The organism is Isoptericola aurantiacus (genome assembly GCF_044769875.1).
Taxonomy (GTDB): Bacteria; Actinomycetota; Actinomycetes; order Actinomycetales; family Cellulomonadaceae; genus Isoptericola; species Isoptericola aurantiacus.
The window spans coordinates 227,955-283,854 of sequence record NZ_JBJBAE010000005.1; the positions used below are offsets into that span (position 1 = coordinate 227,955).

50 protein-coding genes (2 of these 50 only partly in view) are annotated in these 55,900 nt (G+C 73.3%); 21 read left to right on the forward strand and 29 right to left on the reverse strand.

The features are described from left to right. The 3 genes in view from ACIQLL_RS14800 to ACIQLL_RS14810 are tightly spaced (at most 3 nt apart) and all read left to right on the forward strand, a layout consistent with a single transcriptional unit that may run on beyond the window. Nucleotides 1–579, forward strand: partial view of a Sir2 family NAD-dependent protein deacetylase gene (locus tag ACIQLL_RS14800; RefSeq protein ID WP_402468828.1) — the 3' portion only. The gene continues 276 nt to the left of window position 1, outside the view; the window shows 579 of its 855 coding nt (coding positions 277–855); the start codon falls outside the window, past its left edge; the stop codon is at nt 577–579. A 3-nt stretch (nt 580–582) separates the two neighbouring features. Beyond that, the gene (locus ACIQLL_RS14805) at nt 583–2,679 is read left to right on the forward strand and encodes an acyltransferase family protein (protein ID WP_402468653.1); all 2,097 of its coding nucleotides are present in this window, start codon (nt 583–585) and stop codon (nt 2,677–2,679) included. 3 nt (nt 2,680–2,682) lie between these two features. Beyond that, nucleotides 2,683–4,224, forward strand: a complete 1,542-nt coding sequence (locus ACIQLL_RS14810; protein WP_402468656.1) for a phytoene desaturase family protein — start codon at nt 2,683–2,685, stop codon at nt 4,222–4,224. Between the two features lie 78 nt (nt 4,225–4,302). On the opposite strand, the gene ACIQLL_RS14815 is transcribed toward ACIQLL_RS14810, so the two are convergent. From ACIQLL_RS14815 to ACIQLL_RS14830, 4 genes are all read right to left on the reverse strand, one after another. After that, nucleotides 4,303–5,253, reverse strand: a complete 951-nt coding sequence (locus ACIQLL_RS14815; RefSeq protein ID WP_402468659.1) for a DUF4097 family beta strand repeat-containing protein — start codon at nt 5,251–5,253, stop codon at nt 4,303–4,305. Then, nucleotides 5,250–5,909 carry a response regulator gene (locus ACIQLL_RS14820; protein ID WP_402468661.1) on the reverse strand — a complete coding sequence of 220 codons (660 nt, stop codon included), beginning with the start codon at nt 5,907–5,909 and terminating at the stop codon, nt 5,250–5,252. Before ACIQLL_RS14820 ends, ACIQLL_RS14815 begins: the two co-directional genes overlap by 4 nt. Beyond that, nucleotides 5,897–7,327, reverse strand: a complete 1,431-nt coding sequence (locus ACIQLL_RS14825; protein ID WP_402468664.1) for a sensor histidine kinase — start codon at nt 7,325–7,327, stop codon at nt 5,897–5,899. The genes ACIQLL_RS14820 and ACIQLL_RS14825 overlap by 13 nt, the downstream gene beginning before the upstream one ends. Nucleotides 7,328–7,415: 88 nt before the next feature. Continuing rightward, entirely contained in the window at nt 7,416–7,847 is a 432-nt protein-coding gene (locus ACIQLL_RS14830; RefSeq protein WP_402468830.1) for a nucleoside deaminase, read from the reverse strand. A 301-nt stretch (nt 7,848–8,148) separates the two neighbouring features. On the opposite strand from ACIQLL_RS14830, the gene ACIQLL_RS14835 reads away from it, so the two are divergent. Both ACIQLL_RS14835 and upp read left to right on the forward strand, forming a co-directional pair. Continuing rightward, a complete protein-coding gene (locus ACIQLL_RS14835) occupies nt 8,149–9,873 on the forward strand; it encodes an LPXTG cell wall anchor domain-containing protein (protein WP_402468666.1) in 1,725 nt (574 codons plus the stop codon). Nucleotides 9,874–10,022: 149 nt separating this feature from the next. Continuing rightward, entirely contained in the window at nt 10,023–10,658 is a 636-nt protein-coding gene (gene upp, locus ACIQLL_RS14840; RefSeq protein ID WP_402468668.1) for a uracil phosphoribosyltransferase, read from the forward strand. Nucleotides 10,659–10,698: 40 nt separating this feature from the next. On the opposite strand, the gene ACIQLL_RS14845 is transcribed toward upp, so the two are convergent. Then, nucleotides 10,699–14,751, reverse strand: a complete 4,053-nt coding sequence (locus ACIQLL_RS14845; protein WP_402468671.1) for a sigma-70 family RNA polymerase sigma factor — start codon at nt 14,749–14,751, stop codon at nt 10,699–10,701. Nucleotides 14,752–14,940: 189 nt separating this feature from the next. Here ACIQLL_RS14845 and ACIQLL_RS14850 point away from each other — a divergent pair, with 189 nt between their 5' ends. Next, nucleotides 14,941–15,702 carry a nucleotidyl cyclase domain-containing protein gene (locus ACIQLL_RS14850; protein ID WP_402468674.1) on the forward strand — a complete coding sequence of 254 codons (762 nt, stop codon included), beginning with the start codon at nt 14,941–14,943 and terminating at the stop codon, nt 15,700–15,702. 108 nt (nt 15,703–15,810) lie between these two features. On the opposite strand, the gene ACIQLL_RS14855 is transcribed toward ACIQLL_RS14850, so the two are convergent. The 5 genes from ACIQLL_RS14855 to dnaK all read right to left on the reverse strand — a co-directional run bounded on the left by ACIQLL_RS14855 (nt 15,811) and on the right by dnaK (nt 20,416). Next, a complete protein-coding gene (locus ACIQLL_RS14855) occupies nt 15,811–16,119 on the reverse strand; it encodes a DUF1540 domain-containing protein (protein ID WP_402468677.1) in 309 nt (102 codons plus the stop codon). A 144-nt stretch (nt 16,120–16,263) separates the two neighbouring features. Next, complete coding sequence (locus ACIQLL_RS14860) at nt 16,264–16,722, reverse strand: heat shock protein transcriptional repressor HspR (RefSeq protein WP_402468679.1); 459 nt, start codon at nt 16,720–16,722, stop codon at nt 16,264–16,266. Nucleotides 16,723–16,746: 24 nt separating this feature from the next. Then, nucleotides 16,747–17,754, reverse strand: coding sequence for a DnaJ C-terminal domain-containing protein (locus tag ACIQLL_RS14865; RefSeq protein ID WP_402468682.1), 1,008 nt, complete (start codon nt 17,752–17,754; stop codon nt 16,747–16,749). A 119-nt stretch (nt 17,755–17,873) separates the two neighbouring features. Continuing rightward, nucleotides 17,874–18,530: a nucleotide exchange factor GrpE gene (gene grpE, locus ACIQLL_RS14870; protein ID WP_402468684.1), complete on the reverse strand. Its 657-nt coding sequence runs from the start codon at nt 18,528–18,530 to the stop codon at nt 17,874–17,876. Beyond that, nucleotides 18,527–20,416 (reverse strand): molecular chaperone DnaK, encoded by a 1,890-nt coding sequence (gene dnaK / locus ACIQLL_RS14875; protein WP_402468686.1) that lies wholly within the window; start codon nt 20,414–20,416, stop codon nt 18,527–18,529. The genes grpE and dnaK overlap by 4 nt, the downstream gene beginning before the upstream one ends. A 247-nt stretch (nt 20,417–20,663) precedes the next feature. On the opposite strand from dnaK, the gene ACIQLL_RS14880 reads away from it, so the two are divergent. Then, nucleotides 20,664–21,302, forward strand: a complete 639-nt coding sequence (locus ACIQLL_RS14880) for an AAA family ATPase (protein ID WP_402468688.1) — start codon at nt 20,664–20,666, stop codon at nt 21,300–21,302. Between the two features lie 68 nt (nt 21,303–21,370). Here the strand turns inward: ACIQLL_RS14880 and ACIQLL_RS14885 are convergent, their stop codons facing one another. Together ACIQLL_RS14885 and ACIQLL_RS14890 are read right to left on the reverse strand one after the other, a co-directional pair. After that, nucleotides 21,371–21,769: a (R)-mandelonitrile lyase gene (locus ACIQLL_RS14885; protein ID WP_402468690.1), complete on the reverse strand. Its 399-nt coding sequence runs from the start codon at nt 21,767–21,769 to the stop codon at nt 21,371–21,373. A 28-nt stretch (nt 21,770–21,797) separates the two neighbouring features. After that, a complete protein-coding gene (locus ACIQLL_RS14890; RefSeq protein ID WP_402468693.1) occupies nt 21,798–22,820 on the reverse strand; it encodes a zinc-dependent alcohol dehydrogenase family protein in 1,023 nt (340 codons plus the stop codon). A gap of 135 nt (nt 22,821–22,955) precedes the next feature. Between ACIQLL_RS14890 and ACIQLL_RS14895 the strand changes: the two genes are divergently transcribed. Beyond that, nucleotides 22,956–23,840: an MmyB family transcriptional regulator gene (locus ACIQLL_RS14895; protein WP_402468695.1), complete on the forward strand. Its 885-nt coding sequence runs from the start codon at nt 22,956–22,958 to the stop codon at nt 23,838–23,840. A gap of 58 nt (nt 23,841–23,898) precedes the next feature. After that, on the forward strand, nt 23,899–24,669 hold the full coding sequence (locus tag ACIQLL_RS14900; RefSeq protein ID WP_402468698.1) for a response regulator transcription factor: 771 nt from the start codon (nt 23,899–23,901) through the stop codon (nt 24,667–24,669). Here ACIQLL_RS14900 and ACIQLL_RS14905 read toward each other — a convergent pair. The 3 genes from ACIQLL_RS14905 to ACIQLL_RS14915 all read right to left on the reverse strand — a co-directional run bounded on the left by ACIQLL_RS14905 (nt 24,645) and on the right by ACIQLL_RS14915 (nt 25,974). After that, nucleotides 24,645–25,148 (reverse strand): hypothetical protein, encoded by a 504-nt coding sequence (locus tag ACIQLL_RS14905; protein WP_402468701.1) that lies wholly within the window; start codon nt 25,146–25,148, stop codon nt 24,645–24,647. The genes ACIQLL_RS14900 and ACIQLL_RS14905 overlap by 25 nt on opposite strands. A gap of 80 nt (nt 25,149–25,228) precedes the next feature. Then, nucleotides 25,229–25,588 carry an Hpt domain-containing protein gene (locus ACIQLL_RS14910; protein ID WP_402468703.1) on the reverse strand — a complete coding sequence of 120 codons (360 nt, stop codon included), beginning with the start codon at nt 25,586–25,588 and terminating at the stop codon, nt 25,229–25,231. Continuing rightward, nucleotides 25,585–25,974: a response regulator gene (locus ACIQLL_RS14915; RefSeq protein ID WP_402468705.1), complete on the reverse strand. Its 390-nt coding sequence runs from the start codon at nt 25,972–25,974 to the stop codon at nt 25,585–25,587. The genes ACIQLL_RS14910 and ACIQLL_RS14915 overlap by 4 nt, the downstream gene beginning before the upstream one ends. 145 nt (nt 25,975–26,119) lie before the next feature. On the opposite strand from ACIQLL_RS14915, the gene ACIQLL_RS14920 reads away from it, so the two are divergent. Genes ACIQLL_RS14920 through ACIQLL_RS14930 form a run of 3 tightly spaced genes read left to right on the forward strand, consistent with a single transcriptional unit; the run spans nt 26,120 to nt 29,741 of the window. Beyond that, nucleotides 26,120–28,675: an ATP-binding protein gene (locus tag ACIQLL_RS14920; protein ID WP_402468708.1), complete on the forward strand. Its 2,556-nt coding sequence runs from the start codon at nt 26,120–26,122 to the stop codon at nt 28,673–28,675. A 26-nt stretch (nt 28,676–28,701) separates the two neighbouring features. Then, nucleotides 28,702–29,202: a pyruvoyl-dependent arginine decarboxylase gene (locus ACIQLL_RS14925; protein WP_402468710.1), complete on the forward strand. Its 501-nt coding sequence runs from the start codon at nt 28,702–28,704 to the stop codon at nt 29,200–29,202. Continuing rightward, the gene (locus tag ACIQLL_RS14930; RefSeq protein WP_402468713.1) at nt 29,199–29,741 is read left to right on the forward strand and encodes a hypothetical protein; all 543 of its coding nucleotides are present in this window, start codon (nt 29,199–29,201) and stop codon (nt 29,739–29,741) included. The genes ACIQLL_RS14925 and ACIQLL_RS14930 overlap by 4 nt, the downstream gene beginning before the upstream one ends. 64 nt (nt 29,742–29,805) lie before the next feature. On the opposite strand, the gene ACIQLL_RS14935 is transcribed toward ACIQLL_RS14930, so the two are convergent. Continuing rightward, nucleotides 29,806–30,474, reverse strand: a complete 669-nt coding sequence (locus ACIQLL_RS14935; RefSeq protein WP_402468715.1) for an O-methyltransferase — start codon at nt 30,472–30,474, stop codon at nt 29,806–29,808. 181 nt (nt 30,475–30,655) lie between these two features. Between ACIQLL_RS14935 and ACIQLL_RS14940 the strand changes: the two genes are divergently transcribed. The 4 genes from ACIQLL_RS14940 to ACIQLL_RS14955 all read left to right on the forward strand — a co-directional run bounded on the left by ACIQLL_RS14940 (nt 30,656) and on the right by ACIQLL_RS14955 (nt 34,131). Continuing rightward, nucleotides 30,656–31,726: a fatty acid desaturase family protein gene (locus ACIQLL_RS14940; protein ID WP_402468717.1), complete on the forward strand. Its 1,071-nt coding sequence runs from the start codon at nt 30,656–30,658 to the stop codon at nt 31,724–31,726. Between the two features lie 86 nt (nt 31,727–31,812). Continuing rightward, entirely contained in the window at nt 31,813–32,925 is a 1,113-nt protein-coding gene (locus ACIQLL_RS14945; RefSeq protein ID WP_402468719.1) for an AI-2E family transporter, read from the forward strand. 31 nt (nt 32,926–32,956) lie between these two features. Next, nucleotides 32,957–33,562, forward strand: a complete 606-nt coding sequence (locus ACIQLL_RS14950; protein WP_402468722.1) for a 1-acyl-sn-glycerol-3-phosphate acyltransferase — start codon at nt 32,957–32,959, stop codon at nt 33,560–33,562. A gap of 8 nt (nt 33,563–33,570) precedes the next feature. Further along, entirely contained in the window at nt 33,571–34,131 is a 561-nt protein-coding gene (locus tag ACIQLL_RS14955; RefSeq protein ID WP_402468725.1) for a GNAT family N-acetyltransferase, read from the forward strand. A 77-nt stretch (nt 34,132–34,208) separates the two neighbouring features. Here the strand turns inward: ACIQLL_RS14955 and ACIQLL_RS14960 are convergent, their stop codons facing one another. Further along, nucleotides 34,209–35,132, reverse strand: a complete 924-nt coding sequence (locus tag ACIQLL_RS14960; protein WP_402468728.1) for a universal stress protein — start codon at nt 35,130–35,132, stop codon at nt 34,209–34,211. Nucleotides 35,133–35,301: 169 nt separating this feature from the next. Between ACIQLL_RS14960 and ACIQLL_RS14965 the strand changes: the two genes are divergently transcribed. Beyond that, a complete protein-coding gene (locus ACIQLL_RS14965; protein ID WP_402468731.1) occupies nt 35,302–36,915 on the forward strand; it encodes a sensor histidine kinase in 1,614 nt (537 codons plus the stop codon). 24 nt (nt 36,916–36,939) lie between these two features. On the opposite strand, the gene ACIQLL_RS14970 is transcribed toward ACIQLL_RS14965, so the two are convergent. From ACIQLL_RS14970 to ACIQLL_RS14980, 3 genes are all read right to left on the reverse strand, one after another. After that, nucleotides 36,940–37,587, reverse strand: coding sequence for a response regulator (locus ACIQLL_RS14970; RefSeq protein WP_402468734.1), 648 nt, complete (start codon nt 37,585–37,587; stop codon nt 36,940–36,942). Nucleotides 37,588–37,605: 18 nt separating this feature from the next. Continuing rightward, nucleotides 37,606–38,148, reverse strand: a complete 543-nt coding sequence (locus ACIQLL_RS14975) for a hypothetical protein (RefSeq protein WP_402468737.1) — start codon at nt 38,146–38,148, stop codon at nt 37,606–37,608. 155 nt (nt 38,149–38,303) lie between these two features. Beyond that, nucleotides 38,304–40,493 carry a gluzincin family metallopeptidase gene (locus tag ACIQLL_RS14980; protein ID WP_402468740.1) on the reverse strand — a complete coding sequence of 730 codons (2,190 nt, stop codon included), beginning with the start codon at nt 40,491–40,493 and terminating at the stop codon, nt 38,304–38,306. Between the two features lie 272 nt (nt 40,494–40,765). Between ACIQLL_RS14980 and ACIQLL_RS14985 the strand changes: the two genes are divergently transcribed. Next, a complete protein-coding gene (locus ACIQLL_RS14985; protein WP_402468743.1) occupies nt 40,766–41,026 on the forward strand; it encodes a hypothetical protein in 261 nt (86 codons plus the stop codon). A 28-nt stretch (nt 41,027–41,054) separates the two neighbouring features. Here the strand turns inward: ACIQLL_RS14985 and ACIQLL_RS14990 are convergent, their stop codons facing one another. After that, nucleotides 41,055–42,188: a dipeptidase gene (locus tag ACIQLL_RS14990; RefSeq protein WP_402468746.1), complete on the reverse strand. Its 1,134-nt coding sequence runs from the start codon at nt 42,186–42,188 to the stop codon at nt 41,055–41,057. Nucleotides 42,189–42,277: 89 nt separating this feature from the next. Further along, entirely contained in the window at nt 42,278–43,801 is a 1,524-nt protein-coding gene (locus ACIQLL_RS14995) for a SulP family inorganic anion transporter (RefSeq protein ID WP_402468832.1), read from the reverse strand. A gap of 273 nt (nt 43,802–44,074) precedes the next feature. On the opposite strand from ACIQLL_RS14995, the gene ACIQLL_RS15000 reads away from it, so the two are divergent. Then, nucleotides 44,075–44,470 (forward strand): MerR family transcriptional regulator, encoded by a 396-nt coding sequence (locus tag ACIQLL_RS15000; RefSeq protein WP_402468749.1) that lies wholly within the window; start codon nt 44,075–44,077, stop codon nt 44,468–44,470. A gap of 133 nt (nt 44,471–44,603) precedes the next feature. On the opposite strand, the gene ACIQLL_RS15005 is transcribed toward ACIQLL_RS15000, so the two are convergent. The 5 genes from ACIQLL_RS15005 to ACIQLL_RS15025 form a co-directional block, all read right to left on the reverse strand. Then, a complete protein-coding gene (locus tag ACIQLL_RS15005; protein WP_402468751.1) occupies nt 44,604–44,963 on the reverse strand; it encodes an RNA-binding S4 domain-containing protein in 360 nt (119 codons plus the stop codon). Between the two features lie 149 nt (nt 44,964–45,112). Continuing rightward, nucleotides 45,113–47,557, reverse strand: a complete 2,445-nt coding sequence (locus tag ACIQLL_RS15010; RefSeq protein ID WP_402468753.1) for a beta-xylosidase/alpha-l-arabinosidase — start codon at nt 47,555–47,557, stop codon at nt 45,113–45,115. Nucleotides 47,558–47,577: 20 nt separating this feature from the next. Then, on the reverse strand, nt 47,578–48,471 hold the full coding sequence (locus ACIQLL_RS15015; RefSeq protein WP_402468755.1) for a carbohydrate ABC transporter permease: 894 nt from the start codon (nt 48,469–48,471) through the stop codon (nt 47,578–47,580). Then, nucleotides 48,471–49,484 carry a carbohydrate ABC transporter permease gene (locus tag ACIQLL_RS15020; RefSeq protein ID WP_402468757.1) on the reverse strand — a complete coding sequence of 338 codons (1,014 nt, stop codon included), beginning with the start codon at nt 49,482–49,484 and terminating at the stop codon, nt 48,471–48,473. Before ACIQLL_RS15020 ends, ACIQLL_RS15015 begins: the two co-directional genes overlap by 1 nt. Before the next feature lie 5 nt (nt 49,485–49,489). After that, the gene (locus tag ACIQLL_RS15025; protein ID WP_402468759.1) at nt 49,490–50,821 is read right to left on the reverse strand and encodes an extracellular solute-binding protein; all 1,332 of its coding nucleotides are present in this window, start codon (nt 50,819–50,821) and stop codon (nt 49,490–49,492) included. Nucleotides 50,822–51,000: 179 nt separating this feature from the next. Between ACIQLL_RS15025 and ACIQLL_RS15030 the strand changes: the two genes are divergently transcribed. Then, nucleotides 51,001–52,062, forward strand: coding sequence for a LacI family DNA-binding transcriptional regulator (locus tag ACIQLL_RS15030; RefSeq protein ID WP_402468761.1), 1,062 nt, complete (start codon nt 51,001–51,003; stop codon nt 52,060–52,062). Nucleotides 52,063–52,190: 128 nt separating this feature from the next. On the opposite strand, the gene ACIQLL_RS15035 is transcribed toward ACIQLL_RS15030, so the two are convergent. Together ACIQLL_RS15035 and ACIQLL_RS15040 are read right to left on the reverse strand one after the other, a co-directional pair. Next, the gene (locus ACIQLL_RS15035; RefSeq protein WP_402468764.1) at nt 52,191–53,405 is read right to left on the reverse strand and encodes a phosphotransferase; all 1,215 of its coding nucleotides are present in this window, start codon (nt 53,403–53,405) and stop codon (nt 52,191–52,193) included. A gap of 140 nt (nt 53,406–53,545) precedes the next feature. Further along, on the reverse strand, nt 53,546–54,031 hold the full coding sequence (locus ACIQLL_RS15040) for a DUF1269 domain-containing protein (RefSeq protein ID WP_402468767.1): 486 nt from the start codon (nt 54,029–54,031) through the stop codon (nt 53,546–53,548). Nucleotides 54,032–54,257: 226 nt separating this feature from the next. Between ACIQLL_RS15040 and pgi the strand changes: the two genes are divergently transcribed. Beyond that, nucleotides 54,258–55,900, forward strand: partial view of a glucose-6-phosphate isomerase gene (gene pgi / locus ACIQLL_RS15045; protein ID WP_402468770.1) — the 5' portion only. It continues 67 nt past the right edge of the window; the window shows 1,643 of its 1,710 coding nt (coding positions 1–1,643); it begins with the start codon at nt 54,258–54,260; its stop codon lies beyond the right edge, outside the window.

Sequence of the window (55,900 nt, forward strand, 5' to 3'; positions counted from 1 at the left end):
CTCGAGCAGCGCGGGGTCGTGCGCGGCGTCATCACCCAGAATGTCGACCTGCTGCACGAGGACGCCGGCTCGCGCACCGTCATCGACCTGCACGGACGCTACGACTCCGTCGTCTGCCTGCAGTGCGGGCGCACCATCTCCCGCACCCACCTCGCCGAGCGCCTCGACGCCCTCAACCCGGGCTTCGTGGAGTCGGTGCTCGACGGCGGCACCACCGTCGCCGACATCGAGATCGCCCCGGACGCGGACGCCGTCATCGCTCGCACCTCCCACTTCAACCCCGCCGACTGCGAGTTCTGCGGCGGCGTGCTCAAGCCCGAGATCGTCTACTTCGGCGAGAACGTGCCCCGTGCCCGCGTCGCGCAGGCCTACGACCTGGTCGACTCCGCCGACGCCCTGCTCGTGGCCGGCACGTCGCTGACCGTGATGAGCGGGCTCCGGTTCGTGCGCCGGGCTGCCAAGGCCGGCCAGCCGATCGTCATCGTGAACCGCGGCGAGACCCGCGGCGACCCCCTGGCCGACGTCAAGGTCGACGCCGGGGTCAGCGAGACCCTCGTCGCTCTGGGTGGGATGCTCTGACGCGTGAACGCAGCCCCGACCCCACGGACCGACATCCAGGGACTGCGCGCCGTCGCCGTCGCCGCGGTGCTCGGCTTCCACCTGTGGCCCGCCGCGGTCACGGGCGGGTACGTCGGCGTCGACGTGTTCTTCGTGGTCTCCGGGTTCCTCATCACCAGCCACCTGCTGCGCCGTCCGATCAGCAGCGGACGTGACCTGCTCGCCTTCTGGGCGCGGCGCATCCGGCGGCTCATCCCCGCGGCGAGCCTCGTCCTCCTGGTCACCCTGGTCGCGTCCGCCGTCTGGTTGCCCGTCAGCACCCTGATCCAGGTGGCCCGGGAGGTGCTCGCCTCGGCGCTGTACGTGGAGAACTGGGTGCTGGCGGACTCCGAGACGGACTACCTGGCCGCCGACCAGCTCCACTCCCCCGTCCAGCACTACTGGTCGCTGTCCATCGAGGAGCAGTTCTACCTCCTGTGGCCGCTGCTGCTCGCGGCCGTCGCCTGGGCCGGCCTGCGGGCGCGGCGCCGGGCCGGGCGCGGGACCGGCACGGAGGGCACGACGGCGGCACTGGCGGTCGGGCTGACCGGTGCGGTCGCCCTCGGGTCGCTGGGGTGGTCGGTGTGGCTGACCCGGGCGGAGCCCGCCGCCGCCTACTTCGTGTCCACCACGCGGTTCTGGGAGCTCGCGGTCGGTGGTCTGCTGGCGGCCCTGCTCGCGCTGCGGACCGCGCGCCGCGCCGCACCGGTCCCGGCCCCCGTCCTGCGCGTCGGGGCGGCCTGGGCCGGGCTGGCGATGATCCTCGCCGCCGTGCTGCTGTTCGACGCGGCCACGCCGTTCCCGGGATACGCCGCCCTGCTGCCGACCACCGGCGCGCTGCTGGTGATCGCCGCCGACGCGGACCGGCTGCGCGCCGGCCCGGGCGGCATCCTGGGGTGGCGACCGGTCCGGTGGCTCGGCGACACGTCGTACTCGGTGTACCTGTGGCACTGGCCGCTCGTGGTGATCGTCCCGTTCGCGCTCGGCCGCGACCTCGGCCCGCTCGCCATGGTCGGGATCCTCGCCGCCACCCTGCTGCTCGCCGCGGGCTCCCACCGCTACGTCGAGCAGGGTCTGCGCTTCCACCCGCTGCTCACCCGCCGTCTCGCGGCGACGTTCGCCGTGCTCGGGCTGTGCGTCGCGGGCGTCGGTGGTACCGCCGTCGTGGTCGGGGACCGCGCCACCGCCGACCAGCGGGCCACGATCGCCGCCGCACGGGCCGCCGTCGTGCAGGCCGGCGACTGCCTCGGCGCGGCGGTGGTGCGCGACCCCGCCTGCGGCGACCCGGGCCTGATCTGGCCCCCCGAGGCCGCCGTCGCGGACAAGCCCGCCGTGTACGCCGACGGGTGCTGGAACAACGCGCCGTTCACCACGCGGAACACGTGCACCTACGGGGGTGACGGCGCGGACGGCCCGACGGCGCGGATCGCCCTGGTCGGCAACTCGCACGCCGGGCACTGGCTGCCGGCGCTCGAGGACGCGATCCGCACCGACGACTGGCAGCTCGACACCTACCTGCAGTCCGTCTGCTACACCGTGGACGTGCCGATCGAGCTGCCCGGCGGGGGTGTCACCGAGGCGTGCCGGGCGACCAACGCCTGGGCGGTGGACAGCGTCGTGGAGGGTGGCTACGACGTCGTGGTGCTGTCCGACCGGACCAACCAGCCCCTGGCCGGGGTCGCCGAGGCCGACCAGGAGGCCGTCGCCCAGGACGCCTACCGCGAGACGCTGGCGAGGTTCACCGACGCCGGGATCGCCGTCGTTGTGCTGCGCGACACCCCCGCGATGCCGCGCAACGTCCCCGACTGCCTGGCCCTGTTCGCGGGCGACCCGGACGCCTGCGGCGCCCCGCCCGCCACCGCGCTCGAGCCCGACCCGCTCGCCGCGGCCGCGAGCGCCGACACCACGGGACTGGTGAGCGTCACGAGCGTCGACGACCTGATGTGCGACGAGGTCTGCCACCCGGTGGTCGGCGGCGTGACGGCGTACTTCGACCACGGCCACCTCAGCGCGACGTTCGCCCGCACCCTGGCACCCGAGGTCAGCGGTGCGGTGCGCGACGCGCTGGCCGGGCGGGGCTGACACGTGCAGGACGCCGTCGTGGTGGGCTCCGGCCCGAACGGGCTGGCCGCCGCGGTCACGCTCGCACGTGCCGGGCTGTCGGTGACGGTGCTGGAGGCGCAGCCGACGGCCGGTGGCGGTGCCCGCACGCTGGATCTCGGGCTCGCGGACGGCATTGTGCACGACGTCTGCTCCGCGGTGCACCCGATGGCCTGGGCCTCCCCGTTCTTCCGCGCGTTCGGCCTGGCGGCGCACGGCGTCGAGCTGCTCACCCCCGAGGTCTCCTACGCGCAGCCGCTGCCGGACGGACGGGCCGGGATCGCCTACCGGGACCTGGAGCGGACGGTCGAGCGGCTGGGGCCGGACGGCCGCGCCTGGCGGTCGCTGCTGGGGCCGCTCGCCGCGCGCTGGGAGGCCGTGGTGGCCGTCGGGCTGGGTGACAAGCGTTCGCTCCCGCCGGGGCTGTCCGACGGCGGTGCGCTCGGGGCGGCGGCGCGCTTCGGCCTCGGGGTGCTCGAGCAGGGCACCCGCGCCTGGGACGCCCGGTTCCGCACGCCCGAGGCGGCGGCGCTGCTGACCGGCGTGGCCGCGCACACCATCGCACCGGTGCCGTCGCTGGGCGCGGCGGGCACGGCGCTGCTGCTCGGTGCGCTCGGCCACGCCACCCCCTCCCGTTGTGGGTATGAATTCGACCGTCCTGACCCAGGTCGGGACGGTCGAATTCATACCCACAACGGGAGGGGGTGCGACGGCGGCTGGCCGATCCCGCGAGGCGGTTCCGGCGCGATCGTCACGGCCCTGCGCACCGACCTCGAGGCTCACGGGGGCACGGTGATCACCGGGCACGCGGTCCGGTCCCGCGCCGACCTGCCCGCGGCGCGCGCCTACCTGTTCGACACGGACCCGGCCGCCCTGCTGCGCGTCGCGGGCGACGACGTGGCGCCGTCGCGCCGTCGGGCCCTGGCCGGGTTCCCGCGCGGCAACGCCGCCGCGAAGGTGGACCTGGTGCTGTCCGGTCCCGTGCCGTGGGCCGATCCCGAGGTCGCCCGCGCCGGCACGGTGCACGTCGGCGGGACGCGCGCCCAGATGGCGCGGGCCGAGGCGGCCGTCGCCGCCGGGCGCCACGCCGAGCAGCCGGTCTGCCTGGTCAGCGACCCGGCCGTCGTCGACCCGGGCCGCGTCGTCGGAGGCCTGCGCCCGCTGTGGACGTACGCGCACGTCCCGGCCGGGTCCACGCGGGACGTCACGCAGGACGTCCTGGACCAGCTCGAACGCTTCGCCCCCGGCGTGCGGGACGTCGTCGTCGCCTCCCGGTGCACGCCGGCGGCACGGATGGTCGAGCACAACCTGAACCTGGTCGACGGCGACATCGCCGGTGGCACCACCGCGCTGTGGCGGATGATCGCCCGGCCCACGGCCCACGGGAACCCGTACCGCCAGGCGGGCGGGGTCTATCTCTGCTCGGCCTCGACGCCGCCCGGCCCCGGGGTGCACGGGATGGGCGGGTGGCACGCGGCACACCGCGCGCTGCGGGAGGTCTTCGGTGTGCGCGTGCCGGCCCTCTGAGCGGTTTCGCTCGGCACTCCGGGCTCCGATCGGCACTTCGGAAGTGCCGATCGAAGCCCGGAGTGCCGATCGAGGCCGTCACGGCGCCAGGTAGGCCACGTCCCCGTTCGAGCTGTGGATCTCCACGGTGCGCAGCGCCTCCGGGTCGGTCGGCCCCTCGATGATCTCCTCACCGTTCGAGGTGTCGATCGTCAGCGCCACCGCCTCGCCGTCGCCGACCACCGTCGCGTCACCGTTGGACGTCCGCGCGAAGACGTCGCCACCGGCGCCGGCCACGTCCACGTCACCGTTGGACGAGCGGGCGTCGGCGTCCCCGCCCACGTCCCGCACCTCGACGTCGCCGTTGCTCGACTCCGCGACCGCCCCGCCACCGACCTCGACGACGTCGACCCGACCGTTCGAGGACTCGACGTCCACGTCACCGGCCACCCGTGTCACGTCCACGTCACCGTTGCTGCTCGTCGCCGTCAGGTCACCGGTGAGGTCCGCCGCCTCCACGTCCCCGTTGGACGACCGCAGGTCGAGGTCCCCCACCGGCCCGCTGGCCCGCACGTCCCCGTTCGAGCTGCGCACCGTCACCTCGGTACCGGCCGGCAGGACGGCGTGCAGCTCCCCGGCGCAGGTCCAGGAGAACCAGGTCCAGGCCGGGCAGCGGTGATCCACCACCAGGGCGTCCCCGTCGGTCCGCGCCGCGTAGTCGGGGGTGGCGAGCCCACCGCGGGCGACAGCGTCCACCTCGACGCCGGTGACGTCGTCGGCGGCGCGGACCGTCACCTCGCCGTCCGCGACGAGCTCGACCGGACCGTCCGCGGGGTAGGACTCGTGGGTGGTCGTGGTCGACGACGTCGCCCAGTCGACCAGGTGCAGGGCGCCCCAGGCGACGAGCAGGCCGCCCAGGACGATCCCGACCACGAGCAGCACGCCCCCGGCCGGGCTGCGGCGCGGCTCCGGCGCCACCGGCGGGACACCGGGGGGCGCCGTGGGCGGGTTCGCCGAGGCGTTCAGGGTGGCGGACCGGTTCTCGCTCATCGCAGGTCTCCGTTCAGGTCGAGCCAGCGCAGGACGGCCAGGACGCGCCGGTGGGTGTCGGCGTCGGGCGGCAGGCCCAGCTTGGTCAGGATGTTGGTCACGTGCTTCTCCACGGCGGGCAGGCCCACCACGAGGCTCTCGGCGATGGCGGCGTTCGACCGTCCCTCGGCCATGAGCCCGAGCACCTCGCGCTCGCGCGGGGTGAGGTCGGTCAGGTCGTGCCGGGACCGGGCGAGCACCTGGGACACGACCTCCGGGTCGAGCACCGTGCCCCCACCGGCCACCCGGTCGGTGGCGTCGAGGAACTCCTCGACGTCGGCCACCCGGTCCTTGAGCACGTAGCCCAGGCCCCGGGTGCCGTGCGCGAACAGCTCGGCCGCGTACCGCTGCTCGACGTACTGCGAGAGCACCAGCACGGGCAGCTCGGGGTGCAGGCTGCGCAGGTGCACGGCGGCCCGCAGCCCCTCGTCGGTGTGCGACGGCGGCATCCGCACATCGGTGACGAGCAGGTCGGGCAGCCCGGCCTGCGGCGCCGACAGGGCGGCCACCATCTCCTCCGCGGTGCGGAAGCCGGTCACGTCGTGGCCCTCGGCACGCAGCAGGCGGGCCAGGCCGTCGAGCAGGAGGACCGAGTCCTCGGCGATCACGATGCGCACGGGAGCTCCACGGTCAGTCGGGTGCCGGCACCGGCCGGGCTGGTCAGGTCGAAGGTTCCGTCCAGGGCCGCCACGCGGCCGCGCAGTCCGGCGAGCCCGGACCCGGGGCCCGGTTCGGCGCCGCCGCGGCCGTCGTCGACCACCTCGATCCGGAGGTGCTGCGGCCCCGGGTCGGGTTGGGCTGCGGGATCGGTCGCGTCGGCCGGGTCCGTGCCGGACCCCGCCACGCCCACGGACGCCACGCCGTCGGGCACGACGGCGGCACGCACCCAGACGTGCTCGGCCCGGGCGTGCCGGGCGACGTTCGTCAGCGCCTCGGCGACCACGAAGTAGGCAGCGGCCTGCGCCGTCGTGCCCGCTCGTTCCAGGCCCGGCTGCGCCTCGACCTGCACCGGGACCGGGCTGCGGGCCGCGAGCGCCGAGAGCGCGGCGTCGAGCCCGCGGTCGGCGAGCACGGCGGGGTGGATGCCCCGCACGAGGTCGCGCAGCTCGGCGAGCACGCCCTTGACCTCACCGTGCGCGTGGTCGAGCGCGGCGCGGGCTCCGGCGGGGTCGCGCTCGGCGGTGCGGCGGGCCGAGCCGAGCGCGACCCCCAGGGCGACGAGCCGCTGCTGGGCGCCGTCGTGCAGGTCGCGTTCGATGCGGCGGCGCTCGGCGTCGGCGGCCTCCAGCGCGGCGGCGCGGGTCTCGGTCAGGACGTCGGCGCGTGCGGTGGCAGTCGCGGCGGCGGACTCGGCGGCCCGGGCCTCGGCCTCGGCCGCGCGTTGGGCGGCGCGGGCCTCGGCGGCGGGCGACGGGCCGAGCAGGGATCGGCCGAGCAGGACCACGGACAGCGAGCCGAGCTGCGCCGCCCAGGCCGCGAACCAGGGCAGCACCACGATGGCGACGACGGTGGTGACGATGCCGAGCGTGGTGTCGCCCAGGGCGGCCGCGGGGCTCGCGAGCAGGACGACGCCGGCCACGGCCCCGGAGGCCAGCGCGACGACGATCCCGACGGCGAGGCTGGTCACCAGCAGCGCCGCGAGCAGGTAGGCGACCTCCGCCCAGGAGCGGGCGTCGGCGATCGCGTCCAGGAGCCGCGCCCACCAGCCCTGCCGGGCGCTGCGACGTCGTGAGGGCGTGGGGACGACGACGCCGGTCTGCGCGGCCAGGCGGGCGCGCTCGGCGGCCGCGACCCAGCGCGACAGGACCAGCGCGAGCGGCAGCAGGAGGAGTCCGAGGCCGAGCGCGGGGATCAGCGAGGCGGCCGTGAGCACGCAGATCAGGACCGGCAGGCCGACCACGAGCAGCCAGCACCAGCCGACGACGAGCTGGGCGAGGCCGCGGTACGTGGCCGGCGCCCAGGGGGCCTGCAGGAGCGCTTGGGTGCCCGTCAGTGCCGGGGCCACCTGTGCGGTGACGGGCTCAGGTCTGATCATGTCCACGACACTACGGAGCGGCGGAGCGCCACGACATGCGGTGCGCCCCCGGACCTCGGGTAGGGCTGACCCCACCCCGGGCCGTGGGTCAGCGGCGGGAGGCGAAGAAGTCCTGCAGCACCGCGCCGCACTCGTCCGCGCGGATGCCGCCGACCACCTCGACGGCGTGCAGGCCGCGCTGGTCGCGGACCATGTCCCAGACCGACCCGGCCGCGCCGGCCTTCGGGTCCCAGGCACCCAGGACCAGCCGACGCACCCGGGCGGCGACCAGCGCGCCCGCGCACATCACGCACGGCTCGAGCGTCACCACGAGCGTGCATCCGTCCAGGCGCCACTGCCCCCACGACGCCGCCGCCTGCCGCAGGGCGAGCACCTCGGCGTGCGCGGTGGGGTCGCCGGTCTCCTCCCGGCGGTTGCGGCCCAGCCCGAGCAGCCGGCCGTCCGGGGAGACGACGACGGCGCCCACCGGGACGTCGTCCGTCGCCAGCGCATGGGTCGCCTCGTGCAGGGCCGCGCCCATGAGGTGCTCCCAGACGGCGCGGCGCTCGCTGAGGGTGCGGGGCGGGAACGCGCCGTCGGCCCACGGCAGGGGCAGACCCCGCTGTCGGTCCTCCACGTGGTTCCCCGTTCCTCGGTTCAGCGCCAATGTATCCGGGTGCTCCGCTGCGGGTGGACGCAGGACTTCTATGTCCGGTTCATCTGACATCCGGTCCTCCTTCACTTTTCACCCACAAAGTGGTGGGATAGCCCCTGTTGCCCCCAGCCACCACGAGTTGCGCGTTCTCGCAACTCGACCTCCTGCCGAAAGGACCGACCTCACCGTGAAGAGGATCCTGGCGAGCACCGCGACCGCTGCGCTCGCACTCGGAGGGCTCGCCGTCGCCGTCGCGGCGCCCGCCTCCGCTCATACCCCGAAGGTGAACGCCACCTGCGAGGCCCTGACCGTCGACCTGGACTCCTACCGCGGTGCGACCGTCACGGTGACCATCGACGAGGTCGAGGTCGCCGCGGAGGAGTTCCAGGACGCCTGGGACGGTGAGTTCGCGTTCGATCCCGCGTCCGAGGCCCATGACTGGTCCGTGGACGTCGACGCCTGGGACGACGAGTACTACGACTGGGACGACGCCGGCACCACCACGCCGTGCGTGGAGGAGCCGGAGCAGCCGGAGGAGACGCTCAGCACGGCCTTCTACGTCTACCCGAAGCGGGACGCCGCCAAGCCCGCCGCCTGGGAGAACTCGGGCGAGCAGACGCTCATCACCACCCGCGCCGGTGGCGAGTTCTGGGAGGAGCTCCCCGAGGAGTACCCCGGCGAGTTCTTCGACGAGGCGGACCTGCCCGCCGACGCCTGCGACGCCTGGGGCGTCCAGCAGGACATCGTGCGCCTGGACCTGGACTCCATCCGGTCCGGGTTCGTGCACATCACCTACCCCACCGGCCCCCTCTTCGGTGACCGTCTCGAGGCCGACCGGCACGACGACCTGAGCACCTACCTGCCCGAGTGCGACGAGGACGAGCAGGAGCTGGTGACGCTGCCGGCCCCGTCCTCCGTGGAGGAGTGCGACGTCGAGAACTCGGTGATCCTGCCCGAGTCCGAGCACGCCGAGTACACCGAGGAGTGGAACGAGGCCGGTACCCAGGTGACCGTCACCGCCACGCCGCACGAGGGCGTGCACCTCGCGGAGGACGCCGTGACCTCCTGGACGTTCGACTTCACCGACGCCGCCTGCGACGCCGAGCCGACGGTCGTGCAGCCGGAGGCGCCCGAGGTCGTCGACCTGTGCGGCGTGGAGAACGACGACGTGACGGTCCCCGAGAGCACCGAGGAGATCACCTACTCCTCGACCGACGACGGCATCCTCGCCACCGCCGGTGAGGGCTTCACCCTGGGCGACCTGCCCGAGGGCTACCAGAGCGTCGACGAGTCCTCGGCGCTGTTCCCGGTCTCCGAGCAGTCCTTCACCGACGCCGAGTGCGCGCTGGTCCCCGGTGACATCGCCGCCGTCTGCGAGTCCGCCGTGCCCTACCTCGCCTACGAGGTGAGCCTGCCCGAGGGCGTGGAGGTCGACGACGAGAACCCGCTGACCGTCACGTTCCTCAACCCGAACGGCGAGAACCACGTCACGTCCGGTCTGCCGCTGAGCGGCAGCCTGCTCTGGCCGGGCGCCTCGGCCACCGAGCCGCTGCAGTGGCCGGGCTGGGAGCTCCTGGAGGACGGCACGTACGCCGAGACGGACGGGAACTTCGCCTGGACGCGTGAGGGCGTCGAGGTGCTGTTCGAGGTCAACCCCGACTACTCCACCGTCGTGGAGTACCCGGAGGCCTCCGAGACCTGCGCCAACCCGCCCGCGGGCGAGGCCGAGCAGGTCGTGGCCGTCGAGCCGAGCGACGAGCCGTCGGCGGAGCCGAGCGCCGAGGTCGCGGCCGCGCAGTCCGAGCTGCCGCGCACGGGTGCGACCGTGGGCGTGGCCGCCGGGGCGGCCCTGCTGCTGGTCGCCGGGGGTGTCGCCCTGTTCCTGGTGCGCCGCCGCTTCCAGCGGAACTGACCCGCACACGCAGTAGCGACGAGGGGCCCGACCGGTGCTGCACCGGTCGGGCCCCTCGTCGTCACGCCCAGCCACCGCCGTCGGGCGCCCCGGGCACCCCGCCGGGCACGTGATCGAACACGGTGGCCACGCCCCGGTACCGTGTGACCATGCGCCTCCACGTCGCCGATCACCCGCTCGTCGCCCACAAGCTCACCGTCCTGCGGGACGCGTCGACGCCGTCGCCGATCTTCCGGCTCCTGGTCGACGAGCTGGTGACGCTCCTCGCCTACGAGGCCACCAGGCACGTGCGGACCGAGCCGCGCGAGGTCACCACCCCGGTCACGACGACGACGGGCGTGGCGCTGAGCGACCCCAGCCCGATCGTCATCCCCATCCTGCGTGCCGGGCTGGGCATGCTGGACGGGATGACGCGCCTGCTGCCGACCGCCGAGGTCGGGTTCCTGGGCCTGCAGCGGGACGAGGAGACCTTCGAGGCGGTCACCTACGCCAACCGGCTCCCCGACGACCTCACCGGGCGCCAGGTGTTCCTCCTCGACCCCATGCTCGCCACCGGCGGCACCCTCGTCGCCGCCATCGACTACGTGCTCGAGCGCGGAGCGCGGGACGTCACCGCCGTGTGCCTGCTGGCCGCCCCCGAGGGGCTGCAGGTGGTGCAGGAGGCTGTCGGAGACCGGGTGGACGTGCAGGTCGTCGTCGCCGCCGTCGACGAACGGCTCAACGACAAGAAGTACATCGTGCCGGGGCTCGGAGACGCCGGGGACCGCCTCTACGGCATCGTCTGACCCGGCCCGTGGGCGCTCGCGCCCGCCCGTCCCGCCGTGCTCAGCGGTACTCGCAGAGCCCGATCTTCTCCCACTGCTGCCACTGGCCCATCCAGACCCCGCGCCACTTCTCGGACTCGTACCAGCGGTGCTCGGACGACTTGCCGTGCTGCTTCCAGCCCTCGGGCAGGGAGCCGTCCCAGCCGAGGTAGCGGTACGCGTTGCCGTTCCACGAGCGCACGTCACCCTCGGCGTACTTCGTCCCCCACGCGATGCGGTCGGCGCACCAGCCGGCCTCGGCGGCGGTGAAGGTGTCGACGTCGAGGGTGGTCGACCAGCTCCCGGCGGTCACCGTCCAGGTGCCACCCTGGCGTCCGTCGACCCGACGCTCCTTGCTGACGCGGGTCTTGCCTGCGGGCACCGTCACCGTCTCGTCGACGCCCTGGGGGCCGACGACGTGGAACGAGACGTCCACGGTGGAACCGCGGTTGTCGAGCACGACGGACACGTTGCGCCACGACGTCGCGTAGTCCCCGTGCCGGTCCATCGTGATGTCGGTCAGGTCAAGCCGGGCGTCCGGGTCCTTGACGACGCAGCGGATGCCCTCGTGGTCCACCGTGCGCTCGACGGTGTAGGCGGTGCCCTCGATGGTGCGGGTGAGCTGCACGGTCACCGACCCGCCGCTCATCTGCCAGGATCCGGCGTCGACCCTCCACCGCGCGGAGGCGCCGCTGCTCAGCGTCCGGACGTCGGAACCGGTGCCGTCGTCCAGGAGCGCCGCGCGCCACGTGGCGCGCGAGCCGTTGGTGACGTCGACGACGAGCGAGGCGTCGCCGCCGTCGCACTGCGGGGCGGCGGAGACCTTCGCCCCGCCCGGCCAGGTGGGGGGTGTCGCGCAGGAGTCGACGGCGACGTCGAGCGTCGTGAGCGAGCGGCCGCCGTCCGTGGTGACCACGACGTTCTTGGTGCCCCACGGCACGACGACCTCACGGGTGGCGGACGCCCCGGCGGCCAGCGTCACCTGTTGGGTCCGGCCGCCGACGTCCACGGTGAACGTCACGGGCAGCGACGAGCCGCGGTTGTCGAGCAGCACCGTGGCGGTGCGGCTCGAGGTCTCCGTGGCCGGGTCGTAGGTGCAGGCTCCCGCCGGCTCGGCCAGGCCGGCGGCAGGAGCGATCGTCGCGCCGGGGTACGAGGCGGTGCGGGGCGTGGCGGGGACGATGCCGGAGGTCGGGAGGTCGCCGTCGCGGTCCGTCACCGAGCGGTACAGGTCGAAGGTCACGTCTCCGCCCGCCACGGTGGCCGACCCGGTGGCGACGCTCAGCGTCCGGGTCTCGCCGACGCCCAGCCGGACCGCCTCCGCCTTCTTGCCGTCCGCCGTCATCCCGGCCTGCATCGGCTCGTCGGAGGTGTTGGTGATCGTGGCGTCGATCCGGACACGGGAGCCGTCGTTGACGACGTCGGCGGACGAGCTCACGCTCCAGGAGGGGTCGTAGCAGTCCTTGGCGCCGAACGACCCGCCCGTGACGTCGCGCGTGTAGGTGGAACCGGCGACCGTGGTCGCCAGCGTCCAGGTGGCGCTGCCCGCCGGGACGCGCAGCCCGTCGTGCAGCGTCAGCGTCGCGCTCTGCCCCGGCGCGAGCGACTGCTCGCTCGAGGCCTTGCTGCCGGCCGCGGCCAGGTCGACGACGACGGTCCGGCCGGTCCGGTTGGTGTAGGTCCCCTGGACGACGGTGTCCGCCACGTCGATGCCGCCGCTGGCCAGGCACGAGCTCGTGATCGCTCCCGCGCCGGAGAAGGCGCCCTCCCACCCCTGCGGGACGGCGAGCGACGTGGACGAGCTGACCGCACGCCCGTCGTCGCCGACGGCGGGCACGACCTGCACCGCGTACGACCCCTTGGCGGTGGTGCCGTCCGCGACGACCGAGGCGTCGGCGGAGACCTCCGCACCCGGGAGCAGGTCGGGGCCGGTGCACCGCCACGTGTCCGGGCTCTCGGCGCCCGCTCTGACGCACTCGAGGTCACCGGACACCGTGCGCGGGTCGAGGCCCGCGGGCACCCGGACCGAGACCTGCCAGCCGGCGGCCGTGCGGTCCCCGGTGTTGCGCACCGTGAACGGGACTCCCGCCTGGCCGGGGTTGCCGACGGTGGCGACGGCGTCCGTCCGCGCCGTGAGCTCGGCCCCGTAGTAGGCGACCTGCGCCTGCGGGAGCGGGACGCTGCGCGGCTCCACGCCGTCCGCCCAGGTCTGCGCCGACACGGTGTAGGTGCCGCCGTCGCGGATCGTGACCGGGATCGAGACGGTCCTCGTCGCTCCCGGCGCCAGCGTGCCGACGACGCACCGGACCTGCTGGGGCTCGGAGGTCTCCGTGCACGGGAGCGTCCGCACGTCCAGCGCCGGGGGACCGACGGCCGTGCCGGGGTCGGAGTCGGAGTCCGCCGCGCCGGCGGAGGCGTCGGCGGCGACGGCGGCACCGACGGACGACGTCGACGCCACGTGCCCCATCCCCGGCGGCAACGTCAGCTGCACGGTGGCGTTGTCGGCCTCCGTCTCCCCCGAGTTGTCGATCGCGAACGTCAGGTACTCCGTGGTGCGCGGTGTCAGGACCTCGGCGGGGTCCACGACGGAGACGCCGACCACGGCCGGGTCGGGCAGCACGACCTCGTCGAGACCGGGGTCGACCAGCGGCGGGACGGTCGTCGGGTCGGTCGGGTCGGCGCTGGGCTCGGGGCTCGGCCGGACGTCGACCGCGGTGACCTCGTCCTCCGTCGGCCATGGTGAGGCGGCGATCGCGATCGGGGGGTCGGGCGCCTCGGGGGTGTCGTTCGTCCCGAAGACGCCGAGCACCGAGACGACGCCGACGGTCGCGACGGCGACAGCACCCGTGGAGGCGGCGACGGTGGCCCCGGTCACGCCGGCGGCGCCCGTCGCCACGGCGGCCGTCGTGGCCGTGGTGGCGGCGGTGGCGGTCGTCGCGGTGGCAGCGGTCGCCGCCGTGGCGGTCGTCGCGGCGGTCCCGGCCGTCGCGGCGGTCCCCGCGGTCGCGGCGGTCCCGGCGGCCGCAGTGCCAGCGGTTCCGGCCGTCGCAGCGGTGCCGGCGGCCGCAGTGCCGGCGGTTCCGGCCGTCGCAGCGGTGCCGGTGGCCGCTCCGGCGCTGCCGACCGCCGCTCCGCCGCCGGACGCCGCACCCGCCGTGAAGCCGGTCCCGGCACCGACCGCGGCGCCACCGGTCGCGCCGACGCCCGCACCGGCACCCGCGCCGAGTGCCGCGCCGAGTGCTCCGGCGCCGCTCGTGATCGCCCCGAGCGGCAGCGCGCCGAGCAGGGCCAGGCCCGCGGCACCGACCACGAGGGGCGCGATGACGACACGCATGCCGTGCGCCACGTCGCTGAGCTCCAGCACCAGGATGCGGCAGTCGCCGCAGTCGCCCAGGTGTGCCTCGATCTTCACGACCTCGCGCCGGGCGAGGCTGCCGCGCACGTAGCCCCCGAGCAGCGGGTTGACCACCCGGCAGGAGTCGGCCGGCTCGGACGTGAGGTGGGACTGGAGGTATCCGACGCGCAGCCCCTCGCGGGCACGGTAGGCCAGGGCCGACACCCCGTTCGGCGTCAGGCCGAGGATGGGCGCCACCTCGCCCGGTGCCATGCCCTCGACCTCGGTGTACCAGAGGACGGCCTGCCAGCGCTCGGGCAGCCCCTCGTAGGCGCGGGCGACCACCGAGTGCTCGAACCCTTGGAGCGCCGGGTCCTCGGGCGACGCGGAGGCACCCAGCGCCTGCTCGAAGGTTCCGTCGTCGTCGGTGGGGCGCGTCCGTCGGGCTCCCCGGGCGAGATCGGCGGCCAGCCGCCGGACGACGGTGAAGAGATAGGCCCGGAAGTGCGTGTCGGGTCCGCTGCCCTGCTGCAGGGTGCCGAGGACGCGCTGGAAGGCGTCCGAGACGATGTCGTCGGCGTCGGAGTCCGAGCGCACGTACTGGCGGGCCAGGGCACGGGCTGCGGCGGCGTGGCGCTCGTAGAGGGCGCCGTACGCCTCCAGGCTGCCCCCGCGCACCTCAAGGATCAGCTCGCCGTCGCTGGGAGCTGTCCCGTCCGATCCCACGTAGACGTCGGTCACGCCCGCCTCGTTCCGTCCATCACCGAACCCGTGTCCGGCTCCTCAGCAGATGACACGGGTCGGCGCAACTCTACCGGGCCGGCGACCTCCCGCGCGGAAAACAGCGGGTGAAACCTGTCGATGTCCGTTTCACCCACTCGTCATCGCGGTTTCTGCGTCATGATGGGGTGTCGAAGGGTTCCCATCAGCATGATTCTGCCTACCGGCGGCACACATGCCGCCGACACCCGCGAGCGCTGGCGGCACGCCAGCCTCTCCGAGGTGTGGCTGCGCCCGGGTGACTGGTACCACCCCGCGGTCGACGCCGTCGTCGAAGCGATCGACGACGGCCGCTCCCCCGAGGCACCCGCACACCGGCTCGGCTGCGCCCGCAGCAGTGCCGGCATCGGCCTGGACGAGACGCTCGAGGACGTGATCTGCCTCTACCGCGCCGTCGGCGCACCGGTGGACGCCGACGTCGTGCGCGGCACCGCGCTCGGCTGGGTCCAGGGCCGTGAGCGTCAGCCCGCCCTCAGCGGGGTCCGCGACCCCGCGACCGGTCTGCCCACCGTCGACTACCTCGGCGAGCGCCTGCGGGAGAGCTACGGACGCGCCGAGCGCAGCGGTCTGAGCGTGGCCGAGACCCACTGCCTGGTCGTCATCGACGTGGCCGTGGACGATCTCGACGCGTGGCAGCGGATGGCCCGGTCGGCGTCGGTCGGCCGCACGCTCGACCAGGTCTTCGGGGACGGGCACCCCATGGCCGCCCTGGCGGACGGCGTCTTCGCGGTGCTCTGCGAACGCACGCCCGAGCTCGCCCGGCTGTCCCAGACGGTGCGGCGCATCGTCGAGCGCAACGCCGAGGTGCTCGGGGTGGAGGCCACGATGCGGCGCCCGGTGCGCGTCTGGATGGAGCGCCTGCCCGCCGGGTACGACGCCGCCGTCGACCTGCTGCAGCACCTGCGGCGCTGAGCCGGCCCGCACATCGGGCTACCACGCACACGGCCGCCCGGCTCGGTCCTCCTCCCGCGTGCGGGAAGGGGCAGAGCCGGGCGGCCGTGTCGTGGGTGGACCGGTGCGTCAGGCCTCGGTGAACGTGAGGCAGTCGGCGTGGGACTGGTCCTGGGGGCCGTTGCCGACGCGGATCGCGGCGGCGGTGCACTCCAGGTCCTTGTTGTGGACGCAGTCCATGCGCTGGCAGGCGCCGACGTGCGCGACGACCTTGTCGAGGCCGCCCTTGCTGCCGAGCGGGATGAACGTGGCGCAGGCGGCGTCGCCGGGCACGCCGCCGATCGTGACCGCCCCGGCGTGGCAGTCGTGGTCGTGGTTGTAGCCGCAGCCGGTCACCGAACAGTCGGTGACCTCGGGCATCTCCAGCACGGACGTCATGGTTCGCTCCTCGGGATCGGCCTTCCGATTCACCGATCATAGGCGCGAATTCCATTCCGCACAGGATGACGACCACAATCTTCACAGGATAAGGAAAGCCTTACCGCAGTGGAATTCAATTAGGAAAGAGGGCCATTCTGTAATTCAGTCCCGCGACGGGGACGGGCGCCACAGCACGAGCGCACCGCCGCGCTCGGACGGCATCTCGACGTCGAGCCGCAGCTCGGAGCGTCGGACGCGCCTGCCGAGGGGCACGGCGACGACGTCTCCGCCCGTGCCGGCGGCGAAGACGCGGCCGTCGGCACGTTCCCGTTCCGCGACCAGATGGGTCATGCGCGCCAGCCGGTCCTCCAGGACCGCGACGTGCTGCTCGAGGTCGAGGATGCGCTTCACACCGGCGAGGTTGATCCCCTCGTCCTGCGCGAGCCGCTGCACCTCCAGCAGGCGGGCGACGTCGCGTCGCGAGTAGCGCCGCCCGCGACCGCGGGTGCGGCGGGGCGTGACGAGTCCGAGCCGGTCGTACTGCCGCAGCGTCTGGGGATGCATCCCCGACAGCTGGGCAGCCTGCGACACGGTCAGCACGGGTGCGTCGTCCGTGACCATCTCGACCTCCCTGGTGGCTCGAGGCTACTGCGCGGCACGTGCGGCCAGCTCGGCCCGGACGTCGTCGCTGCCGGCCTGCTCGGCGAACTCCTCGAGCGCCTTCTTCGCCGCGCGGCTGAGCTTCTGCGGGACCACCACCTGGACGGTCACCAGCAGGTCGCCCGCACGCTTCGCCGTGGTGACACCGCGACCCTTCACCCGCAGCACCCTGCCCGACGGCGTCCCCGACGGGATCTTGAGACGGACCGGGTCACCCGTGAGCGTGGGCACCTCGACCGTGGTGCCGAGCGTCGCCTCCGTGAAGGTCACCGGAAGGGTCATGCGCAGGTTGAGTCCGTCGATCGAGAAGACCGGGTGCGGTTCGACGTGGATCGCGATGAACAGGTCGCCCGCCGGGCCGCCGTTCATCCCGGGGCGGCCCTTGCCGCGCAGGCGGATCTTCTGCCCGTCGTGCACGCCCGCGGGGATGCGGGCCGTCATCGACCGGCCGTCCACGGTGAGCTCGACCGTGGTGCCCTCGACCGCGGCACGGAACGGGAGCGTGGCCTTGGTCTCGACGTCGGCACCCTTCTGGCGCTGGGGGCCGCCGAACCCTGCCTGGCGCCCGCCGCCGCCCATGCCGAACATCGAGCCCAGGATGTCCTCGAAGCCCGCGCCACCGGCCTGCTGGTACTGCACCCGCGGGCCGCCCGGGCCACCGGCGCGACCGGTGCCGCCGCCGAACATCGAGCCGAACACGTCCTCGAAGCCCGCCGGGCCACCGCCGCCCGGGCCCCCGGCGAACCGGGCGCCACCGCCCGCCATCGAGCGCAGCGCGTCGTACTGCTGCTTCTGCTCGGCGTCGGAGAGCACCGCGTAGGCCTCGCCGATCTCCTTGAACCGCGACTCGGCGGCGGCGTTCCCCGGGTTCTGGTCGGGGTGGTACTGGCGGGCCAGCTTGCGGTACGCCTTCTTGATGTCCGCCTGGTCGGCGTCCTTGGGAACGCCGAGCGCGGCGTAGAAGTCCTTCTCGATCCAGTCCTGGCCGGTCACGACGTTCCTTTCTCTGCGGTGCCCGCGAGATCGACGTACCCGTACTCAGATCGACGTACGGTACGTCGATCTCGATCCGGGTAGGTCGATCTCGCGGGCGGTTGCTCAGAGGCGAGCGTTCACTCCGGTCCGACGACGCCCACGCGGGCGGCCCGGACCACCTTCTCGCCGATGCGGTACCCCGGCTCGACCACCAGGTTCACCGTGGTGGACTCCACCGCCGCGTCCGTGTTGTGCATGAGCGCCTCGTGCACGGTGGGGTCGAACTCCTCGCCCACGGCGCCGAACCGCTCGACGCCGAACTTGGCCAGCGAGGCGTCGAGCTTCTCCGCGATGGCCGCCATCGGACCGGACAGCTCGGCGTGCTGCTTGGCACGCTCGATGTCGTCCAGCACCGGCAGCAGCGCCGCCAGCACGTCCTGCGTGCCCTGCGTCCGCGCGGCCTCCTGGTCGCGCAGCGCACGGTTGCGGTAGTTGGTGAAGCTCGCCCGCTCCCGCTGGAGCGCGTCGAGGTTCTCCGCCGCCTGGGCCTTGGCCGCCAGCAGCTCGGAGTCCTCCGCGGCCTCCCCCGCCGGGTCGAAGTCGAGCGCCTCGAGCGGGTCGCCCGCGTCCGACGACGCCGTGGCGCCGCCCTCGGCCGGGGTGCCGCCGTCGGGCGTCTCGCGCTTGTGGCCCGTGGTCGGGTCGACCTTGCGCTTGTCCGTGAAGTGGAAGGGGGTGTCCCCCGAGCCGCCGTCCTGCGGCTCGGGGGCGCCCTGCGTGTCGTCAGACGTCACTGGGAGTCCTTCTTGTCGTCCTCGTCGTCCACGATCTCGGCGTCGACGACGTCCTCGTCGCTGTCGGTCGACGTGGTGTCGTCGCCCGCACCGGGGGTCGCACCCTCGGCGCCGGCGTCCGCGCCCGCGGCCTGCTCGGCCGAGTAGAGCGCCTCGCCGATCTTCTGCGAGGACGTGCCGAGCTTCTCGTAGGCGGACTTGACGGCCTCGGTGTCCTCACCCTCCAGGGCGGTCTTCACCGCGGCCACGTCCGCCTCGACCTCGGAGACGACGTCGGCCGGCAGCTTGTCGCGGTTGTCCGCGATCTGCTTGTCCATCGCGTAGGCGAACGACTCGGCCTGGTTGCGCGTCTCGGCGTCCTCGCGGCGCTTCTTGTCCTCCTCGGCGTGCTCCTCGGCCTCCTTGACCATGCGGTCGATGTCCTCCTGCGGCAGGGCGGAGCCGCCGGTGATCTTCATCGACTGCTCGGTCCCGGTGCCGCGGTCCTTGGCGGACACGTGCACGATGCCGTTGGCGTCGATGTCGAAGGTGACCTCGACCTGCGGGACGCCGCGGGGGGCGGGGGCGATGCCGGTGAGCTCGAAGGTGCCCAGCGGCTTGTTGTCCCGGGTGAACTCGCGCTCGCCCTGGAAGACCTGGATCGCCACCGACGGCTGGTTGTCCTCGGCCGTCGAGAAGATCTCGCTGCGCTTGGTCGGGATGGCCGTGTTGCGCTCGATGAGCTTGGTCATCACGCCACCCTTGGTCTCGATGCCGAGGGACAGCGGGGTGACGTCGATGAGCAGCACGTCCTTGCGCTCACCGCCGATGACGCCGGCCTGCAGGGCCGCGCCGACGGCGACGACCTCGTCCGGGTTGACGCCCTTGTTGGGCTCCTTGCCACCGGTCAGCTCGCGCACGACGTCGGCCACGGCCGGCATGCGGGTGGACCCGCCGACCAGCACGACGTGGTCGATGTCCGACACGGACACGCCGGCGTCGCGGATGACCGCGTGGAACGGCTGCTTGGTCCGGTCGATGAGGTCCTGCGTCATCTGCTGGAACTGCGCCCGGGTGAGCTTCTCGTCCAGGTGGACGGGGCCGTTCTCGCTCATGGACAGGTACTGCATCGAGATGTTGGTGCTCGTCGCGCTCGAGAGCTCCTTCTTGGCCTGCTCGGCCGCCTCGCGCAGACGCTGCAGGGCGATCTTGTCCTTGGACAGGTCGACGCCCTCGGTGTTCTTCACCTGCTTGATGAGGTGCTCGACGATCCGCTGGTCCCAGTCGTCGCCACCGAGGCGGTTGTCACCGGAGGTCGCGCGGACCTGGATCGTGGAGAAGTCGTCCTCGTCCTTGCCCACCTCGAGCAGGGAGACGTCGAACGTGCCGCCGCCGAGGTCGAAGACGAGGATGAGCTCGTCCTCCTTGCCGCGGTCGAGCCCGTAGGCCAGGGCGGCCGCGGTGGGCTCGTTGACGATGCGCTGCACGTTGAGGCCGGCGATCTGCCCGGCGTCCTTCGTGGCCTGACGCTCGGCGTCGTTGAAGTAGGCCGGGACGGTGATGACCGCGTCGGTGACGGGCTCGCCCAGGTACTCCTCGGCGTCGCGCTTGAGCTTGCCGAGGATGCGGGCGCTGATCTCCTGCGCCGAGTACTTCTTGTCGTCGATCTCCTGCGACCAGTCGGTGCCCATGTGGCGCTTGACGGAGGAGATGGTGCGGTCGACGTTGGTGACGGCCTGCCGCTTGGCGACCTCACCGACGAGGACCTCGCCGGTCTTGGAGAACGCGACCACGGACGGGGTGGTGCGAGCGCCCTCGGCGTTCGCGATGACGGTGGGCTCGCCGCCCTCCAGGACGGTGACCACCGAGTTGGTGGTACCGAGGTCGATGCCGACTGCTCGAGCCATGACGGTCTCCTTCACGTTGGGGGTTGAGTCGTCTGCACTCAACTTAAGACGTCCGGCGCCAGGTGTCCAACCGGGACGGTTCAAAGTTGAGTCTGCATGGCTCAACACCACGCGCAGGGCATCTGTTCCCGCAGGTCGGCGCCGCTGTCCGCTCGCAGCGAAGGTGCGGATCTCCATCGAACCCGACGACGGCCACAGGAACCTGCCGACGGTCACGCATCCCACTGCTGGTCGCTACGCTGACGGCGTGCTGATCTGGGTGAACGGGACCTTCGGGGCCGGCAAGACGCACACGGTCGCCGAGCTGCACCGGCGCCTTGCGGGCAGCCTGATCGTCGATCCCGAGCAGGTCGGCTACGGGATGCAACGGCTGGTGCCGCCGTCGTACCGCCCCGACTTCCAGGAGTTCGTCTCGTGGCGGACCGGCGTGGTCGAGGTGCTCGACATGATCCTGCAGCGGCACGACGGGCACGTCCTCGTCCCGATGACGGTCACAGATCGACGCTACTTCGACGAGACTGTCGGGCGGCTGCGGAGGATCGGGCACGACGTCCGGCACGTCACGCTGCTGGCGGCGCCCGAGAAGATCGTCGCCAGGCTGGCCGCGCGAGGTCTGGGCGGCGGTCGACTCGCGGATGCGCTCGGCCTGCGCCGGCTGGCTCTCCGCCGGGAGCAGTGGGCCGTCGAACGCGTGATCACGAACCTTGAGCGCCTCAGCGCTCCGGATTTCGCGGAGCACCTCACCACCGACCACCTGACGGTGCCACAGGTCGCGGCGCAGGTCGCCGCAGCGTGCGGGCTGGAGCTCGCGGCCGGCGACGCCGGCCGCGTGCGCCGCGCGGTGCGGCGCACGCGGACCACCTGGGAGCACCTGGGGCCTCGTTGACACGAGGCGCACGGTGCACGCACGGTGCGCGGTGCACCGTGAGCCCTTGGCCGGAGGCGGCGGACGTGTCAGCCCCGCTGGTAGTCCGCGTCGGTGACGTGCTCGAGCCAGGTGACGACCTGGCCGTTCTCGTCGGCCTCCTGGATCGCGACGTGGGCCATGAACCGGTCGGGAGTGGCGCCGTGCCAGTGCTCCTCACCGGGCTCGATGTCGACGACGTCGCCGGGACGGATCTCCTGCACCTCGCCGCCACGCCGGGCCACGTAGCCGATGCCGTCGGTGACGTAGAGCGTCTGGCCCTGGGGGTGGTGGTGCCAGGCGGTCCGCGCGCCCGGAGCGAACCGCACGTGGGCGCACCCGACGGCGGACTGATCGTCCGGGTCCCGGATCGGGTCGATGTAGACGGTTCCGGTGAACCAGTCCTGCGGCCCGGCGGCGGTCTGGCCGCCGCTTCGAGTGAGCTTCATGATTCGGCCTTTCTCCTGGTCGGTGGGGTCAGAGTGTCAGCAGCACCTTGGTCGCGCGGCGCTCGTCCATGGCCCGGTAGCCCTCGGCGGCCCGGTCGAGCGGCAGCGTCAGGTCGAAGACCTTGCCGGGGTCGATCGTGCGGTCCCAGATGAGCTGGATCAGCTCGGGCAGGAACCGGCGCACCGGCGCGGGGCCGCCCAGCACCTGCACCTGGGAGAAGAACAGCAGCTCGCCGGGCAGCTGGACGTCGTGGGCGACACCGACGAACCCGACGTTGCCGCCCGGCCGTGCCGAGCTGATGGCCTGCACCATGGACTCCTGGGTCCCGACGGCCTCGATGACGCTGTGCGCGCCGAGCCCGTCGGTGAGCTCCTTGATCCGCGCCACGCCCGCCTCACCCCGCTCGGCGACGACGTCGGTGGCGCCGAAGTGCCGCGCGAGCTCCTGACGGTCCGTGTGACGCGACATGGCGATGATGCGCTCGGCGCCGAGCTGCTTGGCCGCCAGGACACCCATGAGCCCGACGGCGCCGTCACCGACCACGGCGACGGTCCGCCCCGGGCCGGCCTGGGCGGCCACGGCCGCGAACCAGCCGGTGCCCAGCACGTCGGAGGCCGCGAGCAGGTGCGGGATCAGGTCCGGGTCGGGCTGACCCGGGGTCGCGACGAGCGTGCCGTCCGCGAACGGGATGCGGGCCTTCTCCGCCTGGGTGCCGATCGCGCCGTCGACGAAGATGCGGTGCACGCAGCTCGACGGGAACCCGGCCCGGCAGATCTCGCAGGTGCCGTCCGAGATGACGAACGAGCCGACCACGAAGTCCCCGGGCTCGACGGTGGTGACCTCGGCACCGACCTCCTCGACGACACCCACGTACTCGTGGCCCATCGTCGCGTGGTCGACAGGGTCGGCGCCGCGGTACGGCCACAGGTCCGACCCGCAGATGCAGGTCGCCGCCAGCCGGATCACCGCGTCGGTCGGCTCGACGATGCGCGGGTCCTCGCGCTCCTCCACCCGGACGTCCCCGGGGCCGTGCATGATCACTCCGCGCATGTGTCTCTCCTTCGGTCGTGACCACCAGACTGCGCCCGCTCCCCACGCCGCGGGAGTCCCTGCCGAGGGGTGTACCCGCAGAGCACCCCCCGGCACGGACTCCCCGCCCGGTCGATCCCGGCCTACCGTGGGTCCATGGACAACCGAGCGGACGTGCGCGAGTTCCTCATGTCGCGCCGCGCCAAGATCACGCCGGCGGCGGCGGGCGTCGTCGGCGGGGCCAACCGGCGGGTGCCGGGTCTGCGGCGCAGCGAGGTCGCCGCGCTGGCCGGGGTCAGCGTCGAGTACTACGCCAAGCTCGAACGCGGCGCGATCGGTGGCGCCTCGGCCGCCGTCCTGGACGCCCTCGCGGACGCCCTGCAGCTCGACGAGCCCGAGCGCGCCCACCTGCTCGACCTGGCCCGCGCGGCCGACGGCGTCCCGTCGTCGGGTCGGGCCCGCCGCCGGGCGACCCGGCCTGCGGCACCGCGACCCAGCCTGCAGTGGGCCCTGGCCGCGATCACGGACGGCGTCGCGTTCGTCCGCGACCAGCACCAGGACCTGCTCGCCACCAACCCGCTGGGCCGCGCCTTCTACTCGCCCGTGATCGGCGACGGCGGCCGCACACCCAACCTCGCGCGGTTCCAGTTCCTGGACCCCGCCGCCCGCGACTTCTACCCCGACTGGGACCTGTTCGCCGAGATGTGCGTCGCGATCATGCGCGCCGAGGCCGGCCGCGACCCCCACGACAAGGGCCTGCAGGACCTCGTCGGTGAGCTGTCCACCCGCAGCGACACGTTCCGGCGCCTCTGGGGCGCCCACGACGTGCGCACCCACGGCGCCGGCACCAAGCGGTTCCACCACCCCGTCGTCGGCGAGCTCACCCTCGCCTACGAGGAGCTCGCCATCACCGCCGAACCCGGCCAGGTCCTCATGGTCTACACCGCCGAACCCGGCTCGCCGTCCGCCGAACGACTGCACCTGCTCGCGTCGTGGGCGGCCGACGCCGCCCCCGCGACGCACGCCGGACGGGACCGGTGACGGCCCACCACCGCACGTCACTCCTGCGCTCCGGGCAACGGACCACTACGGTGTGCCCATGACCGCAGCAGCGCCGAACCGCGGACAGGAGATCGCCGACACCGAGCGCACCGCGGTGATCGTGGAGGACGACGACGACGTGCGGGCACTGCTCGAGGAGGTCCTCAGCCAGGCGGGCTTCGAGATCAGCTCCGCCCCCGACGGTCGCACCGGCGTGGAGCTCGTGGAGCGGATCGACCCCCTGGTCACCACGCTGGACGTCAGCCTGCCGGACATCGACGGGTACGAGGTCTGCCGACGCATCCGTGCCGTCTCGGACACGATCATCGTCATGCTCACGGCGCGGACCGACGAGATCGACACGCTCATGGGCCTGGACGCCGGCGCGGACGACTACCAGACCAAGCCGTTCCGCCCCCGGGAGCTGCGGGCACGGATCGAGGCGATCGTGCGACGCCAGCGCCGGGCGGGCGCCGCGTCCCCGGCCCCGTCCCCGGCCGCGGGCCGCACCGCCGCCGACGGGCTCGCCGTCGACCCGGCCGCACGGACCGTCGCGGTGGACGACGTCGCGGTCCACCTCACGCGCAGCGAGTTCGACCTGCTGGCCGCCCTCGCGGGAGAACCGGGGCGCGTGCTCACCAAGGACGCCCTCGTCCGGGTGCTGTGGGGCGACGAGTACGACGTCGGGACTCCGGTCACGAGTGCCGACCACCGCCGTGTCGAGGTCCACCTGGCCAACCTCCGCCGCAAGATCGGCGACGACCCCGGCTCACCACGGTGGATCCGGACGGTCCGTGGGGTGGGTTACCGCCTCGACCAGGGGGCCTGAGTGAGGACCGTCCGCACCAGGCCCGCCGCCACCTGCGCCTCGGCGATCATGTCCCGGGCCAGGTATCGAGAGGTCTCGGCGTCGTCCGCGGACGTCGCCCCCAGCATGGCCTGACAGCGCCACGTGATCTCGGCGAACTTCTCCAGGCCGAGCATCACCGCCGAGCTGTGGAGGGTCAGCAGCCGCACGCGGGACGTGTCGTCGTCGCCCGACACCAGGGCCCGCCGGCAGGAGGAAAGGCGGCGGGGCAGCAGATCGAGCCAGATCGTGGCGAAGCGCTGCACCGCGCGTTCGTCGCCGCCGAGCTCGTCGGCCAGCTCGTGCCACGTCAGGGCGACCGTCATCAGGTCGCGGGAGCTGCTCAGGGCACTGGTCTCGACCAGCGCCCGCGCCGGTGTGCGGGGGAACACGTCGGCGCGGGCGGTGACCTGAGCGTCACGGTCGGTACGTGCGCCGCGGGGCTCGGTCGAAGAGGTCACGTCAACGACTCTGACGCCCTCACCTCTGCCCGACCTCTCGCTCCCCGCAGGTCTGGCTCAGGAATTCGTCAAGATGTCCGTCACGGGCTCCCGGCACCCTCGACGCGGAGCCGTTCGAGCGCGTCCCGGGCGCCGTCGTCCGCGGTGCCGTCGTCCGCGGTGCCGTCGCCCGGGACGCCGGCCTCCAGGACGCTCTCCAGGTCGCGGGCCGCCTCGGCGAGGTCGACGTCCCCGAAGGTCCCGGCGGACCCGGCGATGGCATGGCTCAGCCGGAGGGCCTCGTCGCGGACCGCCCGGTCGGCGACCGATCCGTCCGGCCCGAGGAGCGCCACGAGCCGCTCGACGCGCGCCCGGTTGCGGAGGCGCGCGGTGCGCGCGATCTCGGCCACCGCCGTCTCCAGGCGCTCGTCGTCCTCGGACCGGGGCGTCCTGCCGTTCACCGGGTCCACCCCAGGGCGCCGGCGAGCTGGTCCGCAAGGCCCAGCGGGTCGAACGGCTTGGTGATCACCGCGGCGGCGCCCAGTCCGTCGAGCCGCGAGATGTCCCGGGTCCCGACCTTGGCGGTGAGGAAGGCGACCGGGATGTCCCGGAGGACGTCGATCTCGCGCAGGTGCGCCAGGACCGCGGGTCCGTCCATCGAGGGGAGCATGACGTCCAGCAGGATGGCGTCCGGGCGGACTCGGCACGCCAGCTCGACGCCCTCCGCACCGTCACCCGCCGCATACGTGTCATGGCCTCCCACCGCGGAGAGCGCGAGGGTCGCGACCTCCCGGATCGACGGGTCGTCATCGATGATCAGCACCACACGCCGCCGTCTGCTCGTCACGGGTCGACAACCCCCATCCGCTCTCGTTCCCTCACCACGACCGTAGCGCGAGGCGACCGTCGGCGCGCACCGCCCGCCTCCCGGCGGCCGGAGCGCACCGCGCGGCCGGAGCGCACCGCCCGGGGCACTCGCCTACGCTCGGGCCATGGAGGACGCCCGACAAGCCACCCTGCGGGCCCACGGCAGGTTCGTGCGCTGGTGCTGGTTCGCCGGGACGGCGCTGGCCGTCCTCGTCGTCGTCCTGGCCGGCCCGTTCGACGCGGCGGTCCGCGAGCAGGTGTCGCGCGCCGCGATCGGTGCCGCCGGTGTGCTGGCCGCCTGGAGCTGCGGCTGGCGGGCGGTCCGCTCCACCGGACGACGCCGGCGGGCCTGGGGCGCGCTGTCGCTCGGGGCGGTGGTGGGCCTGCTCGGCAACGTGTGGGCCGCCGTCGCGGGCGACCCGGCCACGGGCGACGTCGCCTACATCGCGGCGCTCGGCCTCGGCGTCGTCGGGCTCGCGTTCTTCCCGAGGGTCCGGCCACGGGGTCAGGACCTCGTGCGCATGCTCCTCGACAGCGTGGTCGTGGGCGGTTCGGTCCTCTACATCGCGGTGTTCGCCGTCGTGCTCGACGGACCCGCCTGGGCCGCGACGTCGGCGCTGACCGCCTACGCGCTCCCGGTGGTCGACGCCCTGCTGGCCACGCTCGCCGTCCTGGTGATGACCCGCTCCAGCGCGGCGGAACGTGTCCCGCTGGTGCTCGTGGGCGGCGGCTTCGTGCTCTATGCCGTGGCGGACGTCGCGTTCGCGCTCCTGGCCGCCGGCGGCAGCTTCACGTTCGGCAGCGTCGTCGACGCCGGCTGGGTCGGCGGGTACGTCGCCATCGCCGTCGCCGCCCGCCATCCGGCGGCGGGCAGCCCGGTCACGGACCGCCGTTCCGACGGGTCCCCCGTCCTGGGCACCGTCGTGACCTTCGGCCTGTTCCTCGCGGCGTCCCTGGTCCGGGTCGGCCAGGCCGGCCGCGACATGCCCTGGATCGCGAACACGCTCTGGGTGGCGGTGCTCGTCGCCGTCGTCGTCCGGCAGATCCTCGTCGTCGTGGACAACGAGTCGCTGCGCCACGGGCTGGAACGACGGGTCTCCGAGCGCACCGCGCAGCTGCGCGCCCTCGCGGGCGAGCGGGCCCGCACGCTGGAGTCGGTGGCCGACGGGATCTACGGCGTCGACCCCGCCGGTCGCGTGACGTTCGTCAACGCGGCCGGGGCACGGACGCTCGGTGCGCAGCCCGACGACCTCGTGGGGCACGAGGCGCACTCCCTGTTCCACGCCACGGCCGAGGACGGCACCGTCCCCCCGGTCGAGCACTGCTACATCACCGAGGCCGTCCGCGACGGGCTCACGGCCACCGCCGAGCAGGACGTCTACCGGCGGCTCGACGGCAAGGACGTGCCCGTCGAGGTCACGGCGAGCCCTCTGCGGGACGACGGCGCGATCCGCGGCGCGGTCGTCGTCTTCCGTGACATCACCGAGCGGCGCGAGATGGAGCGGCTCAAGGACGAGTTCGTCTCCGTGGTCTCGCACGAGCTGCGCACGCCCCTGACCTCGATCCGCGGCGCGCTCGGGCTCCTGGACAGCGGACTCCTGGCGGGGTCTCCGGACCGTGCGGAGCGGATGGTCCGGGTCGCGCTGAACAGCAGCGAACGGCTGAGCAGGCTGATCGACGACATCCTCGACATCGAGCGGATGGCGACCGGGTCCACGACGTTGGAGCTGGCCGAGCACCGTGTGCGCGACCTCGTCGCGACGGCGATCGACCAGGTCGCCGTCCTCGCCGCCGACGCCGGGGTGACGATCGTCCCGGTCGACTCCGACGAGGCGGTGGACGCCGACGCCGACCGGATCGTCCAGACTCTCACCAACCTGTTGTCGAACGCGGTGAAGTTCTCGCCCCGGGGCGGCACGGTGCGGGTGCACGCCGACCCGGTCGGCGACCTGATCGAGGTGCGCGTCGACGACGAGGGCCGCGGGATCCCGGCGGACAAGCTGGAGACCATCTTCGGACGGTTCGAGCAGGTGGACGCCTCGGACGCGCGGGAGCGGGGCGGGACGGGACTCGGGCTGCCCATCGCGCGCAGCGTCGTCGAGCGGCACGGAGGGCGGATCTGGGCCGTCAGCGAGGGCCCCGGCCGGGGTTCGAGCCTGCGGTTCACGCTGCGCCGGGCGAGCACCGGGGCCGGGCGCCCGGACGGGGACGAGGCACCGCGTCACGAGCAGGTCGTCGTCAGCCCGCAGCCGACCGGGGAGGTGCCCGTCGTCGGCACGGTCGAGCGGCCGCGGGTCGCCGTCGTCGACGACGACCCCGCCGTCGTGGACGCCCTGCGGTCCGCCCTGGCGGTGCACGGGTACGAGGCCCTCGGCGTGACCGGGGGCGACGAGCTCGTCCGGCTGGTCGGGGACGCGGCCCCCGCGGCCGTCGTGCTCGGTCTGTCGGGCCCCGGCGCCGACGGGACCGCGGCGCTGGCGGCCCTGCGCGCCGATGCCGCGACGGCACACGTCCCGGTCGTGGTCGTCTCCGGAAGCGACCCGGCGGACGCCCCTGAGGTGGCGAGGCTGGTCGACGGCTGGCTCGTCGAACCGGTCGACGCGACCCGGCTGTCGCGCACCGTTCACGAGGCGGTGGCCGGGACACGGCATCATGGCACCTCCAACGCCCCCAGCCCGTGACCGCACCACCACCGAGGACTGAACCGATGACCGACCCCCTCACCATCCACGTCAGCGCCGGGACCGGCGTCGGGCGGACCACGCTGTCGGCCTTCGACGCCGCCCTGGTCGCCGCCGGCGTCGGCGACTTCAACCTCGTCCGGCTCAGCTCGGTCATCCCGCCGGCCAGCAGGGTCGTCGAGGTGGACGGTCCCGACCAGATCGCCGGGGAGCACGGCGACGCCCTGTACTGCGTCTACGCCGAGTCCCACGCCTCGCTGCCGGGGCACGAGGCGTGGGCAGGGGTCGCCTGGTCGCTGCGCGAGGACGGCAGCGGTGCCGGTCTCTTCGTCGAGCACGAGGGCCCCTCGCAGGAGCAGGTCGCCGTGGACCTGTCCCACAGTCTCGAGGACCTCTCGGCCGTCCGCGGCGGCGTCTACCGGCCGGCCGGACGGCAGATCACGGGCATCGCGTGCGACACGCTGCCGGTCTCCGCCGTCGTCGTCGCGACGTTCCGGCGCGCCGGGTGGGGAGAGCGCGACCGGTGAGCGCCGACGTCTCGTTCGAGCCCACCGTCGACGCCGCGACCGCCGACCGCTTCTGGGACCTGTACCTGCAGGCGTTCGAACCGCTGCGGACCCGAGCGGCCGCCCGGCACGTGCTGCACCGCGCGGAGTTCGACGAGGAGATGTCCGATCCGCGCGTGCTCAAGCTGCTCGCCCACGACGAGGACGGGCAGGCCGTGGGACTCACCACCCTGGCCACCGACCTGGCCGCGGTGCCGTGGATCAGCCCCGAGTTCTTCGCCGCCCGGTACCCGGAGCACGCCGCCCGCGGCGCCGTCTGGTACGTCGGGTTCACGCTCGCGCACCCGGGACGGCGCGCCACCCGCACCTTCATGGACATGATCGACGCCCTGGTGGCCCACCTGGCCGAGCACCGGGTCGTGTGCGCCTACGACGTCTCCCGGTTCAACGACGACGGTCTCCGGTTCGCCGACAACCTGCGCCGGCACCTGGAGCGGACGCAGGACGTCACCGTCGAGACCGTGGACCGCCAGACGTACTACGCCACGACGTTCCACTGAGACTCCGCCGCGACGCCCGTGCCCGTCGCGACAGCTGCGCGACGCCGCGGCAGCCGGTCCCCGGCTACCGCACCCGGGCGACGGCGAACCCGTCCCAGCCCTTGGAGCCCACGGTCTGCAGGGCGGTCCCCTCCAGCCGGGGGTCCGTCCCGATCGCGTGCAGGAATCCGCGCACCCCCTGCACGCCCGGGTCCGGGCTGCCCGGGTCGGCGACGCCCCCGCCGCGCACGACGTTGTCGCCGACGATCACGCTGCCCGGCCGGACCAGGCGCATCGCCAGGTCCAGGTAGGCGGGCATGCTCGCCTTGTCGGCGTCGAGGAACACCAGGTCGTACGGCTCGACGCCGGTGTCCGCCAGGCGGGCCACGACGTCGAGCGCGGGGCCGACCTCGACGTCGACGTGCGCGGCCACGCCGGCACGGTCGAGGTTCTGCCGGGCCACCTCCGCGTGCCGCGGGTCGAGCTCGACGGTCGTCACGTGCCCGTGCGGACCGACGGCGCGAGCCAGCCAGATCGTGCTGTACCCGGCGAGCGTGCCGAGCTCGAGCACCCGCCGCGCCCCGGCGACCTGCGCGAGGAACGACAGGAAGGCGCCCTGGTTCGGCGCCACCTCGATGGGCGGGAGCCCGTGCTCGCGGGCCGAGGCACGCGCCGCCACCAGGGCGTCGTCCTCGGCGACGGTCTCGGCGACGAGGTAGGAGTCGACGTCGCGCCACTGCGTCTCGGGATCCATGCCTCGATCCTGGCACGCCGAGGTCGCGAGGCCACTCCCGGGGTGGACAGACGTGCACGAGGCGTTCACAGGTCCGGCCCTCCCCCGTGACCCGCACCCCGTACGGTGGGGCCATCCGCACGACGAGCACCTGCTCACCATCTCGGCTGAGAAGTCGACACCGACCTCAGCGAGGACGTCCATGACATCTGCCGCACTCCGCGCCGACAACGCCGTCACCAGCACGTATGCCGCCCTGTCGCGCACGGTCCGGGACGCCGGCCTGCTGCACCGCACCCACTCCTACTACCTGTGGACGCTCGGTGTGCTCACGGCGGCCCTCGGCGGCGTGGTCACCGGGTTCGTCCTGCTGGGCGACTCGTGGTTCCAGCTCCTCATGGCCGGGGCGCTCGGCCTGATCCTGACCCAGTTCGCGTTCGTCGCCCACGAGGCCTCGCACCGCCAGGTCTTCGAGTCGGGACCCCGGAACGACCGCGTGGGCCGCCTCCTGGCCAACGGCGTCGTCGGGATCAGCTACTCGTGGTGGATGACCAAGCACACGCGCCACCACGCCAACCCGAACAAGGTCGGCAAGGACCCGGACATCGCGAACGACACGATCGTCTTCACCGAGGACGGCGCCCGGGAGCACCGCGGCTTCCTCGCGCTGATCACCCGCTTCCAGGGGTGGCTGTTCTTCCCGCTGCTCACGCTCGAGGGCCTCAACCTGCACGCCACCTCGATCCGCTCGCTGTTCTCCGGACCGCCCAGCACCCTGCGCGCCCGCATCCAGGAGCTGACGATCATCACCCTGCGGCTGGCGGCCTACCTCACGGCGGTCTTCTGGGTGCTCCCCCTGGGCATGGCCTTCGCGTTCGTCGGCGTCCAGATGGCCGTCTTCGGCGTGTACATGGGGGCCTCGTTCGCGCCGAACCACAAGGGCATGACGATCGTCCCCGCGAACAGCAAGCTCGACTTCCTGTCCAAGCAGGTGCTCACCTCCCGCAACATCCGCGGCGGGTGGTTCATGAGCATCCTCATGGGGGGTCTCAACTTCCAGATCGAGCACCACCTGTTCCCGAGCATGCCGCGGCCCCACCTGGCCCGCGCCCGGGAGATCGTCAAGGAGCACTGCCTCCACCTCGGGCTGCCGTACACCGAGACCAGCCTCGCGAGGTCGTACGTGATCGTGGTGAACTACCTCAACCGGGTCGGCCTGGCCGCGCGCGACCCGTTCGACTGCCCGATGTTCCACCAGCTGCGCAAGCAGTGACGCCGCACCGCGGGTGGCCGCCGGCGGCACGGCCGGTGGTTCGGCGTCTCCCCGCACGGACCGACCCGCTCGGCTAGGTTCGCCCCATGGAGCATGCCGACGCCGCCGCCGACGACCCCGGACGCTCGACGTTGCTGCGGTGGGGCCGGCGCGCGTGGGCGTTCGTCGGGATCGCGCTCGCCGCCGTCACGGTCTACCTGGGCATGTCGGCGATCTCGGGCCTCGTGGTGCCGCTGATCATCGCGCTCGTCGTCGGGGCGCTGTTCGCGCCCCTGTGCACCCTGCTCGGCCGGTGGATGCCGCGACCGCTGGCCGCTCTGGTGGTGCTGCTCGGTCTCGTAGTGGTCGCCGTCGGCACGATCGTGCTCGCCGTGCGCGGGGTCGTCGAGCAGGCGGCGGAGATCGGTAACCAGCTCAGCGAGGGCTTCGACGCGCTGCTGGCGTGGCTGCAGGACGCCGGCATCACCATCCCCGGCCTCGACGACGCCGACGACGCGACCGAGGGCCTGCCCGCGTGGGGCACGACGCTGCTGTCCGGCTTCAGCGCACAGCTCGGCAGCGTGTTCTCCGGGACGGCCGCCCTGATCATGGGCACGTTCGTCGGCGTGTTCCTGCTCTACTTCGTGCTCGCGGACTGGGACCTGCTGATGCGCTGGTCGGCGCGCCACCTCGGTGTGCGCGAGGACGTCGGCGCCGGGATCATCGACGACGGCACCTGGGCCATGCGCCGGTACTTCGTGGCCCTGAGCGCCTCCAGCGTCGTGGTGTCGGTCCTCGTGGGTGCCGCCGCCTGGTTCCTCGACCTGCCGCTGGCCCTGACGATCGCCGTCGTCACCTTCATCACCTCCTACGTGCCGTTCCTCGGGGCGATCGTCTCGGGTGCCTTCGCCGTGCTCATCGCGCTCGGGTCCGGTGGCACGGCAGCGGCGCTGATCATGCTCGTGGTGATCCTCGTGGCGCAGAACGGCGTGCAGACGATCATCCAGACGTTCATGACGCAGGGCGCGCTCAAGCTGCACCCGATCGTCATCCTCGGTTCCACGATCGCCGGGGGCGCCCTGTTCGGGCTGCTCGGTGCGGCGCTGTCGACTCCGATCGTCGCGATCGCCATCAAGATCGTCGAGCGTTTCCGCGCGCTGGGGGCCACTCCGGTCGGGTCCGACGTCGGGGATCCTCACGCTTCAGCGGCCGATGCGTGAGGTTCCCCGACGCCGCCCGTAGGATCGGACGATGCTCTCCTCGTTGCGCCGCGGCGTCGCGCGCCTCTACTGGCGCCTCAGCCGCTGGACCCTGCGCAGCGAGCCGGTGCCGCCGCGGGCCGGCATCCTCGTCGGCGCCCCCCACACGTCCAACTGGGACTTCGTGCTCATGCTCGCCATCGCCTGGCGGCTCGACATCGACGTGCGGTGGCTGGGCAAGCACACCCTGTTCGCCGGCTGGAGGGGTCCGGTCATGCGGTGGCTGGGCGGCATCCCCGTCGACCGCCGCGACCCGTCCCGGGTGGTGGCCGACGTCCTGCAGCGGGTGTCCCGGGGCGAGGTCTTCCACCTGGTGGTCACCCCGGAGGGCACGCGGTCCGGCGACGGCTGGAAATCCGGCTTCTACCGCATCTCCCGCGAGGCGGGCCTGCCCGTGACCCTGGGCTACGTGGACCGCACCACGCTGACCACGGGGCTGGGGCCCACGCTGGACCTCACCGGAGACGTCGCGGCCGACATGGACCGCATCCGTGCCTTCTACGCGGACAAGGCCGGGTTCAACCCCGCGCTGCGCACCGAACCACGGCTGCGCTCCGAGACCCCCGGTGCCGACGCCGACGACGCACCCACCGGCTGACCGCCGCCATGACCCTCCCCGTCCCCCTGGTCGACGGCGTGACCCTGCGCCTCCTGCGGCCCGACGACGGCCCCGCGCTCGCGGCGGCCTACGCCCGCAACCGCGAGCACCTCGCCCCCTGGGAACCGGTGCGTCCCGACGCCTTCTGGACCGCCGCCCGGCAGACGGCGCAGGTCGGGGTCGCGCTGAGCGAGCACGCCGCCGGCCGCGGCTGTCCCCTCGTCCTGGACGACGACGGCGCGATCGTGGGCAGGCTGAACGTCTCCGACGTCGTCGGGGGCGCCTTCCTCAACGGGCACCTCGGCTACTGGGTCGATGCCGCCCGGACCGGTCGGGGGCTGATGAGCGCGGCCGTGCGCGCCGCCGTCGACCTGGCTCGTGACGATCTCGGGCTGCACCGGCTCCAGGCGGCGACCCTGCCGCACAACGCCGCCTCGCAACGGGTGCTCGACCGGGCCGGGTTCACCCGGATCGGCGTCGCGTCCCGGTACCTGCGCATCGCGGGCGAGTGGCAGGACCACGTCCTGTTCCAACGGATCCTGGACGACCCGCCGACGTCGACGGGCTGACCCGGCCGGACCGGCCCGGGACGTACCCGCCCGGCCGCCTTCGGGGGAAGGGGCGGCCGGGCGGGAACCCGTGGTGGTCAGCGCTGGGCGTGCGCCACGAGGAGGGGGCACCGGGCGTTGCGGCCGAGGCGGTCGGCGTCCGAGCGCAGGAGCCGCCCCACGATCGGCGAGTGCCGGCGTCCGCCGACCACGACCAGGTCGTGCGCGCCGATCCGGCGGCCGAGCACGTCGACCACGGAGCCGTGCGCCATCTCGATGGACCACTCGACCGAGGGGTACTTGTCGTGCCAGCGCCCCAGCTCCTCCTCGAGGCGGGTGGTCGCCTCGTCCTGGTAGCGGTGCACCCAGGCGGTCTCCATCGCGTACGGGCCCGCGATGAACTCCGACTCGAGCGCGTGGACGACCACCAGCGGGCTGCCGGCCTGGTGCGCCTCGTCGAACGCCAGGTCGAGCACGCGACCCAGGTGGTCGTCGAAGTCCACCGCGGCCACGACGCGCCGCACCGGGCCGACGACGTCGCCCGGGCACGCCGAGCTCTCGGCGACGGGGTCGTACGGCACGACGGCCACCGGACCCTTCGCCATCGCCGACACCGCGGCCGACACCGAACCCAGCACCATCCGGTCGAGGCCGTGCAGGCCGCGGCGCCCCACGACGACGAGGTCGCTCGTCCCGGACAGCTCGACGAGCGCCCCGGCGGCGGACCCGCGCTCGGTGCGCCATCCGACGTCGTCGGCGGCCGGCACCTCGCCGGCGCAACGCTCGCGGGCCTCGGCCAGCCGGTCGGCCGCGCGGGCGATGACGTCCTCGGCCTCGTCCTTCAGCGCCTCGGGGCCGATGCCGTACGCGTCTGCTCCCGGGGTGGTCGTCACCTCGTAGACGTTCACGACCGTCAGCCGGGTGTGGCGTCGGACGGCCTCCGCGGCCGCCCAGTCGAGCGCCTGGTTGCTGGGGGCCGAGCCGTCGACACCGACAACCACTCCTTCACGCCTGGTGTTCATGGCGTCCTCCTTCCTCCTGCCTCCATTGCGCCACCGCCGGACGGAGGGGGGCAGGGGCGCACGCCCCGACGTCGGGGGCCGAAGGTCCCGGGCCGGGCACGCCGGGCAGGCCAGGCACACCGGGTCGGCCGGGCACGCCGGCCGGGCCGGCCACCGCTACCGTGACCTCATGGCAGACGACGTGGACGTCCTGCTCGACGCGGTGCTCTCCGTGGGCCGCGGCCTCGAGCTGGAACCGACGCTGCAGCGGCTCGTCCAGACGGCCGCCGACCTCGTCGACGCGCGCTACGCGGCACTCGGGATCCTCGGGGACGACGGCCTGATCGCCCAGTTCCTCACCGTCGGCCTCACCGAGGACGAGATCCGCGCCATCGGGCCCTACCCTCGCGGCCGCGGGCTGCTCGGCGAGCTCATCGAGCACCCGGTCCCGCTGCGCCTGCCCGACCTGTCCGCCGACCCGCGGTCGGTCGGGTTCCCGGACCACCACCCGCCGATGCGTTCGTTCCTCGGCGTCCCGCTCCGCGTCCACGGCAGCGCGTTCGGCAACCTCTACCTCACCGACAAGCGTGGCGGCGGGGAGTTCACAGCGCGGGACCAGCGCCTCGTCGAGGGCCTGGCCACGGCCGCCAGCGTGGCCGTGGAGAACGCCCGGCTCTACGACGAGGCGCGGCTGCGCGAGCGCTGGGCCCACGGCGACGACGAGATCTCGCGACGCGTGCTCGAGGGCGAGGCACCTGCGGCGGTGCTCGACGCCGTCGCCCGCGAGGCGCTGCAGGTGGCCACGGCGGACGTGGCCCTGCTCGCCACCGTCGCGGACGACGCCCCGGACCATCTGCTGGTGCGGTCGGCCCACGGTCCCGGCACCGACGGGCTGGTGGGCACCACGGTCCCGTTCGAGGGCACCTTCGCCGCGGAGGCCTACACCTCCGGTCGACCCCTGGTGCTGCGCGACGGTTCCGCCCTGCCGCGCGACACCCTCTCGGCGCACCCGTCGGACATCATCGGCCCGCTGGCCGCGCTGCCGCTGGGGGGACCCGGCCGGACGGCGGGGGTCCTGTCGGTGGGGCGGCGCCGGGGCACCCCGCCCTTCCCCCGGGTCGTCGTGGACGCACTGACCGCGTTCGCCGCCCAGGCCGCCGTCGCCCTCGAGCTGGCCGAACGCCGGCAGGACGCCGAACGCCTCGCCGTCGTGCGTGACCGGGACCGTATCGCACGGGACCTGCACGACCTCGCGATCCAGCGCCTGTACGCCACCGGCCTGTCCCTGGAGGGCGTGGGACGGCGGCTGCGGGACCGCGACGACGCCGACCGGGTGGCCCGGGCCGTCACCGACCTCGACGAGACCATCAGCCTCATCCGGACCACCATCCGCGGCCTGCAGCCGTCGGCCGGGGGCATGCGGCGGGTGGGCCTGCGCTCCCGGCTCGTCGCGGAGGTCGACGCCGCCTCGCACGCCCTGGGGTTCACCCCGGCGCTGCGCACGTCCGGTCCCGTCGACACGGTCGTCCCGCCCGACGTCGCGGCCAACCTGGTCGCCGTCGTGCGCGAGGCGCTGTCCAACGTGGCCCGGCACTCCGGCGCAGGACGCACCGACGTCGAGCTGTCCGTCGACGACGGCGTCGTGCTCACCGTCGTCGACGACGGGTGCGGCATCCCCTCCGACGCCACGCCGAGCGGGCTGGCGAACCTGGAGCGCCGGGCCGCCGAGCTCGGCGGGTCGTTCGGCGTCGAGCGGCGGCTGCCGGGCACCGAGCTGCGCTGGAGCGTGCCGCTGCCCCGATAGGTCGCGGGGTCCGGCAGGCAGGTGTCAGGGCTGCTGCCCGAGGCGCGTGGCGAGCACCGCGGCCTGGACCCGGCGCTCCAGCCCCAGCTTGGCGAGCACGCTGGACACGTAGTTCTTGACCGTCTTCTCCGCCAGGTACAGCTCGGTGCCGATCTGGCGGTTGGTCAGCCCCTGCCCGATGAGGGCCAGCACCTTGCGCTCCTGCGTGGTGAGCTCGGCGAGCGGGTCGGCCTCCGGGTGGTCCTGGGCCCGCATCCGCTCCATGACCAGGCGGGTGGCACGCGGGTCGAGCGTGGAGCCGCCCGCGGCGACCGTGCGGATGGCCGCGACGAGGTCGTTGCCGCGCACCTGCTTGAGGACGTATCCGGCGGCACCGGCGAGGATCGCGTCGAACAGCGCCTCGTCGTCGTCGAACGACGTGAGCATCAGGCACGTCACACCGGTGCTGGAGATGAGCTCGCGGCACAGCGTCACGCCGTCGCCGTCGGGGAGCCGCACGTCGAGGACCGCGACGTCCGGCCGCAGCGCGGGGATGCGGGCCAGCGCCTCGGCCGCGGACCCCGCCTCGCCGACGACCTCGAGGTCGGGTTCGGCCCCGAGGAGGTCGGCGACGCCACGGCGGACGACCTCGTGGTCGTCCACGAGGAAGACCCGCACGGTCTGCTCGCTCATGACGACCACGCTACGCACTCAGCGCAGGATCGGGTAGTGACGCACCAGGTCGGTGGCCGCCCAGCGGCGTCCGAGCCCGAAGGTGTCACCGGCGGCGACGGCGGCCAGACCTACCAGGACCACGGCCTCGATGAGGTGGTCGTCGAGGAACGGGTTGACGTCGATCGGCAGCGAGGCCATCCACATCATGACCAGCAGGACGACGCCCGAGGCGGCGGCGATCCGCATCCCGACGCCCAGAGCGAGCGCGAGGCCGATGCCGAGCAGGCCGAGCATGAACAACCAGTCGATGACGGCGACCCCGGCCAGTGCGCCGAAGAACCCGGCGAACGGACCCTCGACGTTGCTGAGGAAGCCCTCGGTCGGCGAGCCGCCGGTGATCCAGGCGTTCTCGGCCGGCGTGGCCAGTCCCAGGCCGAACGTCTTGTCGGCGAACGCCCAGAGGAACTGGAAGGCGATGAGCAGGCGGAGCACCGCGAAGGTGATCGCGGCCACGGGCGACAACCCGCGCTGCTCCGGCGTGACGGGCACGGTTCCCGCACCGTGGACGGCGGTGGTCATGACGTCCTCCTCCGGCCGGGTCGGCCCGGCCCTGGCTGCCCGGGCCTGTCCCGGGCGACGAGACCAGCATCGCCGCCTCAGCCCGCCCCGCGGCAGGGTGCAACGGTCCTGACCTGCCGGGACGTTGGCCCCGGCCGTCCGGCCGAAGGTCCCGATCAGGGCACGGGGTGGTCGATCCCCCGCTCGGTCCCCGCGTCGTCCAGCGCCGCGTCGGCCTCGTTTGGCGAGCCGTCCCGCGCCGCGCCGTCGTCGCCCGGCGCGTCCGGCGCGACGTCGGGCGACTCCGGAGCCGCCGCCGGCTGCGGTGATGCCCCGGGCGCCGTCAGGACGGCGAAGGGCTCGCCCGGCGTCGGGTTCCAGGCCCGGCGACGACGCCGGCGACGACGCCACCGCACGATCAGCACCGGCACGAGCACCAGCAACGCGAGCAGGAGGAGCGCTCCGGCGACGACGCCGAGGCCGGTCCAGAGCGCCCGGTCGGCCCCGTCGGTGGTCTCGGCGGCGAGCGCCCGGGCGTCGTCGAGCTCGCCGGCCGACAACGCGGCCAGCGCGGCGTCGGCGGTGTCGTCGACCTCGAGGACGGCCTGGCCCAGCTCGGACACCGGGTCGACGTCGGCCGTGGCGGCCCGCTCGGCGGCGTCGACGTCCTCCAGGGCGTCCGCCGCCTGCGGGAGCAGCGTCTCGAGCGCGCGGTAGTCGCCGTCGGTCTCGGCGTCCTCGTAGGCCGTGCGCACGGACTCGGGCACCGCCAGCCCGGTCCTCGCCGCCGTGTCCTGGACGGCGACGGCCTGCGGGGCGATCGGCAGCAGCAGCGTCATCGCGTCCTCGGCGTCGCCGAAGCTCCAGTCGGTCATGTCCCGCCGCAGCCCGACGGGAGCCTGCCAGGCGCCGTCGGCCTCGTCCAGGTCGGCGTAGTCCGTGCGGGCGTCGGCCCGTGCGTCGAGCTTCTTCGCCTGGGCCTTCTTCACCACCCACGTGCGGTACTGGTCGGTCCCGTCGACCCCGCCGCGCTCGGCCGCCAGGTCGAGGAAGCGGCGCCAGTCCGTGCGGCCGAAGTTCTTGGTGGTGCTTCCCGGCTCCTCGTAGGCGCTCTCGCCCGCGTAGGCGGCCGCGACGACGGCGGAGTACGTCTCGTCGTCCAGGTCCCCCAGCATGCGGTGCAGCGCCGTGTACGCCGCCGCGTAGGCGTAGGTCTCGGTGGTCGGCTCGCGGTCGAGCTCGCTCCAGTCGAGGAGCGGGAGCGAGCCGGCCGCCTGGCGACGCGGCGCCTGGCGCGGCTCACCCTCGCCGTCGACGGCGTCGATGACCCGGTAGGCGGTCAGCTCGGTCAGCCCCTCGTAGAGCCAGCGGCCCACGAACCGTTCGTCGTCGAACCAGGCGTGGCCGAGCTCGTGGTAGAGGGTGGACTCGTCGAGCTCCTCGCCCACGACGATCTCGTCGCCCTGGTCGTCGAACCAGGCGTAGCCGAGCACCTGCGGCGAGACGTCCTCCCGCACGACGGCGATGCGGCCCGGCCACGGTTCGTCGAGGAGGTCCTCCAGCACGGGCAGACCTGTGACGATCCGGTCCGCGGCGAACTTCCGCCACGTCGTGTCGCCTGGGAAGCTCTGCACGGTGAGCGTGGTGTCACCGACGGTGACGTCCTGCTCGTCGGTCTTGCGCGGGTCCCGCACCGAGACCGCGGACCACACGCCCCAGCCCTCGCTGTACTCCTCGGAGCGGTAGAGGGTCTTCTTCCCGCCCGCCTTGCGCGAGGTGAACTCCTCGGTGGAGTCGAACGTCATCGACGTCGGCGCGACCACCTCGACGCTCACCCGGCCGGGGTCGCCGAGCGCCTGGGCGGAGAAGGTGGCGTAGCCGCGCCCGGCACGCGTCCACCGGTCCGACCGCACCGGCGACCCGGCGATCTCGTACGTCCACTCGATGGTCCGTGTGCTGCCGTACCGCAGCGGGGAGAAGCCGACCCTCGCCCACCGCACGTTCGGGTCCTCCGGGTCGGCCTCGAGGTCGACCGTGAGCGGCGACCCCCAGCTCGTGGCCCGCACGTCCTTCGCGCTGGCGGGGACGGCGATGCCGTACCGGTTCCAGTAGTAGTACCGGTTGCCGACGTCGGGGGTGACGTTGGTGATGGTCGTGGTCACCGACGCGGAGACCTTGCCCTTCGCCGTGACCTCGTAGCGGGCGTGCGACTCCTCGGTGAGCCCGTCCTGCGCGGCGGCGGGTGCGACGGCGCCCGGCGCGACCAGCAGCGCGCCCAGCCCGAGGGCCAGGGCGAGCACGACGGTGCCCGCCCTGCGGAGAGCCCTTCCGGCCTCGTACGGTCGGTGGGTCTCCGCGCCTGCCACGTCTGCTCCGTCGCTCTCGTCGTCCGGCGATCCTGCTGGTCGCCGCGGTGATGGTAGCGGTTTCCTGGTGCTGACCAGAACCCGCATTGACGAGGTGTTGCCAGATCTTGACATGACGTCGAGGCACCCGGACGCCGGACCCGCACCGCCGGAGCATCCCACGGACGGGCGCCCGACCAGGTCACGATCTGATCGACCGCCGCGTCTCGGCTCGCGGCACGCAACCCCGTGCGGTAGACCGGACTCACCAGGCCTTGACATCGGGGGGACGCATGTGCAGCGAAGCCGGGGCGACGACGATCGCACTCCTGACCGCATGCTCCGACCCCGATCTCGGGATCCGTTCCCGGATCGTCCAGGAGCTCCTCGACGAGGCCAGCCAGGATCCCCGGCTGGCGCGTCAGGTGATGACCACGATGCTCACGGCGTCCGTGCTGTCCCTGCGGGCCTACTCCGACGCCACCGACCGGGAGCCGACCGACGTGCTGCAGACCCTCGGCCTGTCCTGGTCGGCGCGGTCCCTCGGCGTCTGATCCCGGCACCCGGGAACCTCGCGTCCCGTCACGACTGCACGGACACGTCCTCGGCGTCGCGCAGCACGCGCAGGATGTTGCCGCTGGTGAGTTTCCCCAGGTCGGCGTCCGACCAGCCGCGGTCCGCGAGCGCCTCCAGCAGCGCGGGATACCCCGCCACGTCCGCGAGCTCCGGCGCGAACCCCGACGCGCCGTCGTAGTCACCGCCGAGCCCGACGTGGTCGATCCCCGCGACCTCCCGGACGTGCTCGACGTGCGCGACGACGTCGGACAGCCGCGAGGGCGGGGCCGGGTGCTTCCCCCGCCACCGCTCGAGGAACGTGCTGAACGCCAGGTAGTCGGTCGACCGGACGCCCTCGGCAGCCGCGGCGTCGGCCGCCTCGTCCTTCCACTCGGCGACCGCCGGGGTGACGAACTGCGGCACGAACGTGACCATGCAGACGCCGCCGTTGCCGGCCAACCGGGACAGGACGCCGTCGGGCACGTTGCGCGGCACGTCGCAGACGGCGCGGGCGCTGGAGTGGGAGAAGATCACCGGCGCGCTGGTGACGTCGAGGGCGGCGTCCATGGTGCCCTCGGCCACGTGGGACAGGTCCACGAGCATGCCGATGCGGTTCATCTCGGCCACGACCTCGCGGCCGAAGTCGCTGAGCCCGCCGTGACCGCCCGGAGCATCCGTGGCGGAGTCGGCCCACGGCGTGCTGTCGTTGTGGGTGAGGGTCATGTAGCGCACCCCGAGCGCGCAGTACATGCGCAGCACGGCCAACGAGGAGTCGATGCAGTGGCCGCCCTCGGCGCCCAGCAGGCCGGCGATCCGGCCGTGCGACCACGCCTCGCGCACGCCGCTGACCCCGGCCGCGAGCTGGATCTGGTCCGGGTAGCGGCCCGCCATGCGGTGCACGACGTCGATCTGCTCGAGGGTCGCGACGACGGCGTCCGGGCCGGTGAACGTGGTCGGGACGTACACCGACCAGAACTGGGCGCCCACTCCCCCGGCCCGCAGCCGCGGGATGTCGGTGTGGGTGCTTCCCGCCGTCGAGGCGGCGATGTCCAGCCGGTCCCAGTCGGAGCCGGCCTGGACGCGCACCTCCCAGGCCAGGTCGTTGTGGCCGTCCCAGACGGGCTGGTCGGCCAGGAGGTCGCTGATGCGTTCGCTCACCATGACGGCGACCCTACGCCGGGGGCCGGGAGCCGGGCGCCCGTGAGGGCCGGGGCCCGGCTCCCACGGGAGCCGGGCGCCCGCTCGCCGGGTCAGTGCCCGGCGCCGAGCCTGCCCGCCAGCAGGTCCAGGCGCGCCTCGCTGTCCGCGTTGAGCCCGCGGAACTCCACCGTCTTGCCCTTGGCGGCGTACTTGTGCTGGACGGCGTCCAGGGCGGCCACGGTGGAGGCGTCCCACACGTGCGCCTCGGTCATGTCGATGACCACCCGCTGCGGGTCGCCCGCGTAGTCGAACTGGTAGACCAGGTCGTTGGACGAGGCGAAGAACAGCTCGCCGTCGACGGCGTAGACGCGCTCGCCGTCGTCGTCGCTCGCGTCCAGGCGGGTCACCGTGGTCAGGTGCGCGACCCGCTGCGCGAACAGCACCGCGGCGACGATCACGCCGACGATCACGCCGTAGGCCAGGTTGTGGGTCCACACCGTGACGCCGACCGTGGCGAGCATGACCACGGTCTCCGGCACGGGCATGCGCCGCAGCGTGGACGGCTGGATCGAGTGCCAGTCGAACGTGCCGACCGCCACCATGATCATGACCGCCACGAGTGCCGCCATCGGGATGATCGACACGACGTCGCCGAGGACCACCACGAGGATCAGCAGGAACACACCGGCGAGGAACGTGGACAGCCGCGTCCGGGCGCCGGAGACCTTCACGTTGATCATGGTCTGACCGATCATGGCGCAGCCGCCCATGCCGCCGAAGAACCCGGTGACGACGTTCGCGACGCCCTGGCCCCAGGACTCCCGCGTCTTGTTCGAGTGGGTGTCGGTGACGTCGTCGACCAGCTTGGCGGTCAGCAGCGACTCGATGAGGCCCACCAGCGCCATCGCCAGCGCGTAGGGGGCGATGATCTGCAACGTCTCGAGGTTCAGGGGCACGTCGGGGAAGAGCAGGGCGGGCAGCGACGACGGCAGCTCGCCCTCGTCGCCCACGGTCGGCACGGCGATGCTCGCGGTGACCGTCACGATGGTCAGCAGCACGATCGCGACCAGCGGGGCCGGGACCACGGTGGTGATCCGCGGGAAGAACACCATGACGGCCAGACCGGCGGCGACCAGGCCGAAGATCCACCAGCGGTTGTCGCCCGTGACCTTGTCGCCGAACAGGTGCGGCAGCTGCGAGGAGAAGATGAGGATCGCCAGGGCGTTGACGAACCCGACCATGACGGAGCGCGGGATGAACCGCATGAGCTTCGCCACGCCGAGCACGCCGAGGACCACCTGGATCAGCCCGCCGAGGATGACGGTGGCCACGAGGTAGTCGAGGCCGTGGTCGCGCACCACCGGTGCGATGACCAGCGCGATCGCGCCGGTGGCGGCGGAGATCATGGCCGGGCGACCGCCGACGAACGAGATCGTCACGGCCATCGTGAAGGCGGCGAAGAGCCCGATCTTCGGGTCCACGCCCGCGATGATCGAGAACGCGATGGCCTCGGGGATGAGGGCCAGCGCGACCACGAGGCCGGCCAGCACCTCGGTGCGCAGACGCGTCGCCGAGCGGAAGGCGGCTCGGAACGACCCCGAGGAGTCGGCCTCGGGGGCGCCCGTCGCGGGCAGCGGCTCGGGGGCTGGGTCGGGCAGGGAGGCTCGCAGGTCGTCGGACACGCGGTTGGTCTCCTCTCGGTTCGTGGCGCGCAGGGCGCGGCGGACCGAGGGTCCGACGACGGCGGACCACCCGGCCGGACGGTCAGGGCAGGGGGCGCGGCGTCGCGCGGGAGGTCAGGTGTCGCGGCCGCCGATGCGGGCACAGGGGCGTCCGCGACGGGCGCAACTCTACCCTCACGTGAGGGTAGAGTTCGCCTCCATGTCCCAGCACGCGAGAATCTCCCCATGAGCGCTCCGGAGACCATCCACATCGGGGCCGTGGCCGAACGCACCGGACTCTCGCTGCGCACGCTGCGGCACTACGACGAGGTGGGGCTCCTGCGCCCGTCGGCGCGGTCCGACGGCGGGTTCCGCCTCTACACCGAGTCCGACGTCGAGCGGCTGCTCCTCATCCGCCGCATGAAGCCGCTGGGCTTCTCGCTGGAGGAGATGGCCGACCTGCTCCGGGTCGCCGACGCCCTGGCGTCCGGCGCGGACGGCGCGGACGGCGACGGCGATCAGGCGGCCGCCCAGCGGGAGCGGCTGGGCACCTATGTGACGGCCGCCCAGGAGCGCCGCGCGGAGCTCGCCCGCAAGCTCGACATGGCCGACGAGCTCATCCGGCTCCTGCGCGCCCTCTGACCCCCGCGGACCCTGCCCCGCCGCCTCCCCTCCGCGAGGTAGACCACCTTCCGGCGGGGTAGGCAACCTTCCGCCCAGGTAGGCAACGTTCCGGCGAGGTAGGCAACGGCCGCAGCACCAGGACCCGGTGGACCTACCGCCGTCGTCCCTGCAGCTTGTCGAGGTCCCGCCGCTCCTTCTTCGTCGGGCGCCCGGCACCCCGCTCGCGGAGCCCCACGGCGGCCCGCTCCTCCCTGGTCGGCACCGGCGGGCTCTGGTCCTCGTAGGCCTTGACCGCCAGCGGTGCTCCGACGCGCTTGGGCAGCAGCTCCTTGACGACGACGACGCGTTGCCGCAGCGGGTCGCGCCAGGTGATCCGGTCGCCGACCTTGACCTGCGTGGACGGCTTGGCCACCACGCCGTCGACCCGGACGCGCCCGGACCGCAGGGTCGACGCAGCGACCGACCGGCTCTTGAAGAGCCGGACCGCCCACAGCCAGATGTCGATGCGCATCCCACCACTGTGCCACGCACGGTGGTGCACGACGGCGGAGGTCGCCGTCGTGCACCCCCGCGCCCCGCCTACCCGGGCGGGACCGGGCCTACCTCGGCACCGCCCGTGCCTACCCGGGCGGGACGATGCCTACCTCGGCACGACTCGGTCTACCGGGTAACCGTCGCCGTGACGACGCGGGCGTCGTCGATCCCGACGGGGTGCACCGGACCCGTGAGCGTCACGCCGCTGCGTGGCGTCGCCGTCCCCGGCAGCCGGCGCTTGACCGCAGCCCGCTGGTTGGAGATCGCGCCGCCGGTGGTGTCCCGCAGCTCCGCGGTCGTGGTGTCGGCGACGGCGGCCGCGTGCGACCCGACCCACACCTCGACGTCCCCGGGCTCCACCACCCGCCGCATCGACCGGTCGCTGAACGCGAACCGCGCGGCGGGCACGGTGAAGGTGACCACGGCGGACTCCCCCGCCGCCAGCGCCACCCGCTCGTAGGCGAGGAGCTGCGCCACGGGCCGGGTGACGGAGCCGACCACGTCCCGCCCGTAGAGCTGGACGACGTCGGCACCCGCCACGCCTCCGGCGTTGGTGACCCGCACGGACGCGAGGAACGTCCCGTCCGTGGCCGCCGAGCCCTCGACGGTCAGCCCGGTGTACTCGAACCGCGTGTACGACATCCCGAACCCGAACGGCCGCAGGGGCGTCGAGTCGGTCGAGGTGACGTCGCTCGGCCCGCCGAGCACCGGGTGCAGGTAGGAGTACGGCTGCGCCCCGGCCCCGCGGGGCAAGGACACCGGCAGCCGTCCGGACGGGTTGACGCCGCCGGCCACGACCCCGGCCACGGCGGTGCCGCCCTCCTCCCCGGGGAAGAACGCCTGCACGACGGCGCCCGGTCCGCGGTCGCCGTCGAGCGCCCAGTCGATCGCGTACGGACGTCCGGAGACCACGACCATGACCACGGGCGTGCCGGTGGCCGTCACGGCCTCCACCAGGCCGCGCTGCGCGCCGGGCAGGTCCAGCGACTCGGTGTCGTTGCCCTCGCCGACGGTGCCCCGGCCGAACAGACCGGCCTGGTCGCCGACGACGACGATCGCGACGTCCGCGGAGGACGCGGCGGCGACCGCCTCGGCGAACCCGGAGGTGTCCTCGCCCTCGACGTCGCAGCCGCGGGCGTGCACCAGGGCGGGCTGCGCGGCGCCGACGTCGGCGAACGCCCCGCCGAGCGCCTCGAAGACGGTCGGGATCTCGAACCCGAGCGGGTGCTCGGGGTGGTGGGCCAGCACGTGGTTGGCGAACGAGTAGCAGCCCATGAGCGCGTCGGCGCGGTGGGCGTTCGGCCCGACGACGGCGACGCGCGCCGGGGGGCGGGTCCAGCCGCTCAGCGGCAGCACGCCGTCGTTCGACAGCAGCACGACCGACTCCTCGGCCAGCCGGCGGGCGAGTGCCCGGTGGCGGGGGGAGTCGAGGTCGACGACGGCGGGCGGCTCGTCGGCGAACGCGTCGTCGTCGAGCAGCCCGAGCTCCTCCTTCTGCGTCAGCGCGCGCAGCACGGCGCGGTCCACCAGCGCCTCGTCGACGCGACCGTCCTCGACCGCCTCCAGCAGCGGCCCGGCGAACGCGTCGCCGGTGGGCAGCTCGATGTCGAGCCCGGCCGCGAGCGCCTGGGCGGCGGCGTCGGCACGGTCGGCGGCCACGGCCTGCATGACCTGCAGGAACGCGACGCCGAAGTAGTCGGCCACGACCACGCCGTCGAACCCCCAGTCCTCCCGCAGCACCCCGGTCAGGTGCTCCTCGGAGGCGTGCTGGGGGATGCCGTCGATCTCGTTGTAGGACGCCATGACGGCACGCACGCCGCCGTCGCGGACGGCCATCTCGAACGGCGGGAGGAACACGTCGGCGATCTCCCGCGGCCCGACCGAGACGGGGGCGTGGTTGCGTCCGGCGCGCGAGCCGGAGTACCCGACGAAGTGCTTCAGCGTGGCGTGCACGCCGGCATCCTGCAGGCCGCGCACGTAGGCGGTGCCGACCGTGCCGACCAGGTACGGGTCCTCGCCGATGCACTCGTCGACGCGCCCCCACCGGGGGTCGCGCACGACGTCGAGCACGGGCGCGAGCCCCTGATGGATGCCGAGGGACCGCATGGACTCCCCGATGGCCCCGCCCATCTCCGCGACGAGCGCGGGGTCGAACGAGGCGCCCCACGCCAGCGGGGTGGGGAACGTCGCGGCCTGCCAGGCGGCCAGCCCGGTGAGGCACTCCTCGTGCACGAGCGCGGGGATGCCCAGCCGTGTCTCGGTCCGCAACCGGCGCTGCTCGTCCCACAGCCAGCGGGCACGCTCGGCGGGGTCGACGGGCCGGGTGCCGTACACGCGGGTGTAGTGGCCGATCCCGTGCCGGGTGATCTCCCCGAGCCGCTCGCCACCGGCCTGCCCGGCGGCCATCTCGTCCTGCATCGGGGCGACGACGTCGCCGCCCTGGTCGAGCCAGTAGCCGACGAGCTGGGCGATCTTCTCCGGCAGGGTCATCCGGGCGTGCAGGGCCGCGACGCGGTCGGTGACCTGCGGCATCGCGCGCAGGCCGGCCGGTACGGGAGTGGGGTCGGTCATCGAGGTCTCTTTCTGCGTGGTCATCCCTTCACCGCGCCCTGCAGTCCGTTGACGATGCGCTTCTGCATCGCGAGGAAGAACACGAGCGCCGGGATCATGGCGAGCGTGGTGAAGGCGAAGACGCCCGCGGTGTCGGAGGAGTGCTCCGAGGAGAAGTCGGCCACGCCGAGCGGGAGGGTCTTCATGTCTCCCTGGAGCAGCAGCAGGGGCAGCAGGTACGCGTTCCACGAGCCGACGAAGGCGAGCACGCCGACGGTGACCATCCCGGGTCCGGACAGCGGGATGAGGATGCGCCAGAAGAACCCGATCCGGCTGGTGCCGTCGAGCTGGGCGGCCTCCTCGAGCTCCTTGGGCAGCGCCTTGAGGAACGGCCGCAGGATGACCACCGTCATCGGGAGTGCGAACGCGGCCTGCGGCAGGGCGACGCCCCACCAGGTGTTGCCGAGCCCGAAGTTCTGGGTCAGCAGGATGAACAGCGGCACCACGGCCACGGTGGCGGGGAACAGCAGCCCGGCGACGAACACCATGAACAGCACCTCGCGCCCCTTGAAGGCGTAGCGGGCGAGCGGGTACGCGGCCATGACGCCGAAGACGACCACGATCGCCGTGGTGACGACCGCGATGACCACGGAGTTGAGGGTGTACTGCCAGAACGCCGGGTTGGTGACGACGCCGGTGTAGTTGCTCACGACCCACGGGTCGGGCAACGACGCCGGCGCGTCGGCGAGCTGGGCGTTGCTGCGGAAGCCGCCGAGCACGCCGTAGACGACGGGCCCGAGGGTGGCGCAGACGACCAGGAAGGCCACCGCGTAGACCACGGGGTTGCCGCCCTGGAACCGGCCCGCGCTGCCGCGGCGCTGCCGGGGCGCGGGGGCCGGCGCGGTCGGTGCTGGTGTCTGTGTCGACGTGGTCATCACGCCACCTCCTTGGCGTCCCGGCGCAGGATGAGTCGCTGGTAGAGCACCGCCATGACGAGCGCGATGAGGAAGAGGATCACGGAGGCCGCGCCGGCGATGCCGAAGTTGTTGCTCCGGGTGCCCTCGTTGACGAGGAAGATCGCCATGGTGCTGGTGGCGTTGGCCGGGCCGCCCTTCGTCAGGATCCAGACCATGTCGAACAGCTGCAGGGACCCGATCATCGACAGGAACCCCCAGGTGCGGATCGTGGGGCCCAGGAGGGGCACGGTGATCTTGCGCTGGACCTGCCACCAGGAGGCGCCGTCGAGCTGGGCCGCCTCGTAGAGCTCCTCGGGGACGCCCTGCAGACCGGCGAGGAAGAGGATCACCGCCAGGCCGAGGTACTTCCACGTCAGGATCGCCATCACGGTCCACAGCGCCAGGTCCGGGTCACCGAGCCAGCCCTGCGCGGGCGGCTCCAGGCCGACCGTCTGCAGGATGGTGTCGAGCACGCCGTAGTAGGGCTGCAGGAGCTGGAACCAGATCACGCCGGCCACGACCTCGGCCAGCACGTACGGCACGAAGATGATCGTGCGCAGCGTGCTCTGCCCCCACATCTTGCGGTTCAGCAGCAGGGCGATCGCCAGTCCCAGCGGGAGCTGGATCGCGATGGACAGGACCACGATGACGAGGTTGTTGACCAGCGAGCCGACGAACACGTCGTCGGTGAGCACCGAGACGTAGTTCGCGAGCCCGACGAAGTCCACCAGGGGGCCACGTCCGTTCCACCGGAAGGCGGACATCTGGACGGCCGTGATGACCGGCCAGACCACGAACAGGGCCAGCATCGCCAGGGCCGGCGCCACGAAGAACGCGATCTCCAGGCGCTTGCGGAGCTGTGAGTCCGTCGCCCGCCGACCCCCGCCCGGACGCCCGGCTGCCGGGCGACCCTGACGGGTCGCGCCGGCAGCCGGACCGGTGGAGGTGGCAGGCGACGCGGGGTCCGTCGTGACGGCTGCGTCGTCTGCCATCTCGATCATCCCTGCGACGCCGCGGCTTCTTCGATGGCGTCGACGACGTCCTGCGGGCCGGACTCACCGGCGAACAGCAGGGCGATCTCGTCGTTCATCGCGCCACCCACGGACTGGCCGAGGCGGGTGTCCAGGTAGAGCTGGGTCTCGCCACCGCCGTCGCGGACGGGGATGAGCTGCGCCAGCGTCTCGTTGGACAGCGAGTCGGTCGCGGCCGGGTTGGTGGGCAGGCCCATGTCCAGCTCGGCGAAGCCCTGCTGGACCTCGTCCGAGAGCAGGTACTGCGCGAAGTCGACCGCTGCGTCGGGGGCGTCCTGGGACACGGCCCAGGCGTCGCCGCCACCCATCTGGTCGGCGGGGTCGCCGGCCTGACCGTCGAAGGTCGGGAACGCGAACCAGCCCATCCAGTCGGGCACCTGCTCGTCCTCGCGCAGACCGCCGACGACGCCGGGCTCCCAGTGGCCCGCGAGCTCCATGCCCACCTTCTCGGAGGCGAGCAGGCCGGACGCCGACGTCGGGCCGGACTGGGCCGCCGTGGCCAGGAAGCCCGGGTTGAAGGGCTCCTTGTCCAGGATGGCCTGGACGTCCTCGCCCGCCTTGAGGAAGCACTCGTCGGAGTAGTCGCCGGACTCGATGGCGGCCTCGACCGTGTCGAACTCGCACTCGCGCACGACGCCGTAGTACCAGTAGTGCGCGGCGGGCCACTTGTCGCCGGCGCCGACGGAGATCGGGTCGATCCCGGCGTCCTGGAGCTGGTCGACGTAGCCGGAGAACTCCTCGAACGTCGGGTCCGGGGAGACGTCGTCGATCCCGGCCTCGGCGAAGAGGTCCTTGTTGTACCAGAAGCCGACGATGCCCATGGAGAACGGCAGGGCGTAGACGCGGTCCTCGATCGTGTACTGGCCGGCGAACGCCGAGATGGTGTCGATGGTGTCCGAGGCGTCGTCGGTGAGGTCGCGCAGCAGACCGGCGTCGACGTCGTTCTGCAGCTCACCGCCCCCTCGGCTCATGAAGACGTCCGGGACGTCGGTGCCGGCCTGCATGGCCGCCTGGAGCTTGGTGACCATGTCCTCGTGCTGCATGGCCTCGACCTGGACGGTCACCCCGGGATTGGCCTCCTCGAAGTCGGCCGCCACCTGGTCGTAGTAGGTCTTGCCCTCACCGGTGTTGGAGTTGTGCCACCACTCGATGGTGACGTCGCCGCCCGCCTCGGTGGCGGTGCCGCCGTCGGTCTCGTCGTCCGTGCTGCCCGAGCCCTGGCCTGCGCAGGCCGAGGCCAGCAGGGCGACGGTCGCGCCGAGCGCGACTGCCGTCGCGCCTCGCATCTTCCTCGTCATCGTGGAACCCCTTGGTCGTCGTCGACTCTGGTACGTCAGTGCCGGGCGATCACGTCTCGCCGCCCGTCGCGTCCCACTCTGGCAGCGTCGACAACCTTTCGTCAATCGTTTTCGATAACGGTTTCGACACGAGCAGGACGCTGCCACCCCTCCGGCCCGACAGCGGATACCCTCGTCGTGTGAGCACCGCCGCCGACCCGCCCGCCGCGGGCACCCGACCCGGACCGGGCCCCGGGCGCGTGACGATCTCCGACGTCGCGCGCGTCGCCGGCGTCTCGGTCGCGACCGTGTCCAAGGTCGTCAACCACCGCTACGGCGTCTCGCCCACCACGGCCGAACGCGTCCTGGGCGTCGTCGCCGAGCTCGGCTACGAGTCGTCCCTGGTCGCCCGCAGCCTGCGGCGCCAGTCCACCAACGTCGTCGGCGTCCTCGTCGCGGAGTTCGAGCCCTACTCGACCGAGCTGCTCAAGGGCATCTCGTCCGCCGTCGACGGCACCGGCTACGAGCTGCTCGCCTACTCCGGCGGGTCCGACGGCGGCACGCTGGGCGGGTGGGAGCGTCGCTCGCTCTCCCGGCTCGCCGGCACCCTCATCGACGCCGCCATCGTCGTCACGCCCACCATGGTGCTCTCCGAGGCGAACGGCATCCCCGTCGTCGCGATCGACCCGCACACGGGACCCGAGGGCACCCACACCGTGGACTCCGACAACGCCACCGGCGCGCGCGAGGCCGTCGAGCACCTCATCGCGCTCGGCCACCGCCGCATCGCCCACCTCGGCGGCCGCGCCGACCTGCAGTCCGCCCGGCTGCGCGAGCTCGGGTACCGCCAGGCGCTCGAGGCCGCCGGCATCGTCGTCGACCCGACACTGGTCCGGGTGGGTGGCTACCGCCCGGACACCGCCGACACCCCCGCCCGGGAGCTGCTCGCGCCCTCCCGCGGGCAGCGTCCCACCGCGGTGTTCGCAGCCAACGACCTCTCGGCGATCCACCTCATGGAGGTCGCCGCCGAGCTGGGTCTGCGCGTGCCCGAGGACCTCTCCGTGGTCGGCTTCGACAACGTGCCCGAGTCGATGACCACCTCGCCCCCGCTCACCACCGTCGCCCAGCCGCTGCACGACATGGGTGCCGAAGCGTTCCGCATGGTGCTGGACCTGCTCGAGGGCTCCCCCCGCGAGCAGCACCTGCGCCTGCCCACCTCCCTGATCACCCGGGGAAGCACCGGACCCGTCCCCACGGCATAGCACGCCCCCTACCTCGCGGAGTCCCGGCCTACCTCGCGGGGTCCTGGCCTACCTCGCGAGACGTCGGCCTACCTCGCGAGACGCTGGCCTACCTCGCGAGACGTCGGCCTACCTCGCGGATCGGTCCGTCAGTCCGGCCGGCTGCCGAGCCAGCGTTCGACGGCGTCCAGGCGGCGCGAGGTCTGCGCGGGCCAGTCCGCCTCCTGCACCCGGTGCGGACCGGTGGCCAGGGAGAGCAGCACGCCCGCGACCCGCGCCGACAGCTCGATCGGGTCGACCGTCGTGCAGAACCCCGCCGCGTAGCCCCGCGCGAGCTCCTGCAGGCGCACCGTGTCCCAACCGCGCAGCAGCGACAGCGTCTCGATGTGCGCCACGAGGCAGGCCAGGTCGTCCGCCCGCCGACCCGGACCGGCCGAGTCCACGTCCAGCAGGCCGGTGACCCGGCCGGCGTCGAGCATCACCTGCGCCTCGTACAGGTCGCCGTGCGTCGGCTGGTCCGCGACCAGACCCGCGATCCGGTTCCGGACCACGTCGGCGAGCTGGAGCGCACGCGCGGCCTCCGTGGGCATCGCGGCACCGATCACCAAGGCGTAGTGCCCGGCGTTCTCGCTCCAGGAGGTGCGCAGGGGCAGCTCCGCGACCGCGGCGGGCAACCGGTCCAACGTCGCGACGATCTCGTCCGCGCCCGGCAGGAGACCGCCGTCGCGCACCGCGTGCCGCATCGACTCCCCGGCCAGCGGGGCGATGACGAGGAGCCCGTCGGCGTTGCGTCCCAGCGGCTTGGGCACCGGCAGGCCGGCACCCGCCAGCAGCGCGTGGCGCTCGTAGAGGTCGTCCACCTTGTCGGGCCGCACCACCTTGAGGAACACCCGCGCCCCCGGGGTGCTGGCCTCGATCACCGCGCGGCGGGTGGGCCGGTAGGCCCGCACCCGCAGGGTGACCGGACCACGGGCCACCTCCGGCACGCCCAGGTCGCCCAGCAGGGTCGCGACCGCCTCCGGGTCGTAGGCGGTGGCCAGCGCCGGCAGCGCCGGGTCGCCGGGGAACCGCCAGACCGCCACGGCGTGCTCGCCGTCGTCCAGCGTGAGCACCCCGGGCACCTGCTGGTCGCCCGGGCGGCCCAGCGAGGCGCCGAGCGTCTCGGTCCGTACCGACGCGCCGTCACCCCCCGCCGTCGCCCAGCGCACGCGCGCCCGGTAGGCGACCGTCGTCGAGCGGCCGGGCCGGTGGTCCACCTGCCGGACCGACCAGTCCACGAGCTCACCACCGGCGGTGGACACCGCGGTGGACAGCAGCTCGGTCGCGTCGTCCCCGGTCAGGAGGTCCAGGTCGTTCTGTCCCATCGCCCCATCCTCACCAGAACCGGCGTCCGGCGCGCGCGCACCGCGCTGCCGGGCGCGCCCCGCCGGTCTCGGGCCCTTGGATTCCGGGCACGACGACGCCCCTCGCCTCCCGGGGACGAGGGGCGGTCGGGTCCCGCGTCTCAGGCGCCGAACATGTCCCGGAGCTCGCGGGTCTCCACGTCCGACATGTTCGAGCTGATGAGCGTCGCCTTGAGCCCGTGCAGGCGCTCGCGGAACCGGTCCGGGTCGCCCTGCTCCGAGATGAGGAACAGGCCCGAGGTGCCGGGGACGACCTCCGCGCGGATCCGCTCCAGGTCCTCCTTCTTGATGCCCGTGCTGGACAGCGCCCGGCTCAGCCCGCCGATGGCCGCACCGGCCACCGCACCGACGACGGGGATGAAGAACAGCGCGCCGATCAGCAGACCCCACAGCGCGCCCCAGCCGCCGGCCTTCGCGGTGTCGTCGTTCACACCGTGCGTGGTGGGGTGCTTGTCCCCCTCGGGCCACTCGACGACCGCGTGGTCGACGACCGTGATCAGCCCTTCGGAGGCTGCACTCTTGATGATGTCGGCGGCCTTGCCGGCACCGGCCGGGTCGTCGAACTTCCAGACCGTGAACATGGCCATCTGCGGGTCCTTCCTCCGTACGTGACGGCCGGGTCCCTTCCCGACCGGTTCCGATCCTGGCACCGGCACCCGGCGTGCGCCACCGGGACAAACCGGCACGGAAAGCAGTTACCGCCCGGACCGCCGTGGCGCCCCCGGACCCGTCGCGGCCGCCACCGCGTCCGCCGCCGACGGCAGCGGCGGACCGGTCGCGCACGCACCGCGGCGGGTCATTACCGTAGGCACCATGACGACCCCTCCTGTCGACGCCACCACCACGCCCGCCTGGGACGATCTCCGACGCCACCTCACGGACTTCCGCGGGGACCTGCGCGGCTGGTTCGCCGCCGACCCGGACCGGGCCGAGCGACTCAGCCACAGCGCGGGTGACCTGTTCGTGGACCTGTCCAAGAACCTCGTCGTCGACGACACGCTGGAGCTGCTCGTCCGGCTCGCCCACGAGGTGCACCTGCCCGAGCGCATCGAGGCGATGTTCACCGGTGAGCACGTCAACGTCACCGAGGACCGCGCCGTCCTGCACACCGCGCTGCGCCGCGCCCCCGGCACCGAGCCGGGTCTCGTCGTCGACGGCCAGGACGTCGACGCCGACGTCGCCCGCGAGCTGGACAAGGTCTGCGACTTCGCCGAGCAGGTCCGCTCGGGCACCTGGAGCGGCATCACGGGCAAGCCGGTGACGACGGTCGTCAACATCGGCATCGGCGGTTCCGACCTGGGGCCCGTCATGGTCTACGAGGCCCTGGAGCCCTACGGCAGCAGCGACCTGGAGGCCCGGTTCGTCTCGAACATCGATCCCACCGACGTCGCGCAGAAGCTCGCCGGGCTCGACCCGGAGACGACCCTGTTCATCGTCGCCTCCAAGACCTTCGGCACGCTGGAGACCCTGACCAACGCCCGACTGGCCCGCGCCTGGCTGTGGGAGCAGCTCATCGCGTCCGGCGCCATCGAGGACGACGACGACGCCAAGCAGGCGGCCGTGCGCGCCCACTTCGTGGCGGTCTCCACTGCCCTGGACAAGGTCGAGGCGTTCGGGATCGACCCTGCCAACGCGTTCGGCTTCTGGGACTGGGTGGGCGGCCGCTACTCCGTGGACTCCGCCATCGGCACCTCGCTGGCGGTCACGTTCGGCCCCGACGTCTTCCGCGAGCTCCTGGCCGGTTTCCGGACCGTGGACGAGCACTTCCGCAGCACGCCGCTGGAGCGCAACGTGCCCGCCCTCATGGGCCTGCTCAACGTCTGGTACGTCAACTTCCTGGACGCGCACACCCACGCCGTGCTCCCCTACGCCCAGCAGCTGCACCGGTTCCCCGCCTACCTGCAGCAGCTCACGATGGAGTCCAACGGCAAGTCCGTGCGCTGGGACGGTTCGGAGGTGACCACCCAGACCGGTGAGGTGTTCTGGGGCGAGCCCGGCACCAACGGCCAGCACGCCTTCTACCAGCTCATCCACCAGGGCACCCGCACGATCCCGGCGGACTTCATCGCGTTCGCCACCCCCGCCTACCCGCTCACCGACGGCCAGGGCGACGGCAAGGCGGTGGCACCCGGCGCGGACGTCCACGAGCTCTTCCTCGCGAACTTCTTCGCCCAGACCCAGGCCCTGGCCTTCGGCAAGACCGCCGACGAGGTGCGCGCGGAGGGCACCGCCGAGGATCTCGTCAGCGCCCGCACCTTCTCGGGCAACCGCCCGACGACGTCGATCATGGCGCCCGCGCTGACCCCGTCCGTCCTGGGCCAGCTCGTCGCCCTGTACGAGCACATCACGTTCGTGCAGGGCGTCGTGTGGGGTATCGACTCGTTCGACCAGTGGGGCGTGGAGCTCGGCAAGAAGCTCGCCCTGGAGGTCGCGCCCGCCGTGGCCGGGGACGACGC

What these genes read in the sequence shown, in the direction of transcription:
- ACIQLL_RS15035 (WP_402468764.1), bottom strand. Translation starts at nt 53,405, where the DNA reads ATGGGACAGAACGACCTGGACCTCCTGACCGGGGACGACGCGACCGAG.
- ACIQLL_RS15025 (WP_402468759.1), bottom strand. Translation starts at nt 50,821, where the DNA reads ATGACGAGGAAGATGCGAGGCGCGACGGCAGTCGCGCTCGGCGCGACC.
- ACIQLL_RS15000 (WP_402468749.1), top strand. Translation starts at nt 44,075, where the DNA reads ATGAGCGCTCCGGAGACCATCCACATCGGGGCCGTGGCCGAACGCACC.
- ACIQLL_RS14965 (WP_402468731.1), top strand. Translation starts at nt 35,302, where the DNA reads ATGGCAGACGACGTGGACGTCCTGCTCGACGCGGTGCTCTCCGTGGGC.
- ACIQLL_RS15010 (WP_402468753.1), bottom strand. Translation starts at nt 47,557, where the DNA reads ATGACCGACCCCACTCCCGTACCGGCCGGCCTGCGCGCGATGCCGCAG.
- ACIQLL_RS14855 (WP_402468677.1), bottom strand. Translation starts at nt 16,119, where the DNA reads ATGACGTCCGTGCTGGAGATGCCCGAGGTCACCGACTGTTCGGTGACC.
- ACIQLL_RS14850 (WP_402468674.1), top strand. Translation starts at nt 14,941, where the DNA reads ATGATTCTGCCTACCGGCGGCACACATGCCGCCGACACCCGCGAGCGC.
- ACIQLL_RS15005 (WP_402468751.1), bottom strand. Translation starts at nt 44,963, where the DNA reads ATGCGCATCGACATCTGGCTGTGGGCGGTCCGGCTCTTCAAGAGCCGG.
- ACIQLL_RS15020 (WP_402468757.1), bottom strand. Translation starts at nt 49,484, where the DNA reads ATGGCAGACGACGCAGCCGTCACGACGGACCCCGCGTCGCCTGCCACC.
- ACIQLL_RS14955 (WP_402468725.1), top strand. Translation starts at nt 33,571, where the DNA reads ATGACCCTCCCCGTCCCCCTGGTCGACGGCGTGACCCTGCGCCTCCTG.
- ACIQLL_RS14945 (WP_402468719.1), top strand. Translation starts at nt 31,813, where the DNA reads ATGGAGCATGCCGACGCCGCCGCCGACGACCCCGGACGCTCGACGTTG.
- ACIQLL_RS14885 (WP_402468690.1), bottom strand. Translation starts at nt 21,769, where the DNA reads ATGAAGCTCACTCGAAGCGGCGGCCAGACCGCCGCCGGGCCGCAGGAC.
- upp (WP_402468668.1), top strand. Translation starts at nt 10,023, where the DNA reads ATGCGCCTCCACGTCGCCGATCACCCGCTCGTCGCCCACAAGCTCACC.
- ACIQLL_RS14815 (WP_402468659.1), bottom strand. Translation starts at nt 5,253, where the DNA reads ATGAGCGAGAACCGGTCCGCCACCCTGAACGCCTCGGCGAACCCGCCC.
- ACIQLL_RS14940 (WP_402468717.1), top strand. Translation starts at nt 30,656, where the DNA reads ATGACATCTGCCGCACTCCGCGCCGACAACGCCGTCACCAGCACGTAT.
- ACIQLL_RS14960 (WP_402468728.1), bottom strand. Translation starts at nt 35,132, where the DNA reads ATGAACACCAGGCGTGAAGGAGTGGTTGTCGGTGTCGACGGCTCGGCC.
- ACIQLL_RS14950 (WP_402468722.1), top strand. Translation starts at nt 32,957, where the DNA reads ATGCTCTCCTCGTTGCGCCGCGGCGTCGCGCGCCTCTACTGGCGCCTC.
- ACIQLL_RS14890 (WP_402468693.1), bottom strand. Translation starts at nt 22,820, where the DNA reads ATGCGCGGAGTGATCATGCACGGCCCCGGGGACGTCCGGGTGGAGGAG.
- ACIQLL_RS14920 (WP_402468708.1), top strand. Translation starts at nt 26,120, where the DNA reads ATGGAGGACGCCCGACAAGCCACCCTGCGGGCCCACGGCAGGTTCGTG.
- ACIQLL_RS14935 (WP_402468715.1), bottom strand. Translation starts at nt 30,474, where the DNA reads ATGGATCCCGAGACGCAGTGGCGCGACGTCGACTCCTACCTCGTCGCC.
- ACIQLL_RS14925 (WP_402468710.1), top strand. Translation starts at nt 28,702, where the DNA reads ATGACCGACCCCCTCACCATCCACGTCAGCGCCGGGACCGGCGTCGGG.
- ACIQLL_RS14830 (WP_402468830.1), bottom strand. Translation starts at nt 7,847, where the DNA reads ATGGGCGCGGCCCTGCACGAGGCGACCCATGCGCTGGCGACGGACGAC.
- ACIQLL_RS14895 (WP_402468695.1), top strand. Translation starts at nt 22,956, where the DNA reads ATGGACAACCGAGCGGACGTGCGCGAGTTCCTCATGTCGCGCCGCGCC.
- ACIQLL_RS14990 (WP_402468746.1), bottom strand. Translation starts at nt 42,188, where the DNA reads ATGGTGAGCGAACGCATCAGCGACCTCCTGGCCGACCAGCCCGTCTGG.
- ACIQLL_RS14970 (WP_402468734.1), bottom strand. Translation starts at nt 37,587, where the DNA reads ATGAGCGAGCAGACCGTGCGGGTCTTCCTCGTGGACGACCACGAGGTC.
- ACIQLL_RS14900 (WP_402468698.1), top strand. Translation starts at nt 23,899, where the DNA reads ATGACCGCAGCAGCGCCGAACCGCGGACAGGAGATCGCCGACACCGAG.
- ACIQLL_RS14860 (WP_402468679.1), bottom strand. Translation starts at nt 16,722, where the DNA reads ATGGTCACGGACGACGCACCCGTGCTGACCGTGTCGCAGGCTGCCCAG.
- dnaK (WP_402468686.1), bottom strand. Translation starts at nt 20,416, where the DNA reads ATGGCTCGAGCAGTCGGCATCGACCTCGGTACCACCAACTCGGTGGTC.
- ACIQLL_RS15015 (WP_402468755.1), bottom strand. Translation starts at nt 48,471, where the DNA reads ATGACCACGTCGACACAGACACCAGCACCGACCGCGCCGGCCCCCGCG.
- ACIQLL_RS15040 (WP_402468767.1), bottom strand. Translation starts at nt 54,031, where the DNA reads ATGGCCATGTTCACGGTCTGGAAGTTCGACGACCCGGCCGGTGCCGGC.
- ACIQLL_RS14985 (WP_402468743.1), top strand. Translation starts at nt 40,766, where the DNA reads ATGTGCAGCGAAGCCGGGGCGACGACGATCGCACTCCTGACCGCATGC.
- ACIQLL_RS14975 (WP_402468737.1), bottom strand. Translation starts at nt 38,148, where the DNA reads ATGACCACCGCCGTCCACGGTGCGGGAACCGTGCCCGTCACGCCGGAG.
- ACIQLL_RS14825 (WP_402468664.1), bottom strand. Translation starts at nt 7,327, where the DNA reads ATGATCAGACCTGAGCCCGTCACCGCACAGGTGGCCCCGGCACTGACG.